We start from the raw sequence: 54157 nt of genomic DNA, 5'->3' as shown, positions 1-54157 counted from the left end.
AGGGTTCGAAAAATCAATAGCTTCATGTGTTATTAAAGCGTGCGGAATTTTGTAGAGGTACTCATTCTGATTTTGATCGAATAAAATAATTTCCTTTTCGCCTTGAAAATGAAAGTGAAATATATTGGCTAAATCAATATCATAATGCATAAAAGTGTGTGAATCCTTACCGCCAAAAAACAGCATAGGCATAGCTTTCATAAGTTTTAAGCCAAAATCGGGATAGGAAAAATCATTTTGAAGTTCCGGAACTTCTTTCAAGATATTCCAAAGAAAAATGCGATATTTAGTCGGTTCTTTTTTAAGCAAATCAATGTATTCGCTCATTTTCATTTTGGCATGCGGTTCGTTAAAACCATCCTTATAATCTACAGGTCTGTCATCATACAGCGGTACCACTTTATCACCTGCAACCTGATTTATATAATCTAGATTCCATTTGGTATAGGCTGGCCAATCTTCAATAAATTGTTCAATAACCACAGGTTTTTGCGGCTTAAAATAATGCTTTATAAAATCCGCTTTAGTAATTGTTTTTACGCGCGGAATTGTCTGTAGGTTCCATGTCAATGCTCAAAACTTTTAGAACATCAAAGTTAAGGAATTGTAAGCAAACAAAATGGTGAAACTACCGTTCAATTTATTTCTAAAATTTGAACCCTTAAGAAACAATTTGAATTATTTGTTGTCTGATTTTGTTTTGTCCGTAACTTCTGCTTCCGGAATATCTTTACCTTTTAAATATTCTGGTAATTCCATTCCGGCCATGTTAAACATTTCCTGTAGTGGCGGAACTGATTTGTACATACCTGAAAGGAAATTGGCAGTTGAGGTTTTCCCATCTTTTCCACCACCATTTTCCCAAACGGTTACTTTATCGATCTTAATATTTTTAATAGCTTCCGCTTGCATTTTCACCAATTCTGGTAATTTATCAGCAATAAGTAATAATACGGCGTCTTTGGAGTTGTTACCAGCAGCTTTTACAATCTCATCTAAACCAGCTGCTTGTTTGGTTAGTACTTCATATAAACCTTGAGCTTCAGCTTGAGCTTTAAATAAAATAGCATCTGCTTCACCTTTAGCAAGTCTTCGAATACGCTCAGCTTCGGCTTCAGCATCAATTTCAACTTTTCGTTTATCAATTTCTGCAGGTACAATAACATCCGCTAGCTGAGAAGAACGCTCACGTTCGGCTCTTGCCGTTTCTGCCAATTGCTCGGCTGCATACGATTCTTCTAATGCTTTTGCTGCTTGAACTTTTTCCGATGCATTGGCAATACGTTCTGCTTCAGCTTCACGTTGACGACGTAAAGAATCTGAATTTGCAACGGCAATTTTTGCGGTATTTTCACCTTCTACAGCTTGTGCATTGGCAGCAGCAACTTGACTTCTTTCATCTTGAACCGCATTGGCTTCTCCAATAGATCCATCTCTTGTTTTCTCGGCAACCGATTTACGCGCGGCATTAATAGCATGTGCAGCAGCTTCTTTACCAAGTGCTTCAATATAACCAGACTCGTCAACAATATCTGTAATGTTTACGTTGATTAATTTTAAACCTACTTTCTTTAATTCGGTTTCTACACTTTCTGAAATGTTAGTTAAAAATTTATCGCGATCATTATTTATTTCTTCAATATCCATAGATGCCACTACTAAACGTAACTGACCAAATATAATTTCTTGAGCTAAATCCTGAATTTCATTTTGCCCTAAACCTAATAAACGTTCCGCAGCATTTTGCATCACACCAGGTTCTGTTGACACACCAATGGTGAAACGAGATGGTACGTTAACACGGATATTTTGTTTTGATAAGGCGTTAACCAAATTCACTTCAATGGAAATAGGAGTTAATTCCAAGAATTCATAATCTTGAATTACAGGGAGAATAAATGCAGCACCACCATGAATACATTTGGCCGATTGACCACCGCCTACTTTTCCATAAACAACTAAAATCCTGTCAGAAGGACACCTTTTATAGCGCCTGATAAGTACAACTATGAAAACAAAAACAAATAGAATGGCTGCAACTATGGCAATAGGAAATCCTAAATTAAAAGCTTGGGTAAAAAGAAATGTCATAAGGTTAAGGTGTTAGATTTATGTGGTTTTATGCGTATCAACTATTAAAATACCATTAGAAGTTACGTCTAAAACAGTAATAACGGTTCCATACTTAAGGGCGGTTTTACAATCGGTTAAAGCATCTAATTCACGAAGCGATCCTTGGATATTAACACTGACTTTACCAATTTTGGACCGATTAGCGCCTATAGTTAAATATACTTCGCCAACCGCATTAATAGCATTTTTATAATCTAAGGTACCACTAGAAGTTAATTTTTTCATGTAGTGAAACATGGCCGCCATAATAGTCATCATTAATAAACCACTAATGAATGAAATAATAACGGTTACAGGTTTTGAAAGGCCAGCATCTAAACAGGCAATTCCACTCCAGCCAAAAATGGTGAAGAAACCGACGAGGTTTTTAAAGGTGATAAATTGAAATTCAATACCAGCTTCTGCGTTAATATCATCAATATCTTCGCCGCCATCAGCACCCATAAAGGTTGTAATGATGATAAATAAAAAGAAAAGCGAACCAATTAATGCTATTGCCCAATAAAATTTCGCAAATAATTCTAAAGCTGAAAACCACTCCATCATAACATGTACAGATTATAAGTTTTAAATATAAACCTTTAAGGCATTCCTACAATGCATTTAAAGAATTTATTATATAAGTAGCTTTAAATAGATTTTTGTTACAAAACGAGCCCAGACCTATGCAAACCTAACAGGCTTTTTAAAACCTGTTAGATTTAGAACAATGCAATAGCTTCCTACTTAAAGTTGTATTTTAATCCGAACAAAACAAGCCCTTTTACAGCAGGTACTAAATTGGTTTCTGTATAGTCTGCTTGAAAAATATTGTTAGCGGTTACTGAAAACTGAAAGGCGTTGAATTCGTAATTAATACTAGCATCATACACATTGTAACTGTCACCAATAGTCCGTTCAGCATAACGATATACGATGGATTGTGATAGGTTTTTGAAAAATTGACTCCTAAACGTTGCCACAAATTGATGCTTTAACGAGTTTATTGAATAGCGTGAAAAGTTAGATGATACATCGTTTAAATCGTCTTCTAAAAAGGTGTAGCCAAAACTCATGTTCTGCGTAAAATTGGCCATAAAAAAGGTGTAATCTGTTTGGGCTTCAAAGCCCATAGTATTCAATTCCGCTATATTAGTGGCTTGCCATGGATCTGCAACATCGTCCTTTATATAGTCGATTAATTTTTTAGAATCTCTGTTAAAAAATGCGCCAGAAATACGGAATCCTTTATGATGAAACTTTATGCCAAATTCTTCCGAAATGGCTTCTTCCGGATCTAAATTGTCATTACCCAATTCTGTTGGGCTTGAATAATACAAATCCGTGTAGGTTGGAACCCGATAGGTGTAACCGATGTTTCCATACAATTGAAAATTATCCGATACTTTATAACCGATATCCACACCTGGAAAAGCATGAAATTTAAAGTCAGAAAAATAACTAACCGCAATTCCCGGTGTTACTGAAAGTGCATCATTTAAAAACGTAAACCGATGTTCTAAAAATAGGTTGGTGGCAAAACGGTTATGGTTGCCTAAATTATTACTAGCAATATAGGTTTGTGATAAATCGACACCAAAACCCGTAATTCCTAATGCTGATTTATAGGATGCATTGACTTCAGCTGCAATTTTATTGGTTTGATGTAAATTTCTATAAACCGATGGATTATCCCGAATAAACACATACATATCTTGGTTTCTTCGCCAATATAAACGTGGCTTCCAGGTAAATTTTTCCGATTTTATTTCTGTTGAAAAACCAACCAAACTGGTTTGGGTTTCTTCATATTGATCTTTTGCAGCTGGTGATGCATAAAAACCATTAGCACCAAATTTGCGTTCTTGGTAATTAGCAATAAATGAAATGGGCAGTTTATTCTTATTAAACATACTTTTAATAAAGTAACTTTGATTATCATAATCCGTATTGTAACGGTAACCATCAGATAGATTGCGAGAGACATTAATAATATGAGACGAATTTTCCAAGTTGCTTCCAACTGTAATATCCGCATTTTTCTGACCGAAAGAACCAACTTGTACACCAAGCGACACCATATTATCTGTTTGCTTTTTTGTGACAATATTAATAGCACCTGTAAAGGCATTCTGGCCAAACACGCGCGCTGCAGGACCTTTTATAACTTCAATGCGCTCAATAACTTCTAAAGGCAATGCCATATTTAGGGTGTGATGCCCTGTTTGTGCATCTTCTAGTTTCATGCCATCAATAAGCAATAAGGTTTGGTCAAAACTACCACCACGAATGTATAAATCGGCTTGGGTACCATCGGCTCCACGACGCCTGACATCAACACCTGCAACTTGTTGTAATAAATCGGCAACATTAGTGGTAGCACTGTTTTTTATATCGGCACTTGTTATAATGGAAATGGTTCTAGAGTTTTCTTTAAAAGGTAAATCAATTCGGCTGGACGTGATAACAACGGAATCTAGAGCCTGCTGTGGTGATTCTTGGGGGTTTCCTTTAAACGAAAAAATAAGTAATAAGGTAACTAACGGAAATAATTTCATAAGAATGGTAATTCGTGTTTTTTATAAGGTGGCAAAAGTCGTAACTTTCCGGATCACTAAACTAGTCCAGTTTTAAACTTATGAATAGTCCGGTTAATGATTTGTTAAAAAAACTCATTCACTTCGAAAAATCGCAAGTAACGGCGGTGTATATTCAAATTGCGCAGCAAATTATTAATGCCATTCAACGAAGTTATTTAATTGAAGGAACCGCTTTGCCAGGCACACGTATTTTAAGTGACATACTTTCCATTAATAGAAATACAGCTGTGGCTGTTTATGAAGAATTAGCATCTCAAGGTTGGGTGGAAATCATGCCAAATAAGGGGACTTTTGTCTTGATGCCGGAACAAAAAACGGCAAGTATAAAAGCTACATCTCAAGGTTTAGAAAAGTTGCGTGATTATCCAAATACAACCGGATTTCCATTTCAATCGTCGTTTAATTTAGCGTCAACCCAGGAAATATCGGTTACTAATTATGTGATTAATGATGGTCAACCTGATTTAAGGCTGCATCCAACGCATCAATTTTCTCGCTGGTATAGTGCATCTATGAAACGCGCGCCTTTAATTTCTAAATGGAATCAGACAAATGAGCAATCGGCAACAACCTTTAATTTACACTTAAGTAATTATTTAAACGCCACACGTGGTTTTCATATTAAACCGCAAAATATTATGAGCACACGAAGTACGGAGATGAGTTTATATATCGTGTCGCAACTTTTAATAAAACAAGCCAATGTGGTTTTGGTAGCCGATTTAAGTCACTATAAATCGAATATGATTTTTCAACAAGCTGGTGCTAATATTATCACCATTCCAGTGGACGAGCATGGGATTGATGTGGATTATATTAAAACCCATTTTACCAAGCGCAGCATCAGGTGTGTATATGTTTGTGCACACAGACATTATCCAACAACTGTAACGTTGAGTGCTGAAAGACGTTTAAAATTATTGCAATTAGCAAAAGCCTATCAATTTGCGATTATTGAAGACGATTTTGATTATGATTTTCAATTTGAAGGCTCTGCCATGTTACCTATGGCTAGTTCGGATGCGCATGGTGTCGTGATCTATTTAGGGAAATTAGGACAGTCGTTTTTTCCGAGTTTTCAAATTGGATTTGTAGTTGCTCCAGAAACGATTATAAACGAAGCGAAAAACTATTTACAAATACTAGATAAACAAGGCGATTTAATCCAGAAGCAAATGCTTTCTGAACTTATTTCTGAAGGCGAAATTCATCGGTTAATTAAAAAGAATATTACTGTTTATAAGCAAAGACGTGATTATTTGATCGAACAACTAAAAGAACATTTTAAATCGCTTGCCACTTGGGAACTACCTGCAGGCGGTTTGGCTATTTGGTTGCGATTAGAACCGCGGATTTCGCTTGTTGAATTGGCTAAAAAAGCCAAAGAAAACGATTTGTTTTTACCCAAAACCATTCTCTATCAAAATAAAGATATTTGCGCTATTAGACTTGGATTTGGCCATTTAAATGAAGCCGATATTGGCGTAGTTGTCCAAAAACTAAAAATAAGCTATGATGCTGTGGTTAGTCAAAAGGGTGATTAAAACGCGCAATTTATTCTAAAGGGAATTCTGTTTTACAATGCTCACAACGATAATTATACCGTGTGTGAAACGGCAATGTGCCAAAAACAAAGCCAACTAAAAATGCCATAAAGGATTTTAAATCTTTAATAGTCGAAAATAGTTCTATTTTAGTTTCTTGGCAATTTGGGCAATGAATGGCATGACCATCATCATCCAAAGAGTAACTAGAAATAGATTTTAAAATGGCAATGGCTTCAGCTTCCTGTTCGGTATATACTTTCAGTTTTACGCCTCCAATGGCGTTACTGACAATTGGGTTGGTGTCAATTGTTGTGTAGTCCGTTAAAAACACCTCGATGCCTTCGGCTTCTAGTCTGCCTTTTATAATTTCGGCTTCTGTGGTGTACTGAAATACAGTAATGGTTTTAAAGGTGTCTTCCATAATATGTAAAAATAAGGAAAGAATTTTCCTTTAAAATATAAATTCTTTAGATTTCACCTAGTTATCGTCTCATTTCAGAATTTATTATTAGATTTATACCGCAGACACTTGAATGGCATTATTTTGATGAAATCTCGTATATGATTCCTTCACATACCAAATTCAAATTATTGCATGACATAAATAATTCAAAACCAAAACCATGAGACTTCAAACCGCCAATCCCTTGACTTTCTTTACACCTGATTTATCTGTGAATACAGGAGCTGTTTTTGTTGATACTGGAATATCAGCAGGATTTCCTGCGCCAGTTGAAGATTTTAATGAAGAACGTTTGTCATTAGACAACATGTTGGTTAAAAATAAAATGACCACATTCTATGCGCGCGTTTCAGGGCAGAGTATGATTGATGCTGGTTTAGATGATAATGATTTATTAGTTATAGATAGAAGTTTAGAGCCTATTAATAACCGTATTGCTGTTTGTTTTTTAGATGGTGAATTTACGGTGAAACGCCTACGGGTTGAAAAAGATGGTGTTTGGTTACAACCAGAAAATGCCATGTATCAACCTATAAAAATTACGGAAGAAAACGATTTTGTTATTTGGGGTATTGTTACCAATGTGATTAAAAAAGTTTAAGTTAGCCTAACTATTCCAAAGAAAAACGGTTACTATTTATGGTAGAATTATCTGTACTTGATGTCTCTCTAATTATTTCATTTTTTGCAATTACGCTTTTTATAGGAATTTACGTTTCCAAACAATCCGGAAAATCGGCTTCCGAGTATTTTTTATCAGGTCGAAATATGCCTTGGTGGTTGTTAGGAGTTTCTATGGTAGCAACTACGTTTTCTACTGATACGCCCAATTTAGTAACCGATATTGTAAGAACCAATGGGGTTTCTGGAAATTGGGTTTGGTGGGCGTTTCTGCTAACAGGTTTATTAACCGTATTTGTATATGCGAAGTTGTGGCGAAAATCGGAAGTCAACACAGATATCGAGTTTTATGAATTGCGCTATGGTGGAAAACCAGCGCGTTTTTTAAGAGCGTTTCGCGCCATTTATTTAGGAATTATCTTTAATATTTTAGCCATGTCTGCCGTAACATTAGCAGCTATAAAAATTGGTGCTATTATGTTGGGTTTACAACCTTGGGAAACGGTTATATATGCTGGGACCATAACCGTTATTTTTAGTGCTTTGGGTGGTTTTAAAGGTGTTGTTTATACAGATTTTATTTTATTCTTTACGGCTATGGCTGGTGCGTTAGGTGCTGCTTATTATTTAGTGGGTTTGCCTGAAGTAGGTGGATTGGAAGCCATGTTGCAGCATGAAAATGTAGCGGATAAATTAAATATCCTACCAGATTTTACCAATACTGAAGCCTTAATTACTTTATTAATTATTCCATTAGCGGTACAATGGTGGAGCTCTTGGTATCCAGGAGCTGAACCTGGAGGTGGTGGTTATATTGCCCAACGTATGTTGGCCGCAAAAAATGAAAATCATGCTATTGGTGCGACCTTCTTTTTTAATATCATGCATTATGCGTTGCGTCCTTGGCCTTGGATTATTGTGGCATTAGCATCCTTGGTGGTATTTCCGGATATTGCCAGTATTCATGAAGCCTTTCCTTTAGTTGCTGAAGATAAATTAGGGCATGATTTAGCCTATTCGGCTATGCTTACCAAGTTGCCAAGTGGTTTACTAGGTTTGGTATTAGCGTCGTTGGTTGCGGCTTATATGAGTACCATTTCAACACATCTAAATTGGGGCGCGTCCTATATAGTAAACGATTATTACAAACAGCAAGTTAAGCCAGATGCTTCGGAAAAGCAATTGGTTGCTGTAGGACGAATTGCGACTATTGTTTTAATGGTTTGTAGTGCGTTATTAGCATTGGTTCTTACAAATGCCTTACAACTGTTTGATATTATTTTAATGTTTGGAGCAGGAACTGGTTTAATTTTTATTTTGCGCTGGTTTTGGTGGCGCATAAACGCATGGAGTGAAATTTCGGCTATGTTTGTATCCGGATTTGTCTCTATTATTTTGAGTTTTACAGATTTGGGAACCTATTGTTTTGGTGATGATGCACTCATGCCAGGATGGGCAAAATTCCCCATGATTGTTTTAGTAACGACTATTGTATGGGTTGCGGTAACATTCTTAACGCAAGCAGAAAGCAAAACAGTATTGCAGAAATTTTATAAGAAAATTCAACCAGGCGGTCCAGGTTGGAATAAAGTGGTTCATGAAGCACGTGCTGATAATGTGGAACTTGTGGATACGAAAGAAGGGTGGAGTGTACCATCAGGCATTTTAGCTATGTTAGTAGGCTGTGCCATGATTTACAGTGTCATGTTTGCAACAGGCTATTTTATTTATGGTGATTATCTCCATGCCCTTTTGCTAACAGGCGCCTCAATTATTTTTGGATTTATGCTCGTTAAGTTATGGAAGAAGATTAAAGTGAATGTGCTTTAATTTACAATGGATTATTTAAGTTAATAAGTACTTATGAAAACGTTGAATTTAAAGATGAAAATAGGAGAGTGGTACCTAAAACAATAGATTTAAAATAAGCTATAAATGAACACTATTTACCTTTAGGTGTAATATAAAAAGACCTTACGGGAAGTAAGGTCTTTTTATTTTTTATAATCTTTAATTAGCAATTAATCTGCTAAAATAATCACTTTATTATCTTTCATTTCGAGGGTTCCAGAATTGATTGCAACTGTCAGTACCTTTTTATCGTCTTTATGAGGAATAATAGACCCGTGTAACTCATCAAAAACCAAATGGCTTTGTGTATGGGTATTAATTCTAATAGTACCTTCAGTTAAAATAGATACAATAGGTGCGTGATTGTTTAACATTTGGAATTCACCATCAACACCTGGTGCTGTTACAGAGTCCACTTCCGAACTAAATATCGTTGCCTCTGGCGATACAATTTCTAAATACATATTTTATAAGTATTCAGTATTCAGGATTCAGCAATCAGTTGCTACTGCAAACTGCTACTGCAAACTGCATACTAGATTTAAGCTTCCGATAACATTTTCTCACCAGACTCAATAGCTTCTTCAATTGTTCCTTTAAGGTTAAAGGCAGCTTCTGGAAGGTGATCTAATTCACCATCCATAATCATATTAAATCCTTTAATTGTTTCCTTAATATCAACTAAAACACCTTTAAGGCCTGTAAATTGTTCTGCTACATGGAAAGGTTGTGATAGGAAACGTTGTACACGTCTTGCTCTACCAACAGCCATTTTATCTTCTTCAGATAATTCTTCCATACCAAGAATAGCAATAATATCTTGTAATTCTTTATAGCGCTGTAATAACTCTTTTACACGTTGTGCACAATCATAATGCTCATCACCTAAAATATCAGCCGTTAAAATTCTTGACGTAGAATCTAATGGATCTACAGCAGGATAAATACCTAACTCGGCAATTTTACGAGACAATACAGTTGTTGCATCTAAATGAGCAAAGGTTGTAGCAGGCGCAGGATCCGTTAAATCATCCGCAGGTACATAAACCGCTTGTACAGATGTAATAGATCCTCTTTTTGTTGATGTAATACGTTCTTGCATGGCACCCATCTCAGTTGCTAAAGTTGGTTGGTAACCTACGGCAGATGGCATACGTCCAAGTAATGCAGATACTTCAGAACCCGCTTGTGTAAAACGGAAAATGTTATCTACGAAGAAAAGTACATCTTTACCTTGGCCTTCACCAGCACCATCACGGAAATATTCTGCAATAGTTAAACCAGATAATGCAACACGTGCACGTGCTCCAGGAGGCTCATTCATTTGTCCGAAAACGAAAGTTGCTTTGGATTCTTTCATGGCAGTTTTATCAACTTTAGATAAATCCCATCCACCATTTTCCATAGAATGCATAAAATCTTCACCATAACGGATAATTCCTGACTCTAACATTTCACGAAGTAAATCATTTCCTTCACGTGTTCTTTCACCAACACCTGCAAATACAGAAAGTCCACCGTGTCCTTTTGCAATATTGTTAATCAACTCTTGAATTAATACGGTTTTACCTACACCAGCACCACCAAATAAACCAATTTTACCACCTTTTGCATAAGGCTCAATTAAATCGATAACTTTAATACCTGTGAATAAAACTTCTGTCGAGGTTGATAAATCTTCAAATTTTGGTGCTTGTCTGTGAATTGGTAAACCAGCAGCTCCCGCTTTTGGCAAATCACCAATACCATCAATAGCATCACCAATTACGTTAAAAAGTCGTCCGTAAACATCTTCACCAATAGGCATTTGAATTGGTGCACCTGTTGCAACAACTTCGGTTCCTCTACTTAAACCATCTGACGAGTCCATCGCGATAGTACGAACGGTATCTTCACCGATGTGAGATTGTACTTCTAATACTAATAAAGACCCATCAGCTTTTTTAATTTCTAATGAATCGTAAATTTTTGGAAGTTCAGAACCAGCTCCGAATTCAACATCAATAACTGGACCTACAATTTGTGCAACTTTACCTGTAACTTTTGACATTACTTATGTGTTTAATATTATGCAATTTAATTCAATGAAAACACCTACTGTTTTCGCGCTGCAAATATATGGGTTTTAATTTAAAAACCGTATTAAAAATTATGGCTTTTTTTGACATTAAAAAAGCCCTCTATTTGAGGGCTTTCCTATTTATATAAAAAAGATTGTTTTTAGCGTAATGTTGGTGGGTAATTTGTTGGCTTTGTTCCTGGATCAATTAAATTTCCAGAAGCTTCAAAATTACTACCATAGGTGGCATCAATAGCTTTCATCATTTCGTTTGCTATTATGGCATAGCCTCTAGCTGTTAGATGCACACCATCTAAACTTACTAAACCACCTCTAACTAAAGCTGTATTGTAAATAAAGTCCCCTGAAGGATAACCTGTTGTAGCAGCCTGTTCTAAAATACCTTTGAAGTCCACAAGAGCCAAACCATTATCTGATGCTATAGTTTGAATCGAAGCGTTGTATGCATCGGTAGCTGCCGTAATAGCTGCTTGCTCACTAGGAATAAGAACCCATTTGTCTGCTAATGGCAAGGTAACACCTTCTACAGAAAATTGACCAGCTACCGCAGCTGATAAACCTTGTCCAATTAAAAAACCAGCATAAGTTTCATTTACCTGACCGATAATACTACTACTTGGTAGTACAAATAAATCAGCTGGAGTTGCTTGTCTTGATTGACCATATGTTTGACCTAATAAACCAGCTACAAGTGGTGCCGCTGCAGGCGGTAAACCAAATTGTGCTATAAATGCAGGGAATGTTGGGCTTGCTAGTAATTGTGTGGTTATTATAGTTGAAATATCTGTAAGCGATTCATCTTTAATTACTACAGGGCTTGGTTCTGTATCAGAAAAAACTATAGCACGGCTTGGGTCTACAGCGTTAAAAATTGGGTTCAAAGCGCCAAACACATTGTTTAATGTTGGAACTTGAGCAGCAAAATCATCGTTTTCTGAAGGATCTAATGGGTTATAAGGTACCGTTGTAAAGTGCGCTAACGTAGTTATATAAGGTACGTTAGTAACAACACCTTTTGCATTGTTGGCCCCAATTAAGGCATTAACAGCTGCAGTAAAAGAACCTGAAAACACATTCGGATCTGTAATATCATTAGGGCCATAAGTTGATGGGTCGAAATTTCCTGTTTGGTCTACACCTGTTCCTCCAGATATAGCATAACTTAAAACATCATTACCGCCAATTTCTGATAAGCTAAAAAATGTTGGAGCTTGAGCGGCAGCATCACCAAGTACTGTGGCCATTGGATTAGAGGCCATTCTGCCAAAGTAAGGGTTAGCAAAACCATATCCTGCTACGCCTAAATGAAAACTTTTAAGGCCGGGAACACCATAGTTGTTAAACGGACCAGAAAGTACATTTGTAGCTTCTGTAGTTGACATGGCGTTTAAAGGTGTTGGTCCTGATCCGTCAAAGAACAGTCTAGGTCCAAATTGCCTATTACCATCGGCATCAAAAACAGGCATTCCATTAAATAATAAGCCGCCAATATTATCGGCCATTAAAGGTTGATTAAATGAGCCACCTCCTGCTAAAGCAAATTTTTGCGAGAGCATATTTGGAAAAGAATTGTTCTGCGCAGCAGCAAACAAGGCATTGTCGGTAAAACCAGCTGAAAAGGATGCGCCCACAGCTACGTATTTAGAAAAGTCGGCATCGCCAGTAACTAATGCAGGATACTGAATTGTTGCGTCCGATGCAGCATCATCATCACTACTACAAGCAGATAAGGTAATGGTTGCTGCTAGTAGACAAATATATTTGATATCTCGTGTTATCTTTTTCATAATTTTATAAGTTGTTAATTACTATTGAGGCGTAATACATAGATCCTATATTACCAGTACCAATGGCTGTGTAATATTCGTCACCTAATAAATTGGTAGCACCTACTTTAATTACAGATTTAAATTTAGGAAGGGTATAGCTTAATTGAGCGTCTATTGTATGGTATGATGGAATATCACCATCGCCAAAAGTTGCTTGCCAGAAATAAGAATCACTCCATCTCCATGCTAAATTAAAACCTAAATTTTTAATAACATTTGTGTTGCCGATAGACATTTTCACTTTGTGCTCTGGTGTGTTAAAGCTTGTTCTGAAATCTGGATATTTAGCTTGGTCAAACTCTTGTTTTGTAAACGTATAGTTTGCGCCTAAATCATAATTCCCAAAAATTTTGGTTGATAAACCAATGGCAGCTCCATAAGACTCAATATTCGCATCAGAATTTGTATATGTCTGGTATGCTTCAAAGTCACCATTTTGCAGTGCTAATAATGATAAGGTATTGTCTCCAACTGTTCCGTATAAAGGAACAACAACTGTTTCATTTGAAATAAAATCTGAATACGAGTTGAAATAAACACTAGCATCAATAATTAATCGCTTTACTTTACCACGATATCCTACTTCAATAGATGTTACTTGCTCTGGCTTAACGATATCTACATCTGAAGCAACAGGTGCACCATTTTGAACGGAGTTTAGAGTAAAAGAGTTCTCATAAGCCATACGTCCCGTAACTACTGACGTACTACCTTGGCCAGCAATTTGACCAGCTGTACTTATAGGGTATGTTCTAACATCGCGATCTAAATTAGATTCAGCTGAACCTACTAATACAGCGCGGCCGGCATCTAAACCGATAAATAAATCTTGTGTTGATGGATTTCTAAATCCTGTTTGGAAAGACCCTCTAATGTTGTGGTCTTCGTTAACTGTAAAACCAGCTGAGATTCTAGGAGAAAGGAACCCTTCAAATAACTCTGATTTATCATAACGTAACGAACCTGTTAATTTCAACTTTAAACTTTCGTTTAAGTCTAATTCTTTTTGGATTTGAGTATAGATACCAAATTCAGAATACTGAATTGGTCCGTCAAAATCCGTGTAAATGGTACCTGAAGAATTTAAGTCGTATTGTCTAAACGAACCACCAACTTGAATTTCTGCAAAATCGATTAAATGACTAAAGTTATAGTTAGCATCTGAATGATAATATTTAGATGCATCCTGGAAACGAGATCCTACTGATAAATCTGGATTTGCAATAACCTGATCAAATGCTCTCTTAAAGGCATCGGATCCAGGCTCTAAACGGCCATCATCTGCTACAAGTCTTGCGGCTGCATGAGCTTGAGCTTCTGTGGCTCCTCCCAAAGTTGCACCAGCGAAGGTGTTAATATAATCTCCAAACCAATCTTCATCACTCTTCCAAGAGCGGTTAATGTTAATACCGGTGAAAACCATATCGTAAGAGTCACCTGCCTTATCTGCAACTACATAACCTCTTACAAAGAAATTATCATTTCTAAATTCTATTTTGTGTTGTTGTTGTGTAAAGTTATCAATATTATAACGGTTAGTACCCTGATAGATAGTAGAACCTGTACCTATTTTACCCACATAGGCAATTTCAAAATCATTAGCCCAAGGTCTGTAGTATAATCCCCAGTCTGCTTTAATACTTTCCGCGTTATAATCTGTAAGTTCACGCTCTTCGTAACCTGTTCTACTTACTACAACATTTGGTATGATACCTAAACCACCCGAAGCAGCTCTAATATTTGTAGAAACTTCATCACCATATATATTGTAACCGTCATAATCAACAGCAGCTCTTGTAGCACCAGTGCCTGGTTTTCCTACATAATTATTGGCCACCCAATCCGTTCCGCTTAACCAGCCAAAATTAACCTTCGCGGCAAATTTATCTGAAAATTTATAAGCCATTCGGATACCAACATCGGTATAGCTATTGTCACCACCCGCGTCTTGCGATGTAATACCTTGTTTTACATAACCGCTAATACCAGCATGATCAAATGGGTTTTTACTACGCATAAATAAGATACCATTAAATGCGTTAGCACCATAAAGAGCAGAAGCGGCACCAGGTAGTAATTCAACGCTTAATACATCTGTTTCAGTCATACCCACTAAATTTCCAATTGGGAAGTTTAAGGCAGGTGTGGAATTATCCATGCCATCTACTAACTGCATAAATCGGGTATTTGAAAAGGCAGCAAAACCTCTTGTATTAATAGATTTAAAGGTTAAACTGTTTGTGTTAACATCAACACCTTTCAAGTTTTCTAAACCACCATAAAAATCGGCAGAAGCCGTGTTTTTAATTTCTTTCAACCCGAAACGTTCAACCGTTACCGGAGATTCAAAAATACGTTCTGGTGTTCTGGAAGCTGAAATAACGACTTCATCCAAAGCAGTTCCTTCAGAAAGCACGAGTTTAACAGAGTCGCTACTTGAAGTCACTTCTACTGAAGCAGATTCGAATCCAACACTACTTGCTTGAATTGTAAATGGAGGAACTTGGGATACTGTAAGGGTAAAAGCACCGTCAAAATCAGTAATTGTACCGGTTGCGGTTCCTACTACTATAACATTTGCGCCCGGAATTGGTTGTTCACTTCCATCCACAACTGTTCCTGAAATTGTTGTTTGTGCAAAGGTTATCGCACAGGAAAACAACAATAAAATTGAAAGAATTGATCTCATTTTTTCGTTTAAGTTAGTTATTATAGTAGCAATATAGATAATTATAACAAAACTTAATAAAAAATTCTAAAATTTTATGCAAGCATAGTAAAAATTAGTCATTCTAATATGATACTAACTTAATAAACCTGAATGAGATACCCTTAATAAAGAGGATTATTCAACGGTTACAGACTTGGCTAAATTTCTAGGTTGATCCACATTTTTTCCTAGCATGACAGCTATATGGTAAGATAATAACTGTAATGGAATAGTTGTTAATAGTGGAGATAAACACTCTAAAGTTTCTGGAACTTCAATAACATGATCGGCTAATTGTTTTACATTGGTGTCACCTTCTGTAACAATACCAATTATTTTACCTTTTCTAGCTTTGATTTCTTCAATATTACTAACTACTTTTTCATAATGCCCTTTTTTTGTTGCAATAACTACAATAGGCATTTGTTCATCAATTAAAGCTATTGGTCCGTGTTTCATTTCTGCGGCAGGATAGCCTTCTGCATGAATATATGAAATTTCTTTAAGCTTTAAAGCGCCTTCTAAGGCTACAGGGAAATTATAACCTCTTCCTAAATATAAACAGTTTTTGGCATTTTTATAAATGGCAGCAACGGCTTTAATATGCTCGTCAGATTGTAAGGCTTTTGAAACTTTCTCCGGAATTAATTCTAATTCTTGAAGGTGGTAGTGAAAATCCGATTTAGAAATTGTTCCTTTATTTTTTGCCAACTTTAAGGCAATTAAAGTAAGTAACGTAATTTGTGTTGTAAACGCTTTTGTGGATGCTACACCAATCTCTGGTCCGGCATGCGTATAAGCTCCTGCATGAGTTTCTCTTGCAATAGAAGAACCCACAACGTTGCAAACTCCAAATACAAATGCACCATGCGATTTGGCTAATTTAATAGCTGCAAGTGTATCCGCGGTTTCACCAGATTGTGAAATAGCAATTACCACATCTTGATCGGTAATAACGGGATTTCGGTATCTGAATTCCGAAGCATATTCTACTTCAACAGGAATTCTTGCTAAATCCTCAAAAATATATTCAGCTACTAATCCAGCGTGCCATGATGTACCACAGGCTACTATAATTATACGATTAGCATTTAAAAAACGCTCAAGATTATCATCAATTCCAGCCATTCTGATAATGCCTTCATTAACTAATAATCGACCTCTATAGGTGTCTCTAATGGCATTTGGTTGTTCAAATATTTCTTTTAGCATGAAATGTGGATAACCACCTTTTTCAATTTGCTCTAAATTCATTTGTAATTCTTGAACATATGGTACTACTAAAGAATCATCTTTAATTTTTCTAACTTTAATACCTTTGCCTAAACGAATGATGGCCATTTCTTCATCTTCCAAATACACAGCATTTTTTGTATATTCTAAAAATGGTGAAGCATCACTAGCTATAAAGAATTCATTTTCGCCAATACCAACGGCTAATGGGCTTCCAAGTCTTGCAATAACGATTTCGTCTGGTTTATTTTTGTCGAAAACAGCAATAGCATAAGCGCCAATTACTTGGTTTAATGCAATTTGAACAGCTTTACCTAATTTTACATTTTCTTTCTTTTTTACGTCTTCAATTAGATTAATTAATACTTCCGTATCTGTATCTGATTGAAACGTATAACCTCTAGATGTTAATTCTTTTCGAAGTGAATCGTAGTTTTCAATAATACCATTGTGAATAATGACTAATTCGCCAGAATTAGAGTAATGTGGATGCGCATTAACATCATTAGGCACACCATGTGTTGCCCAACGTGTATGACCAATGGCTATATTACCGTTTGTAGTCATTTCTGTTGCGGCTAGTTTTTCTAAATCAGCTACTTTACCTTTTGTTTTGCAAACCTTTAATTCGGTACCATCAAAAAGGGCAACACCTGCGCTGTCATAACCTCTATATTCTAAACGCTTAAGTCCTTGAATTACTATTGGATAGGCTTCACGATGACCTATATATCCTACAATACCACACATATCTTAATTGTTATTTGGTTCGGTATAAAAAATTTCGAATTTCACTTTTTTAGTGTCCGGGACACTTGGATTACTACCATGTAAAACCGTACTTCTTGGCGATAAAACAGAACCGTTTGATAATTTTTCATCCGGTACATTAAGTACACTCGCATTTTGAGTTAGATTTATATTTGTTGTTACAAAAACACCCAATTTTAAATTTGTAGAATCACGTAATAGAATATTATTGATGTGCTCTGTCAAACGAAATTTATATTTTAAGCCTTTGTTATTACCGTCTCGTTTAAGCTTTTCTGAATAATTGACTCTGGAGTAAAGCGGATTTGTGGTGCTAACTGTGGGATCCAGAAAATAATCAACAATAGGTGTATTATTCTTCAAATCGTAAATTATAACGCGATCAGGCTCTTGTCCCGAATTGTTAACTTCATTTTGATTGACATATAATACTAAATTAGCCTCATTAATCAGCCATTTTCCTTTCTTACCTTTAAAATAGTCTAAAGCCGGAACACTAACGCCTTCATCATCTTCCATATTACCAGAAAACAAATCAATAACAGCAAAACTACCTTCGCCACCTTTTAAATATACATTTGTGTCACCATTATTAGTGTCGGTGTTTGATGTAGCCGTATTTATAAGGTTTTTTACAGAATCAGAATTTTCAATCGTATTTAAACGATTGCCAGAAAAATTCATAGTAATTTTACGTTCATCACGACCTTCTATGGGATTTCCCTCATCATCAAAACCGGTCGATATGGTGGAGCTGTAATTAACTACAATTGTTCCTTGTGAAAAATCAAGCATTGCCATATTTCCTTGCCCTCCAGAAAGGTCTTCAACTTTAAAATATAAACCTCTAAAATAATTTTTAAAATTATTGGCATTGCTCAATTCCGTTTGTGAGCCTGGACTTGCCGTATTAAAGAAAAATAAATTATCCCAAAAATCACCTGGGTTAAACATTTGAACGCGTAAACTTGGTGCACTACGACTAATCTCTTCTTCCGTGTCTGTTTCCTCGTTATATTCTGTAATTATTGTTGGATTATTACTAGGAATATAGCTGTCATCTTCAAACAATAATTCGCCTGTGTAATTATCAAAATTAATGGTTTCATTGGCGTTAGAATAGAATTTTTGAGGCTCTGTTAAATCTGTTCCTGGATCAAAATCACGTAAAAAATAATTGTTTTGATAAACGGATAATTTATAGGTGTCATTAGAACCAAATGTAGAATCTAAAACATATGTGTTGTTTCCTTCTGAATCCGATCCATCAACTCTAGAGTAATAAGGAATAGATAAATAAACAGATTCCACTTTCGGATCTTCACCAAAATTAAATTCAAAATTAGATGGTACAACTTGTGTTACGATATTGGCTGTTGTCCTGCCATAAATTTTATCGAAATAAATTCCTAATAAATTTGATGGTAGGCCATTAGTTTGAACAGGTTCTAATTTTTTGTCATACATAATAGAAGGGAAAACCTTTCCGGCTGTAGTAAAGTCTTTAATGCCTTCAATTTCACTTTCAATCGTTGAGAAATCCTTTTCGCAAGCGACAACTGTTAGTAATAAACAGCCAACAGCTGCTATTGTTTTATACAGGTTTATTGTTTTTTTCATAGTAAATATTTAGCGCAAATAATTTAGCTTAACACCTCTGAATTATAAAATTCAGCATAGGCTTCACCAAACTCGTCTTTGGGCTTGTAATCTAAAACAGGTTTTTTAGAATCTTTTAAATGTTTTGTTAAATCTTCTGGAAGATCCTCTGATCCAATAATTAAGGCGTCTGAATAATCAATTGCAACCTTCATTACGTTATTATAGGTTGGATCTTTAAGGGTTTTTATAGCATCTTCACTGATGTTATCAAATTTTATTTTGTTAAACATGTCCTTGTTTAACGAACCATCAAAGCTTTGATTGTATACAGACGTTACTATTTTACTATCGTTAAATAAAGGTTCGTCTTTGTAATATTCTTTTAAGTAAACTGGTAATAGGGATGCTAACCAACCATGAACATGAATAATATCTGGTGCCCAATTTAATTTTTTAACGGTTTCAATAACCCCTTTTGCAAAAAATATAGCACGCTCATCATTATCCGGAAATAAATTTCCTTCTTCATCAGTGAGTGTGGCTTTACGCTTAAAGTATTCATCATTATCTATAAAGTAAACTTGAATGCGCTCTTTAGGGATGGAAGCAACTTTAATAATGAGTGGCATATCCAAATCATTAATAACTAAATTGATTCCAGAAAGTCTTATAACTTCGTGTAATTGATGTCTGCGTTCATTAATATTACCGTATCGTGGCATGAAAATTCTAATTTGTCCACCCAATTGATTCACCATTCGCGGTGTTTCAAATGACATGGATGAAATTTCAGTTTCGGGTAAATACGGAACTACTTCAGATGATACATATAATATCCTCTTATCTTTCATAATATTAAATAGCTTTTGAAGTTCAAAATAAAAAACACGCAAAATTACAAAATTTTATGCTAATTGCCCGTAAAATATTAAGTTTGCACGCGTTAAATTTTTATTAAGTGATTGTTTTTACAGAAAAGAGGCAAGTTGAAAAACATTTGCAAGGTCTAAAAGACCAGCAGTTTAGTATTGGTTTTGTACCAACCATGGGAGCATTGCACCAAGGACATTTGTCTTTGGTTTCAAAGGCGCTCCAGGAAAATTATTTTGTAGTTGTCAGTATTTTTGTGAATCCTACGCAGTTTGATAATGCAACCGACTTAAATAATTACCCGCGAACATTAGCGCGCGACACCGAACTTTTAAAAACAGTTTCAAACCAAATTATAATTTATGCGCCTGAAGTTTCTGATATTTATGAAACAGAAACCAAAGCAGAACATTTTAGCTTTGACGGTTTGGAATTTGAAATGGAAGGGCGTTTTCGCGAAGGCCATTTTGATGGGGTTGGTACCATTGTTAAGCGCTTATTTGAAATAGTTAAACCAGATCACGCCTATTTTGGACAAAAGGATTTTCAGCAATTAGCAATTATCAAAAAATTGGTTGAAAAACATCAAATTCCTGTTACTATACACGGATGTCCAATTCTTAGAGGTGCAGATGGTTTGGCATTAAGCTCCAGAAACGAACGCTTAAAACCAGAGTATAAAATAGCAGCACCATTTATCTATAAAACGCTAAAATCTGCCAAAAAACAGTTTGGCACAAAAAGTGCTAAATATGTTACGGAGTGGGTTGAAAACGCGTTTAGTAATCATAACTTATTACAATTAGAGTATTTTATAATTGCGGACGAAGAAACGCTGAAACCAGTTTCAAGAAAATCAAAAACCAAAACGTATAGAGCCTTTATAGCGGTCTATGCGGACGATATTAGACTAATTGATAATATCGCATTAAATTAATTATCTTTGCCATATGCAAATTCAAGTCGTAAAATCTAAAATTCACCGCGTAAAATGTACAGGTGCCGAACTTCATTATATTGGTAGTATTACCATTGACGAAGATTTAATGGAAGCTGCCAATATTATTCAAGGTGAAAAAGTACAAATTGTGAATAACAATAATGGCGAACGTTTAGAAACCTATTGTATCCCTGGGCCACGAAATAGTGGTGAAATCACCCTTAATGGTGCTGCAGCGCGAAAAGTATCTCCAGGTGATATTTTAATTCTAATTACCTACGCTTTTATGGATATTGAAGAAGCTAAAGTATTTAAACCATCTTTAGTTTTCCCTAATGAAGACAATAATCTATTGCAATAAGTAGTGAACCCTGCACTAAAAAAATATCTTAAAATTATACTCCCAATTCTGTTGGGAGTTTTTTTAATATGGTATTCTTTATCCAAAGTGCCGCTGTCCCAATTGCTAGATTATTTTAAAAATGCCAACTACTTTTATATAACGTTGGGTATGTTTTTCGGACTTTTAAGTCACCTGTCTCGATCCTATCGTTGGTTATTTCAGCTAGAGCCTATGGGTTATAAAGTGCGGTTTGCTAATAGTTTTATGGCTGTTTTTTCGGCTTATCTTATCAATTATACCATTCCTCGCGCAGGTGAAGTTGCTAGAGCGTCTATATTAACAACTTATGAAGGTGTTCCATTTGAAAAAGGTTTTGGTTCCATTGTAGCCGAACGTTTTGCAGATTTAATTATGCTGTTAATCATCATTGGAATCACCCTGTTTTTGCAATTCGATTATATCGTAGCTTTTTTTATAGAGCGTTTTAATCCTAAAAACTTACTTATTTACCTTTTATTGGCTATCTTGCTTTTAGGGGTTTTTATTTTTTATATCCGAAAAAGCAAAACTGGTTTCGGATTAAAAATAAAAAACTTTGTAAAAGGTCTCGCAGAAGGCGCATTGAGTATTTTTAAAATGAAAAAGAAGTGGGCATTTTTATTCCATACCGTTTTCATTTGGTCTATGTATGTGCTGATGTTTTATACTACTTCATTTTCGGTTGAAGCTTTAAATGGTATAACGCTTGGCGCAATTTTAATTGGTTTTATTTCTGCTACCTTCAGTATTGCAGCTACCAATGGTGGCATTGGCTCGTACCCAATTGCTATTTATGCGGCATTTTCAATTTTTGCTATTCCCGAAGCACCAAGTATTGCTTTTGGGTGGATTATTTGGACCTCCCAAACCTTACTCATCATTTTATTTGGTGGCTTATCCTTATTATACTTGCCTATTTTCAATAGAAATAAGGTGCCACACCAAATAGATTCCAAGGACTAGGTCATTATTATTTTCTTTTTAATCGGATTAATTATTTAGGCTTATTTTCATAACTTGCCCTAAATATTTTAATGCTTTATTATGAAACAAGCATGCTAAACGGTTTATCAACTTAGATGCCAATTAATAGCGAAAAGCATGTGACAATTAAAAAAAATAATAAAAATATACACATGAAAAAACTAGCCTTCCTATTTGTCCTTTTTTTTAGTATTTCTACTATACAGTCGCAAGTCATTTATCATCCGCTTCAATCTTCTAAATTAGGAGAAACGCGTGAAATTAAAGTGCAATTGCCACGTGGTTATGATGCAAATACCGATAAATCTTACCCTGTAATTGTGGTCTTGGATGGCGATTATATGTTTGAAGCCGTAGCCGGAAATGTAGACTATTATTCCTATTGGGAGGATATGCCAGAAAGTATTGTAGTTGGTGTCAATCAGGTCAGTACGCGCTCTGCTGATGTTTTGTATTCGGAACAAAACTCCCTGCCAATTGAAACAGGTGCTGCATTCTATGAGTTTCTAGGTATGGAATTGTTATCTTATATTAATGATACCTATCGAACCGTTAATTTTCGTGTGATTATTGGTCATGATCGCACAGCAAATTTTATGAATTATTTTCTATTAAAAGGGCAACCTTTATTTCAAGCTTACATAGCTATTAGCCCAGATTTAGCACCAGATATGCAAGCCTATTTAACGGAGAAACTACCGAAGATTGAAACCAAAATATTTTATTATTTAGCAACTTCGGCTAATGATATTGCGAAACTTAAAGAAAGCACAGACGCCTTAAATACCGCTATTTCAGGAGTAGAAAATAAAAACTTCTTATATTCTTTTGATTCGTTTGACAAAGCATCACATTACGCATTACCAGCTCATGCTATACCAAATGCTTTAGAAGATATTTTCTTTGTATTCCAACCTATCAGCAAAACGGAATATAAGGATACCATTCTTAAGTTAGAAGGGTCGCCAGTCACGTATTTAACAGAGAAATATCAAGCCATTCAGGATTTATTTGATATTGATAAGCCTATTTTAATAAACGATTTTAATGCCATTGAAGCCGCTATCAACAAATCTGAAAAATTTGAATATTTCGAAGAATTAGGGAAGATAGCCCGTAAAGAATATCCAGACACGCTTTTAGGAAACTATTATATAGCCCGTTTTTATGAAGAAACAGGCGAGCCGAAGCGCGCTATGAAAGCCTATCAAACAGCATTTGTTTTGCAAGAAATTGGTGGTATAACGAAAGATGAAATGTTACGTCGTGCAGATGCTATTAAAGCGGATTTCGGGTATTAAACGCAATAGAAAAGATTCCGATTTTTATAGGAAATAAATATGGCTAAAGTAAAAACAACATTTTTTTGTCAGAATTGTGGTTCACAATACAGCAAATGGCAAGGGCAATGTACGGCTTGTAAGGAGTGGAATACCATTGCGGAAGAAGTTCTTCAGAAACCGGAAAAAAGTGATTGGAAAACACCAACATCTACAAATAAAAAACGCGTTTCCAAGCCCTTATTAATTAATGAGATTGATGCATCCCAAGAAGCTCGAATGCAAACAGGCGACGCCGAATTTAACCGCGTTCTAGGTGGTGGCATTGTACCAGGATCTTTAACCCTTTTAGGTGGTGAACCCGGAATTGGAAAAAGCACCTTGTTGCTGCAGATAGCTTTAAAATTGCCTTATAAAACATTGTATATTTCTGGTGAAGAAAGCCAGAAACAAATAAAAATGCGTGCCGAACGTATTAATCCAAACAGTAATAATTGCTACATTCTAACCGAAACAAAAACGCAAAATATCTTTAAGCAAATCGAAGAGCTAGAACCCGATATTGTGGTGGTAGATTCTATTCAAACCTTGCATAGTGATTATATCGAATCCTCGTCCGGAAGTATCTCGCAAATTAAGGAATGTACAACAGAACTGATAAAATTTGCTAAAGAAACCGCCACACCTGTTGTTTTAATTGGTCATATTACCAAAGATGGAAATATTGCCGGTCCAAAAATTTTGGAACACATGGTGGATACGGTTTTGCAATTTGAAGGTGATCGGAATCATGTTTTTCGCATTCTACGGGCTAATAAAAATAGATTTGGTTCTACCAACGAACTCGGTATTTATGAAATGCAAGGGTCTGGTTTACGTGAAGTTTCAAACCCTTCGGAAATTCTTATTTCTAAAAAGGACGAAGATTTATCAGGTAATGCTATTTCAGCAACCTTAGAAGGTATGCGCCCGCTCATGATTGAAGTTCAGGCTTTGGTCAGTACAGCGGTTTATGGAACACCACAACGGAGTGCAACAGGCTTTAACGCCAAACGATTAAACATGTTATTGGCTGTTTTAGAAAAACGAGCCGGTTTTCGTTTAGGTGCTAAGGATGTGTTTTTAAATATTACAGGTGGTATAACTGTAGATGATCCTGCTATCGATTTAGCGGTGGTTGCCGCTATTTTATCCTCTAATGAAGATGTATCTTTGCCAAGAGATTATTGTTTTGCTGCCGAAGTTGGATTGTCTGGAGAAATTCGACCAGTGCAACGTGTGGAACAGCGCATTTTAGAAGCTGAAAAATTAGGGTTTTCAACCATATTTGTGTCTAAATACAATAAGATTTCCTTAAAAAATATGACCATAAAAATCCAATTGATTTCTAAAATTGAAGATTTGGTTGGGTTTATTGTGTAACAATATTTTTATGAAAGCGTTTCAAATTTCAAAATCGCATGTGTTTGTTTTGTGTTTGTTTTTGCTCTTTTTTCCTATTAAAACCCAGTTCTATAATTTAATTTATATAGTTTCGGATGCTATTTTACATTCAGGAACTATATCAGACATTTATACCTACAATTATTTAGGATTTTTAATAGGCTGTCAAGAAATTTTGGAGACTCAAAAAGTTTTAGGTGACCGATTTGAGTTTTTTCATTCGGTTGTATTTTACTTTATTTATATTTTTTCAGTTGTTGCTTCAGTAATTTTATTCAAACGCATCCGTGACAAACAGGATTTCAAGCTTATTGATTGGATTTTGTTAGCCGTCTTTTCTTTCCAATTATTTGATACGCTGGAACGGCTGCTAGATTATATTTTAGTTGCTAAATATGTCGCAATAGAAACGCTACCTGAATGGATAGGTTTTCTGAAGAATATGGCAATTTTAATTATAGCTTTTGTGCTATTTTTCAACATTTGTAACAAATACATGCAGAAGCAAATTTTAATAATTGCACTTCCCGCTTCAATTGTAAGTTTTACACTTTGGTTTTTGGTTTTAGGGCCAAAGTTTTTACCCATAATAACACTTTAAGCATTTTCTTCCCTATTTCGCTTTAAATTCAACAGGTATTTATCTAAAAATCATTAATTTCGCGGGTCGAAACGAATGAACGAAATTATGAGTAATAAATTCCCTGAATACAAAGGACTTGACTTGCCACAAGTAGCAAGTAATATTCTTGATTATTGGAAGCAACATAACGTATTTGAAAAAAGTGTTACCACACGTGAAGGAGCGGAACCATTTGTGTTTTTTGAAGGACCACCTTCAGCAAACGGGTTACCAGGTGTACATCACGTTTTAGCGCGTGCTATTAAAGATATTTTTCCACGTTATAAAACCATGAAAGGCTATCAAGTTAAACGTAAAGCTGGATGGGATACACATGGTTTGCCTATTGAGTTGGGTGTTGAAAAGGAATTAGGTATTACCAAAGAAGATATTGGTAAAACTATTTCAGTGGAAGATTACAATGCAGCCTGCCGTAAAGCGGTTATGCGGTATACAGACGTTTGGAACGATCTGACTGAAAAAATGGGCTACTGGGTGGATATGGACAATCCGTATGTAACTTACGACCCAAAATATATGGAATCCGTTTGGTGGTTATTAAAGGAAATTTATAATAAAAACTTAATTTATAAAGGGTATACCATTCAGCCCTATTCGCCTAAAGCAGGAACAGGCTTGAGCTCGCATGAGTTAAACCAACCAGGAACGTATCAAGATGTTACAGATACAACAGTTGTAGCACAGTTTAAAGCAAATGAAAACTCATTACCAGATTTCTTAAAGGATGAAGGTGATATTTACTTTCTAGCTTGGACAACGACACCTTGGACATTGCCAAGTAACACGGCCTTAACGGTTGGACCAAAAATTGATTATGTTTTAGTTGAAACTTATAACCAATATACGTTTGAGCCTATAAATGTGGTATTGGCAAAACCTCTAGTTAACAATCAATTTGATGGGAAATTTAAACGTGTTGAAACAAAACCGGAATTATTAGATTATAAATCTGGCGATAAAAAGATTCCATATTTTGTAGTTAAAGAATTTAAAGGAACCGATTTAGTAGGTATTACCTATGAGCAATTATTGCCGTATGCCTTACCAAATGATAATCCTGAAAACGCATTCCGTATTATCTCTGGCGATTTTGTAACTACAGAAGATGGAACCGGAATTGTACACACTGCACCAACCTTTGGAGCAGATGATGCCTTGGTAGCTAAACAAGCCACACCAGAAGTTCCACCATTATTAGTGAAAGATGAGAATGGAAATTTAGTACCATTGGTGGATTTACAAGGTAAATTCCGTCCAGAAATGGGTGAATATGCCGGTAAATATGTAAAAAATGAATATTATACCGATGGTGAAGCACCAGAACGGTCTATTGACGTGGAACTAGCCATTAAACTAAAAGAAGAAAACAAAGCCTTTAAGGTTGAAAAATATAAACACAGTTACCCAAATTGCTGGCGTACGGATAAACCCATTTTATACTATCCATTAGATTCTTGGTTCATAAAAGTTACCGATGTTAAGGACAGAATGTTCGAATTGAACGAAACCATTAATTGGAAACCAAAATCTACTGGAACAGGTCGTTTTGGAAATTGGTTAGCAAATGCAAACGATTGGAATTTATCCCGTTCCCGGTATTGGGGAATTCCATTACCAATCTGGCGTACAGAAGATGGAAATGAAGAAGTTTGTATTGGTTCGGTGGAAGAATTAAAAGCTGCAATGGCCAAAGCTGTTGATGCCGGTGTACTTGCAAAAGCTATTTTTGAAGATTTTGAAGTCGGAAACAATTCGGATGAAAATTATGCGAAAATAGATTTACATAAAAACATTGTTGATGAAATCGTGTTAGTTTCACCTTCAGGAAAACCTATGAATCGGGAAGCCGATTTAATTGATGTTTGGTTCGATTCGGGCTCCATGCCTTATGCACAATGGCATTATCCATTTGAGAATAAAGCGAAAATTGATAACAACGAATCTTTTCCAGCCGATTTTATTGCGGAAGGTGTGGATCAAACAAGAGGTTGGTTTTATACGCTTCATGCTATTGGCACCATGGTGTTCGATTCGGTTGCTTATAAAAATGTCGTTTCTAACGGACTCGTTTTAGATAAAAATGGTCAGAAAATGTCCAAACGTTTGGGTAATGCTGCAGATCCATTTGAAACCTTATCTACTTACGGAGCAGATGCCACACGTTGGTATATGATTGCGAATGCCAATCCGTGGGATAATTTAAAATTTGATTTAGAAGGTATAGAAGAGGTGAAACGTAAATTTTTCGGAACACTTTACAATACCTATTCGTTTTTCAGTTTATATACTAATTTAGATAAATTCACTTACGAAGAAGCGGAAATTCCATTAGAAGAACGTCCAGAATTAGACCGATGGATCCTTTCGGAATTACATACACTTATTCAAAAAGTAGATGCATTTTACGCAGAATATGAGCCAACAAGAGCGGCTCGTGCCATTTCCGATTTCACGCAAGATTATGTGAGTAACTGGTATGTTCGTTTAAGTAGAAGACGTTTCTGGAAAGGCGACTACCAAACGGATAAAATATCGGCTTATCAAACACTTTATACCTGTATGGTAACTATTGCTAAACTAGGAGCTCCAATTGCGCCATTTTTTATGGATAGGTTGTATATGGATTTAAATGCAGTTACCAATAAAGAGACCTTTGAAAGTGTGCATTTATCCAACTTTCCAAAGTTTGATGAGCGTTTCGTTGATAAATCTTTAGAGCGAAAAATGGAGGCTGCTCAAACCATTTCATCTTTAGTGTTGTCCTTGCGTGCCAAAGAGAAGATTAAAGTGCGTCAACCTTTGCAGAAAATCATGATTCCAGTGGATAATGAACAACAAAAGGAAGAAATTCTAGCGGTTGCAAATCTTATCAAACATGAAGTTAACATTAAGGAAATTGAAATTTTAGAAGATGCATCTGAAATTTTGGTGAAGCAAATCAAACCAAACTTCAAAACATTAGGGCCTCGTTTTGGTAAAGACATGAAGTTGATAGCGAAAAGCATACAGCAGTTTGATGCAAATCATATTAAAATAATTGAGCAAAAGGGTGAAATTGATGTTGAAATTAACGGAAAAATCATTACTTTAGAACGCGCAGATGTGGAAATTACCTCTCAAGATATTGAAGGTTGGTTAGTAGCAAATGAAGGTACCTTAACAGTTGCTTTAGATGTAACAATTTCTGAAGAATTACGTTATGAAGGTATAGCTCGTGAGCTAGTTAACCGCATTCAAAATTTACGAAAAGATTCAGGTTTTGAAGTAACGGATAGAATTAGTGTTTCTATTCAAAAGCATGATGAAATTTTAGAGGCAGTTTCTGAAAATTTAGCGTATATTAAAGCAGAAACCTTAACCGAAACATTAGAATTAAAAGATAAAATTGAAGATGGTATAGAAATTGCGTTTGATGCAATTACAACCAGATTGTCCATTAATAAACATTAAGAATATGGGAGAAGATATCAATGTTAGATATTCAGATAAAGATTTAGCTGAATTCAAAACGCTTATTCAAGAGAAAATAGAAAAAGCAACACATGATTTAGAGCTTATAAAAAGTGCTTACATGAACGATTTAAATAATGGAACCGATGATACATCGCCAACATTTAAAGCGTTTGAAGAAGGTAGTGAAACCATGAGCAAGGAAGCGAATGCACAATTAGCTATTCGTCAGGAAAAGTTTATTCGCGATTTAAAAAATGCTTTAATTCGTATTGAGAATAAAACCTATGGTGTGTGTCGTGTAACCAATAAATTAATTGCCAAAGAGCGTTTAAAATTGGTGCCTCATGCTACCTTAAGTATTGAAGCAAAAAATATGCAACAATAAAATTTACGTGTTTAAACATAAATAAACGCTTCAATGTCTATTGGAGCGTTTTTAGTTTTATGAAAATTCTATCCACATTCCTCCTTTTAATTTTGCTTTCTGCACCCGTCTTTGGTCAAAAAGGAATGCAACGGATTGTCGACGCCTCTAAAATTTCAACCATTGATATTGCAGGTAATACCATGTTTAAAATAAAAATATCTGCAAAACCAGTGCAAGTTATTTCAATGGGTTTACAGGTTGAAGGGGAAAATAATGAACAAATTGTATTACAAACGCGACAAGAAAATCAAACCCTTTTTATTGGAAGTGCGTACCAACCCTTATTTGTAAAGCCTGATGATAAACTGGCGGCTCATAAAAAAATATCTATTGAGCTAACATTGGAAATCCCTGAAAATCTAACCGTCATTATTACTAGTGATATTGCTTCGGTTTTTGCTAATGGGAATTTTAAATTTCTAACGTCTGAATTATTAAATGGTCATTTTTTAGCCCATAAATATGTGGGTAATTTGCAAGTGGATACCTTACATGGCAATATAGAAGTGGAAACCTATTCAGGACTTTTATATTTAAACACGAAGAAAGGCAGTATTAAGCAAGATAAAATACCTTTAGGACCAAATCAAATATCATTGCATACCATAAACGGAAATATTAGCGTAACAAAAACCCAATAATAGTGCTATTTTTGTCCTTCAATTTCAAATTAGTTTTTCAGAACTAGAAAACATGATGTCTTTAAAAAAATCCATTCTTTTTATTATTCTCATATTACTCATAGATCAAGTGAGTAAAATATACATCAAAACCCATTTTGTTTTAGGTGAAGATATTACTGTTTTTAGCTGGTTTAAAATCTATTTCATTGAAAATGATGGTATGGCTTGGGGAACCAAGATTAGTGATTTTGTCAGTTTTATTTCAGACAGAACAGCAAAAATTTCTTTAACGTTATTTCGGATAGTCGCTATTTTTGGAATTGGCTACTGGTTGTATGATGCAACAAAAAAGCAGCAGTCACAAATACTAATTTGGGCAGTGGCACTTATTTTTGCTGGTGCCATGGGTAATATAATCGATTCCGTATTTTACGGTGTAATATTTGATGATAGTTATGGCCAAGTAGCCAGCTTTATGCCTGCTTCTGGTGGCTATGATAGCCTTTTGCATGGTAAAGTAGTAGACATGTTGTATTTTCCTTTATGGAAAGGCTATTTGCCAGATTGGTTACCTTTTTATGGTGGTGAATATTTCACATTCTTTGAACCCGTTTTCAATGTAGCTGATATGGCAATTAGTACAGGTTTTGGGTTGCTAATTGTGTTTAATAAACGCGCGTTTGCTTAATTGTGTTTATTCGATACTGTAGAAAAAAATCTATTTAAAAACTTAAAACATGAATTTATTAAAAGTTAGTTACTTCATCTGGACGTGTCTTATTCCAGCAGGCTTATTTGCACAGTTAGATGTGGCATCCCGTTATGAAAATATAGAAAACGGGTATGAATTTTATGTTGATAATAATGAACCCTTTCCCGTCTCAATTCAAGTTAGTTTTAAATTAAAAAATTTAAAATCTTCCGAAGGGAATGATAAAATATTCCTGCTACCCGCAAATACAAAAAACATTAAGCTAACAACCTTAACACAAATTAAAAAAGGTAAATATGGTGTTAGTGGAAGTACCACCTATAATTATGGTGATCATTATTTAAAGGATTATGAAAAAGAGTATCCATATGTTTTGCCCTTCAATAAAGGTGAAGCTTACATGCTTTCTCAAGGATATAATGGTAAATCATCTCATGCTAATGAGAATGCTTTAGACTTTTCCATGCCAATTGGCACTCCAATTCTTGCGGCGCGTGGTGGTTTGGTTGTTGAGGTTGTAGATAAATTTAGTAAAAATTGTACAACCCAAGACTGCAAGGAGTTTAATAACAAAGTTATTATTTACCATGACGATGGTACTTTTGCTGAATATACACATATAAAACGGAAAGGCGCTAAAGTTAAGAAAGGTGATGTTGTTGAAAAAAATCAGTTTATTGCTGAAAGTGGAAATGTAGGTTGGTCTACAGGACCCCATTTACATTTTGTTGTATTTATTCAAACCTTAAAAGGCAGAAAAACACTGGAAACTAAATTCAAGATTAGTGATAATCAACCTATTCAATTTCTAACAGAAAAAACAGAATATAAACGGTTATAAGGCTAAAACTGATAGGTTTTAGTTGGTGTGACACAAAAATCCAATGGCACATCGTTTTTAAAAATGCCTTCAATCTGGTTTTCGGCTTCAAAAAAAGAAAGCCCTATTTTAATCGTTTCGGGTTTGCAATCTTTCAGAAAACCATCATAAAAACCTTTTCCGTAACCTACACGATGGCCTTGTTTATCAAATGCTAATAACGGAATAAACACGACATCTATAACACGGGAAGCTATCGGAATTCCATTAACAGGTTCTGGAATTTTATAGGCGTTTTTTTTAATAATTGTAGCATCGGTCAATAAATAATGCGATAATTCAGTGGTTTGAAAATCACTTTTTGAAATGATTGTATGTTTATCTTTTCCCGAAAGAATACTTATAATATAATCTGTGTTAATTTCTTTTTGTTCGGTAATAGACAGAAATATATGGTAGTATAAACGCTCCCAAATTGGCATTTCTAAAAGATTGTTTGCAATTTGAAGGCTTAAATCGTCAATCGTTTCTAATGAAAGTGCTTGCCGCTTTTGTTTGTAGATTTTTCGTAATTCAGACTTCGTCATTTTCAACCTGTTTAACATGATGCTGCTTTAAACGAGCTGTAATATGAAATAAGGCATCACCTTGATAAACCAATGGCGATTCGTTCACATTAATTATATATCCCGAACTATTAGCACGTACAAAATGATTAAACTTGCCGTAAGGATCGGTAATATTTCCAAGTATATCATCTTTTTTTACTTTGGTCCCCGTAGCAACCGAAGCTTTAAACATCCCCGAATAATTGGCGCGTTGCCATTTACTAGCCATAATAAACACAGGTTTTTGTTTGGGTTCGGTTACTTTAAATTTAGAACCCAGCATGCCCAAACTATGTAAAACCCGTTTGGCACCATTTACGCCTGTATTAGTAATATTTACATCTATGTGATGTGATTTTCCGCCTTCAAATAATAAGGTAGCAATTCCAGCTTTATAAGCCGTTTCTCTAAATGATTTTTTTAAGTTTTTAGAATACAAAACAAAGGGTGCTCCAAAGGTTTTTGCTAAAGCGTCTAGTCTGTTGCTGTTTTTAGCAATACGTACTTGCGGTGCATTAAAACGACCAGCGCCTCCCGTATGAAAATCAAGGACATAATCGGCTTGATTAAGCACTTCATTTACTAGTTTATAAGCAACCCGACTGGCTAAAGATCCGTTTTTTAAACCAGGAAAAACCCGATTTAAATCGCGACCATCAGGAAACTCTCGACTTAAATTTATAAACCCAAAAATATTAATAATAGGTATGCAAATAATTGTTCCACATTTTGGTTTATTGATGCCTTTTGCAATGAGTTGACGCACAATTTCAATACCATTTAACTCGTCTCCATGAATACCAGCCGTAAGTAGAACGGTTGGCCCTGTTTTTTTAGCACGCTCAATAATTATAGGAACATCAATAGAGGATGCTGTGTGTAGTTTAGCCACATCAAAATTAAGCTCGTAGCTTTTGCCTGGCTCAATGTTTTCACCCAAAATGGTTATGATTTTTTGCGACATATTTATTTTTTGTTTCGCTCAATAAACGAAATAATCGCTTTGGCAATGTTCTTTCCCGTTGCATCTTCAATACCTTCCAATCCTGGCGTCGAGTTTACTTCCAATAATAAAGGGCCTCTAGATGATTGTAGCATATCCACACCACAAACCGGTAATTTTAAAGCACGAGCAGATTCCATAGCTAAACGCAATTCGTCTTCGCTTAATTTGATAATATTGGCTGAACCACCTCTGTGTAAATTAGAACGAAACTCGCCTTCTTTACCTTGTCGTTTCATGGCGCCAACTACTTGGCCATCTACGACCAATGCACGTAAATCAGCACCTTTGGCTTCTTTTATAAATTCTTGAACAATAACGCGCGCCTCCAAGCCATTGAATGCTTCTAACACAGATTCGGCTGCATTTTTAGTTTCAGCTAAAACCACACCCAAACCTTGTGTTCCTTCTAATAACTTTATAATTACTGGCGCACCACCAACATGAGCAAGAACTTCTTTGGCATCACGTGAGTAGTTTGTAAAAACAGTTTTTGGCATGCCAATTCCAGCTTTACTTAAAAGTTGTAGACTTTTTAGCTTGTCGCGAGAACGTAAAATAGAACCAGACGAAACGATAGAGAATGCGCCCATCATTTCAAATTGTCTTACAACGGCACAACCATAAAAGGTAATAGACGCACCAATTCTTGGAATAATAGCATCCACATAATCCAGATAACGGTCTTTATAATATATGGTTGGTTTTTCTTTTTCTATAATGATATCGCACTTTAATGGGTCGATAACTTCAACGCGATGATCGCGTTTTTTTGCTTCCTCAACCAAACGTTGTGTTGAATATAAATGTGGGTTCCTAGATAGGATAACTATGTTCATGATTGTTTTTTATTAAATGATAGATTTTGCAAGTCCACGTCCACCAGAAATTTTTTAGCTAAAAATTGTCTGCCAATTAATACGGGAAATCGCATATCATCTCGCGTGCTTAAAGTTAAGTTAATCTTATATGTTTTTCCAAAGAATATGACTTCAGATTTAATTTTGAATCTATTTTCCTTATACCCATTACTACTTTTTACATCCGTTTGGGTGTACTCTGTAAATACCACTTCCTTACCACTAAAGTTTGGATGGCCCTTGCTGTAAAATTTACAACGCAAGGTGTTATTTTCCTCAACTATTTTAGAACAATGAATAGCAGATGTGTATGCACCTGTATCTATTTTAGCATCAATTTCAAATAAATTAAGTAATGGAAAGTCTATTTTATCAACCCTTCCTATGAGTTGTTTTGTCATGTTTCAATTTTTTAAAAAAGTGGCACAAGTTAGTGAAATGGTCATTTTTTCAATACATTTTATATTTAAAAATTATTAGGTTTTTATTAATCGAATATAACTTAAAAAATATAGAAATAAGTACCTTTGAAGATATGCCTAAAACTGCTTTAGAAATACAATTAAAAACCTTACCAAATGAGCCTGGTGTTTATCAATATTATGATAGCGAAGGTAAGATTTTATATGTAGGTAAAGCAAAGAATTTAAAAAAACGCGTGAGTTCATATTTTACCAAAACGCATGATAGTGGTAAAACACGCGTTTTGGTAAAAAAAATTGCGAGTATTAAGCATATAGTTGTTAATACCGAAACGGATGCCTTATTGTTGGAAAACAATCTGATAAAAAAGTACCGGCCACGTTATAATGTATTGCTGAAAGATGATAAATCGTATCCTTGGATTTGTATCAAAAACGAACGTTTTCCACGTGTGTTTTCTACCAGACGGGTTATTAAAGATGGTTCGGAATATTTTGGGCCATATACCAGTATGAAAACGGTTTCAACCTTATTGGATTTAATTCGTGGATTGTTTTTATTACGAACCTGTACTTACGATTTATCACCTGAAAAAATAAGCGCCGGAAAATATAAAGTCTGTTTAGAATACCATTTAGGAAATTGTAAAGGGCCCTGTGAAGGCCTTCAAACGGAAGCCTCATATCAAGATAATATTGCGTCCATAAAGGAAATTCTGAAAGGAAATTTTAAAACCTCTCTGGTGCAATTTAAAAGTCAAATGAAGGAATTGGCGGCCAACATGCAATTTGAAGAGGCCCAAATAATTAAAGAGAAAATAGATGTGCTTGAAAATTACCAAGCCAAATCCACCATTGTAAACCCAAAAATTAGCAATGTGGATGTCTTTTCAATTATGAGTGATGAAGGTTATGGTTATATTAATTTTTTGCAGATTTCTTATGGTTCCATTATTCGCTCGCATACATTAGAAATTAAGAAGAAATTGGATGAAACTGATAAGGAGTTGTTAGAATTGGCAATTACCGAAATTCGTCAACGTTTTAATTCCAATTCCAAAGAACTTTACGTGCCATTTAACGTTGATTTAGGTGAAGAATTAAAAATAACTATTCCTAAATTAGGCGATAAAAAGCATATATTAGATTTATCGCTTCGGAATGCGAAATATTACCGCATGGAACGCTTTAAGCAAGTAAAAATAACCGATCCTGATAGACATGTAAATCGTATTATGGCGCAAATGAAATCTGATTTACGCTTAACTGAAGAACCTAGGCATATTGAATGTTTTGACAACTCCAATATTCAAGGAACGCATCCTGTTGCCGCTTGTGTGGTTTTTAAAAATGGAAAACCTAGCAAAAAGGATTACAGACATTTTAATATTAAAACCGTTGAAGGTCCAGATGATTTCGCATCTATGGAAGAAGTGGTTTTTAGGCGCTACAAACGTCTGCTAGATGAAGACCAATCCTTGCCACAGCTTATTATAATTGATGGAGGTAAGGGGCAATTATCATCTGCATTAAAAAGTTTGGATGCTTTAAATTTACGAGGAAAAATTGCGATAATCGGAATTGCGAAGCGTTTGGAAGAATTATTCTATCCGGATGACCCAATTCCCTTATATTTAGATAAAAAAAGTGAAACCCTGAAAATTATTCAGCAATTACGAAATGAAGCACACCGTTTTGGAATTGAACATCACAGAAATAAACGGAGTAAAACAGCGTTAAATACCGAGTTAGAAACGATTCCGGGTATTGGCGAAAAAACAATTGTAGATTTATTAAAACATTTTAAATCAGTTAAACGGGTTTCAGAAGCAACAAAACAAGAATTGGAAGCTTTGGTTGGTGTGGCACGTGCCAGCAAAATTTATAATTATTATCACAACTTATGAAGTATACATTAATAGTCTTTTGTTTTTTCATCTTCATAACCGGTTTTTCACAAAATCAGGATTCCACGGTAGACCCTAAAGTCGGTTTGGTTTTAAGTGGTGGTGGAGCCAAAGGCTTGGCACATATTGGTGTTTTAAAAGTGATAGATAGTTTAGGGATTCGTATAGATTATGTGGCAGGAACTAGTATGGGAGCTATTATTGGATCCTTATATGCCGCTGGGTATTCAGGAAAGCAAATAGATACAATTTTCCGGGATGTGGATTTTGATAAGATTATTAATGATAATTTGCCGCGAGCCGCTAAAACATTTTATGAGCGTGATAATTCTGAAAAATACGCCCTTACTTTACCTTTTGATAAATTTAAATTAAAATTACCATCTGCCTTATCTAGAGGTCAAAACACATTAAGTTTACTATCAAAACTAACCTTGCATGTAAGTGATGTAGAAGACTTCAGTAAATTGCCAATACCATTTTTCTGTATTGCAACCAATGTAGAAACAGGACAAGCCGTAGTTTTAGATAAAGGAAGTTTAGCGCAATCCATTGTGGCCAGTGGAGCTTTTCCATCTTTATTTCAACCGGTAATTATAGACGACCAAATATTAATAGATGGTGGTGTGGTAAATAATTATCCCATTGATGAGTTAAAAGCTAAAGGCATGGATATTATTATTGGTGTGGATGTTCAGGATGATTTAGCAACGCGCGAAGAATTGCGCTCTGCTCCAGATATTATACTTCAAATTAATAATTATCGGACCATTAACGATATGAAGTTAAAATCTAAAAAAACGGATATTTATATTAAACCGGATATTACGGACTATACCGTTATATCATTTAGTGATGGCAGTAAAATTATTGAAAATGGTGAGCTAGCCACAAAAAAGAAAATTGCCGATCTAAATAAAATAGTTAATCAGCAGGTAGTCAAACCCAAGAAAGCTACTGTTATTAAGGTTATTGATAGTATTCGGGTGAATACCATTAATATTTCTGGGAATGAAAAATACTCGCGCGCCTACGTTATTGGTAAATTGAAAATTAAACCAGAAAAGAAAATTGAGTATACCACTTTTGTAGAGGGTGTTAATAATTTGGCAGCAACCAATAATTTTGCTTCTGTTGTTTACCAATTGCATCCTACGGAAAACGAGGGAGAATATGATTTAGATGTATCCGTATTAGAAACCCAAACACGAACATTTTTCAAGGTAGGCTTGCATTATGACGATCTTTATAAAACAGGTGTCTTACTAAATTTAACCAGAAAACGCTTATTACTTAATGATGATGTTGCTTCTTTAGACTTTGTATTGGGCGATAATATTCGGTATAATTTTGAATATTATATAGACAAAGGTTTTTATTGGAGTATTGGAATTACATCACGCTACAACCAATTTAAAAAGAATGTTCCAGCTACATCCTTACTGTCAGATGAAGATTTGATGGGTATAAATGTTAATAAATTAGATGTTGAAATAGATGACTTTACCAATCAGTTTTATGCGCAGACTTTATTGGGTAATGATTTTGCACTAACTTTAGGAGCAGAACACAAACGGTTTAAACTTACTACAGAAACTATTTTAACCTTAAGTAACAAAGAGGAAACAACGTTTGATAATAGTGATTATTTAAGTGTTTACGGGAAATTGAAGCTAGATACTTATGACAATAAATACTTTCCAAATGAAGGCTTTCTCTTTGATGGAGACTTTCATTTGTATTTATACTCGTCAGATTTCAACAATAGCTTTTCAGAATTTTCTATAGGTAAGGCTACTATGGGGTATGCTAAAAGTTTCGGTAAATTTTCCGGAAACATAACCACACAAGGTGGCTTTAAAATAGGAGAGGATACCTCGCCATATTTAGATTTTGTTCTTGGAGGTTATGGGAATAATTTCATAAATAATTTCACCTCGTTTTATGGGTATGATTATTTGTCTATCCCCGGAAATAGCTTTGTAAAAGCAGCGCTCACTATAGACTATGAGTTGTTTAAAAACCATCATATTATTGGAGCAGCAAATTTTGCAAATGTTGCTGATAATATTTTCGATTCAGGTGAATGGTTTACAACGCCAAACTATACGGGTTATGCCATTGGTTATTCTATGCAAACATTTATTGGACCTATAGAAGCTAAATACACATGGTCCCCAGAGGTGAAAAAAAGTATCTGGTTTTTTAATTTAGGTTTCTGGTTTTAAAGACCTTTTGGATTTTAATATTATGTCATATTTTTTTTCGATATTTGTAAAACAATGACACATTTTTGGATTGACTTATTAGCCCATCTTCAGTTTCTTATTAAAAGAAATCCAGAATAATCTGCACGTTTGCAAAGTTTTCAAATCCGAGCTTTATCGGTATAATCACATTTATTTTAGTATCTTTATGTAGTTTATAATGTGGTGTTATTTCAAAAGAACTAACGCCCAATTTAAAAATAATTAAAACATGCCTTTTTATCATAAATTAGGGAAAATTCCGCCCAAACGCCATACCCAATTTAGGAAGTCGGATGGTAGCCTGTATTACGAACAACTTTTTGGTACTGTTGGTTTTGATGGAATGTCCACAAATTCTTACCATGAACAGCGCCCAACACAAGTAAAAGAAATAAAAAAGCAATATAGTGTTGCGCCAAAAATAGCCAAAAAAAATAGCATTCAGTCTTATCGTTTTAGAGGTTTTCAAGTAAAACCGGAAAATGATTTTTTGGACAGTAGAAAAACAGTTTTAATCAATAGCGATTGTCGTATAATTTTAGCAGCACCAAAACAATCTACGAAGGATTATTTTTATAAAAATTCAGATTCGGATGAGCTTATTTTTGTTCACAAAGGGACAGGAAAACTGCGTACGATGCTTGGTAATCTAGATTTTAAATACGGAGATTATCTCGTCATTCCGCGTGGTATTATTTACAAAATAGATTTTGATACGGAAGACAATCGTCTCTTTATTGTGGAGTCCAAACATCCCATCTATACACCAAAACGCTACAGAAATTGGTTTGGTCAATTATTAGAGCATTCGCCATTTTGCGAACGGGATTTAAGACAGCCTCAAGAGCTTGAAACTTATAATGAATCAGGTGATTTTTTAATAAAAGTTAAAAAACAAGACGATATTTTTGAAATGGTTTATGCCTCACACCCTTTTGATGTTGTAGGTTATGATGGTTTCAATTATCCATATGCCTTTTCAATTCACGATTTCGAACCGATAACAGGTCGTATTCATCAGCCGCCTCCGGTGCATCAAACATTTGAAACAGCGGCTTTTGTAGTATGTAGTTTTGTGCCACGCCTGTATGATTATCATCCAGATGCCGTACCTGCGCCATACAATCATAGCAATATAGATAGTGATGAGGTGTTGTATTATGTGGATGGCGATTTTATGAGTCGAAATGATATTGATGCAGGTCATATTTCCTTGCATCCAGCAGGAATTCCACATGGTCCGCACCCAGGAGCAGCAGAGCGTAGTATAGGAAAAACTGAAACCGAAGAATTAGCCGTTATGGTAGATACCTTCAAGCCATTGCAAGTCACTGAAGAAGCTATGAAAATTGCTGATGAAGATTATTATAAGTCATGGTTGGAACATTAATAAATTAGAAGTAAAACAAAGTTATAACAACATAAAATACAAGCGTTACCAATTAACTGGCTTAACGCAGTAAAAAATACCGAATTATGAGTAAAAAAGAGATAAAATCAGTAGAATACGGATTGGAAAAAATATTTGATGACGCGCAAGACTTTCTGCCATTATTAGGGACCGATTATGTGGAGTTTTACGTTGGTAACGCCAAGCAAGCAGCTCATTTTTATAAAACAGCCTTCGGTTTTCAATCATATGCATATCGTGGATTGGAAACAGGATCTAGAGATAAGGTTAGTTACGTATTAAAGCAAGATAAAATCCGTTTGGTTTTAACCACGCCTTTAACAAGTGCATCACCCATTAACGATCATATTGTAAAACATGGTGATGGTGTAAAAGTTGTTGCTTTATGGGTAGATGATGCTAGAAGTGCTTATGAAGAAACGACCAAACGTGGTGCTAAATCTTATCTGGAACCAACCGTTGAAAAAGACGAACATGGTGAAGTAGTTCGTGCTGGAATTTATACCTACGGAGAAACCGTACATATGTTTGTAGAACGTAAAAACTACAACGGGAAGTTTCTGCCAGGTTTTGTAGAATGGAAATCCGACTATAACCCAAAAGCAACCGGTTTAAAATTTATAGACCACATGGTTGGCAACGTAGGTTGGGGTGAAATGAATACTTGGGTAAAATGGTATGAAGACGTTATGGGATTTGTTAATTTCTTGTCCTTTGATGATAAGCAAATCCACACGGAGTATTCGGCTTTAATGAGTAAGGTTATGAGTAATGGAAATGGTCGTATAAAATTCCCAATTAATGAACCTGCAAAAGGTAAAAAGAAATCACAAATTGAAGAGTATTTAGATTTTTATGAAGGACCAGGTGTTCAGCACATAGCCGTAGCAACGGATGATATTATTTCCACGGTTTCTGATTTGCGTTCTCGCGGTGTTGAGTTTTTATCCACACCTCCAGAATCCTATTATAAATCTGTACCTGGACGTTTAGAAGAATTTAGCCACGAATTACGTGAAGACATTGAAAAGCTAAAATCATTAGGCATTATGATTGATGCGGATGAAGAAGGTTACTTATTACAAATTTTCACCAAACCAGTTGAAGATAGACCAACTTTATTCTTTGAAATTATTCAACGTATGGGAGCCAAAGGTTTTGGAGCTGGAAACTTTAAAGCACTTTTTGAGTCTATAGAGCGTGAGCAGGCTTTAAGAGGAACGCTTTAATGCCTAATACGTTAATGAATATTATAAAAACTCTATCACAATTATCGATGGAGTTTTTTTGTATTATATTTTTGGAATACTATTTGTAATCTATAAGGAAAAACAACGTTATTGTTGTATTTACAATTAGAATTAAGCTTATGAAAAAAATACTTTTAACTATAATCGCCATTGTTTCCTTAAACACCGCATTTTCCCAAATAGAAAGTGCCTTTGATACAGGTGAATGGTTTCGATTTGAAATGAGTTATAGCGGATGGATGAAAGCCGGAGAAGCCACCCTTACCGTTAACGAATCTACGTATAAAAACAAACCCGTTTACCATGTAGTAGGCAAGGGCTGGACCACTGGAGCCGTTAGTTGGTTTTTTGCAGTGAAGGATAGGTACGAGAGTTATTTTGATAAAAAATTGAATGTGCCTTATAAGTTTATCAGAGATATTGATGAAGGTGGTCATACCAAGAATATTGAAATAGAATTCGACCAAAACAACCATAAGGCTCATGTAAATAACATAAAACATAATAAAAAAAAGACCTTTGATACAAAACCAAATATTCAAGATATGGTATCTACATTTTATTATTTGCGTAATAATCTGGATATTGAAAACTTGAAAATAAACGATGAAGTGGAGGTTAATATGTTTTTTGATGAAGAAAATTATGGTTTTAAATTGCGCTATCTGGGAACTGAAATAATTAATACCAATTTTGGAAAAGTAAACACCTTGAAATTTAGACCGTATGTAATGGCAGGTCGTGTTTTTAAAGAAGAAGAAAGCCTTACATTATGGGTTTCAAATGATAAAAATAGAATACCTTTACGTATTAAAGCCGATTTGGCTGTAGGTTCTTTAAGAGCGGATTTGGATGCTTTTAAAGGCTTAAAACACCCTTTTAATATTATAGTAAAAAATTAGTAGCATGAATACCGACATAACCAACCAACTAAAAGAAAAGTTTGATAATATAGGTCAAGATTTAGATGTACACTTACAAGGCTTGTTATATAGTAAACCTATAAATTATTGGGATTACATTCAAACAGATGCACTTTTAGATTTACAAACGCAGCGTACCGTTTTACCAGATGAAATGGTATTTATCATGTATCATCAAATAAACGAATTACTGTTTAAAATGATTCTTTGGGAAATTGATCAGGTTGCAACTGCCGAAAAACTGACAGCCGATTTCTTTTCAACAAAATTAATGCGTGTAAGTCGGTATTTTGATATGCTAACCTCTTCCTTTGAAATTATGCGCGAAGGAATGGACGTGGAGCAGTACAATAAGTTCAGAACCACCTTAACGCCTGCAAGTGGTTTTCAAAGTGCCCAATACCGAAAAATTGAAATCTCATCTACAGAATTAATCAATTTAATAGATAATCGTTTTCGTGAAACTATAGACAGAAACACACCTTTTGAGCATGCTTTTGAGCATTTATACTGGCAAGCTGCAGGAAAAGACTACAAAACCGGTAAAAAAAGTTATTTATTAACAGTTTTTGAAGAACGATACAAAGAGGAATTTATTAGATTTGCGAAATTCTACAACACTAGTAATCTTTGGACCAAGTTTAAAGAATTGCCGGAAGCTGTTAGAACAAATAAAGATTTAGTAAATGCCATGCGTCATTATGACCATACCGTTAATATTAAATGGGTTATGGCACATTACAATACCGCCAATCATTATTTAAACATTGGTGGTAAAACTACAGAAGCAACAGGAGGAAGCGAATGGGTAAAATATATGCATCCAAAATATCAAAGACGAATATTTTTTCCAGAATTATGGAGCGAAAAAGAATTAGCAGAATGGGGAGAGAATGTATAATTCTTTTTGCCTTATTGTTTACATTAGTTAGCTGTAAGGACAACAAGCCAGAGCCTGTTTATGAAGATGAATTTGCAGCTATTATTCCACCAGAGGAACTGAAGGAATTTGGCTTTAACCTAAACGACTACGTTGTTAAACGCGATACCATTCGCAAAGGAGATAGCTTTGGTGTTATTATGGAACGTTACAAAGTGGGTTATCCTAAAATTTTTGAAATTGCAGAACAGACTAAAAATGATTTCGATATTAGAAAACTGCAATTAGGAAAACCATACACAGTTTTATGTTCTAAAGACTCGTTGCAACAAGCCCTTTCCTTTATTTATCAGCCTAATCGTGAAGAGTATGTGGTGCTAAATTTTAAAGATTCTATTCATGCTTTTACAAGTCGAAAGCCGATAACCTATGTTGAAAAGGAATTTGCTGGTGTTATTAATAGTGATTTGTCGCAAACACTTTCCGATGGTGGTAAAAGTCTAATTTTAGCCTATAAAATGTCTGATATTTACGCTTGGACCATTGATTTTACCAGACTTCAAAAAGGTGATCACTTCAAGATTATTTATACGGATAAGTATATTGATGATACTATTTATGCCGGAATTGACCATATTAAAGCCGCATATTTTGAGCATAAAAGTGAACCATTTTATGCGTTTGAATTTGAAACAGATACAGTAAAAGGATTACGCGATTACTTTAATGAAGAAGCTAAAAATTTACGTCGAGCCTTTTTAAAAGCTCCAGTGGAATACAAACGTATTTCATCCCGATATAATTTAAAAAGACGTATTGCGCTCTATGGAAATAAAATCAGACCTCATAAAGGAACCGATTTTGCTGCCAATATAGGAACGCCTATTCGTTCCACGGCTAATGGAACGGTTACCAAATCTGCTTACACAAGAGGGAATGGGAATTATGTAAAAATAAGACATAATTCAGCATACGAAACGCAGTATTTACATATGAAAAGCCAAAATGTAAAGGTTGGTCAATACGTAAAACAAGGAGATATAATTGGTTGGGTGGGAATGACTGGAAATACATCTGGTCCTCACGTGTGTTATCGTTTTTGGAAAAATGGAAAACAAGTAGATCCTTTCAAGCAAAAATTACCAGAAGCAGAACCAATTTCTGATAGTCTAAAAGCTAGGTATTTAGATTTCATTAAGCCCTTAAAATTACAGTTGGACGCTATTAATGTTCAAAATTCTAATGGTTTAGAATCTACACCAGAAGATTTAATTACACAACTAGATTAAGCTTATGGCATTATCGAAAACGAATCCAACAACTACCAAGGCTTGGCAAAATCTTCGTGAGCATTTTTCAGAAACGAAAAACCTGAAAATGACAGATTTATTTGCTAATGATGATAGTCGTGCGGATACGTTTTCAATTGAATGGGATGATTTTTTGGTTGATTTTTCAAAAAATAGAATCACTGAAGAAACGTTAGATTTACTTCTAAAACTAGCCAAAGAAACGCATTTACAAGACGCTATTGAAAGTCAGTTTTCCGGTAAAAGCATTAATGAAACGGAAGATCGTGCTGTTTTGCACACTGCTTTAAGAGCGCCAGAAACGGCAACCGTTTTAGTAAATGGTGTTAATATTATTCCTCAAATATATCAAGCTAAGAAGCAAATACAATCGTTTACTAATCAAGTAATAAATGGTGAAGTTACCGGGTTTACGGGTAGGGCCTTTACGGATGTGGTAAACATTGGTATTGGCGGTTCAGATTTGGGGCCTGCTATGGTTGTTGAAGCTTTACAGTTCTACAAAAACCAATTAACGACGCATTTTGTTAGTAATGTAGATGGCGATCATGTTAATGAAATCATTAAAAAGCTGAACCCAGAAACCACGCTTTTCGTTATTGTTTCTAAAAGCTTTACAACACAAGAAACGCTTTCTAATGCTAACACTATTCGGGAATGGTTTTTAAAGTACGCTCCAGAACATTCCATAGCAAAACACTTTGTTGCTGTTTCTGCAAATGGTAAAGGTGTTCAAGAGTTTGGCATTCACCCTGATAATATTTTTCCGATGTGGGACTGGGTTGGTGGCCGGTTTTCTTTATGGAGTTCCGTTGGGTTATCTATAAGTTTATCTATAGGTTATGATAACTTTGATAAGCTGTTACAAGGTGCACATAAAATGGATACACATTTTAAAACAGCAGCCTTTAACGAAAATATTCCAGTTGTTTTAGCATTAATAAGTATATGGTACAACAATTTTTTTAATGCCGAAAGTGAGGCTGTTATTCCCTACACACAATATCTAAATCAGTTTGCTACTTATTTGCAGCAAGCTGCTATGGAAAGTAATGGGAAATCTGTTGATAGAAATGGACAGCCTTTAAATTACCAGACAGGAACGATAATCTGGGGAGAACCAGGAACGAACTCGCAACACGCCTTTTTTCAATTAATTCATCAAGGCACCAAACTAATTCCAGCCGATTTTATTGGCTTTGCGGAATCCCTTCATGAGAATAAAGATCATCAGGATAAATTGATTTCCAATTTCATAGCTCAAACCGAAGCATTAATGAAAGGGAAAACGGCAGCAGATGTTCTTGCGGAATATGAAAAGCAAGGCAAATCTTTAGGAAATATACAATCTTTAGTTCCATTTAAAGTATTTAAAGGGAATAATCCAACGAATACCATCTTCATCAAAAAGCTGACACCAGAGAGTTTAGGGAAGCTTATTGGTCTTTACGAACATAAAATATTTGTTCAAGGCATTGTTTGGAATATTTATAGTTATGATCAGTTTGGTGTGGAGTTCGGCAAGCAATTAGCTACAAATATTTTACAGGACATAAAAAATAACACTTTTGCCAATCATGACGCCTCCTCTGCCAAAATATTGAAGTATTATCTGAAAAAATAGTTTTTTTTGTTGAAAAGACTGTTAATAGCTTTATTTTTTATCATATTATTAACGTGTATTAAGTGTTATCTTCAGCTAAGCGTAAAAACTTAACCTTAAATTCATGTTAATATGCTTTAAAGGGTTAATTTTGCCGAAAATTTAAAAACCAATCTTTTTAATACAATGAAAAAAATTACAAGATTATTATTTTTAGCAGTAGCGATTTTGTTTACTGGTATGACAATGGCTCAAAGTACTGTATCAGGTACAATCATGGATGCCGAAATGAACGCGCCACTACCTGGTGCCAACATCATTGAAAAAGGTACTACCAACGGTGTGTCTTCTGATTTTGATGGTAATTTTACTATTACAACTAGTAGAACAAATGCAACATTAGTAATATCGTATGTAGGTTACGGAACTAAAACAGTTGCAGTAACAGGAAGTAAAGCTATTGGGAATATTTCTTTAGCTAGCGATAATACATTGGAAGAAGTTGTTATTGTAGGATCTGGTGTTATTGATTTAGCAGAGGATAGAGCAACACCAATTGCTGTTTCTACTATTAAAAGAGCAGAAATTCAAGAACGTGCCGTGGGTAACGTTGAGGTTTCTGAAATTATTAAAAATACACCATCTGTGTATGTGTCTGGCCAAACAGGTTTTGGTGATTCACAAATGTTTTTACGTGGTTTCGACCAAACAAACATTGCTGTTTTATTAAACGGTCAACCAGTTAATGGTATGGAAGATGGACGTGTATATTGGTCTAATTGGTCTGGTATTGCAGATGTTGCTAATGGGGTTCAATTACAACGTGGTCTGGGTTCATCTAAATTGGCTATATCTTCAGTTGGTGGAACCATGAACTTAGTTATGAAATCTACGGACAGAACTAAAGGTGGTTTTGCTCGTTTTATGGGTGGTAATGATAGCTACTTTAAAGGAACTGTTTCTTATGATACAGGTTTAAATGAAAAAGGATGGTCTTTTTCTGTATTGTTAGACCACTGGCAAGCACATAGAAAATGGGCTCAAGGTACATTTGGTTCTGGTCAAACATATTTTATGTCCGCTGGTTATAAGCCAAACGAGAGCCATGCCTTCAATGTGTTATTAACAGGTGCACCGCAGCAACATGGTCAAAGATGGTCTCAAAGTTTAGAGACGTTAGAAAAAACACCGAAATTTAACCAACATTGGGGTTATACTGAAGGTTTACGAAATGGTGTTTATACGGAAGGTATTGAGTCTGAAAGAACAAACTATTACCACAAGCCAGTATTTAACTTTAACTGGGATTGGAATATTTCTGAAAAATCAGAATTGGCAACGGTTGTTTATGCATCATGGGGACGTGGTGGCGGAACTGGTGATCGTGGTCGTGGTAGAATAAGAACTGCTGATGGTCAAATGGATTACTTTGCAATCGAGCAACAAGCTTTGGCCGATAATAATGGTATTGGTAATGAAAGTGGTGAAAGTAACACAAGTTATATTCGACGTTCTTCTGTAAACAATCACTCTTGGTATGGTTTAGTAACTAGCTTTAACCATGAAATTAACGAAAACTTAAGTTTTAATATTGGTGCTGATATTAGATTATATAGAGGAGATCACTTCCGTCAAGTAGCAGACTTTTATGGATTAAATGGTTGGGCTAATGACAGGCAAGATGGCGCAATAGTAACAGATTCGTTTGATGCTAAACCATGGGCTTCTTTATTTAATTTTGCTGATGAAGGTCAGAGAATTGATTATGACTATTCAGAAAACATCAATTATCAAGGTGCTTTTGGACAAATTGAATATGCTAACGATAATTTTTCTGTGTTTTTCCAAGGTGCCGTATCTAATCAATCTTACCAAAGAGATGGACGTTTTGAAAATGAAGGTTTAGGTAAATCTGAAAAACTAAATAAATTAGGTTATAATTTAAAAGGAGGTGTCTCTTATGCAATTGATCCTAGTAGTAGCCGTATTTACTTGAATGCTGGATTTTATTCTAGACAGCCATTTTTAGATAATATTTTTAGAGATATAAGAAGTTCAAACGAACTTTTAAATCCAGAAGTTGAAAATGAAGAAATCACAAGTTTTGAATTAGGTTATAAGTTTAAAGTGAATAAATTTAGAGCTGATTTTAACTTCTATTATACAGATTGGGAAAACCGTGTGATTACAGGTACTGATATTGATGATAATGGTACACCAGGTGATGATTCTGATGATATTGAATTAAATATATTTGATCGAGGAGTACGTCAAATTCATAAAGGTGTGGAATTAGATATGGAATACCGTATTACAAATGCTATTAGCTTAACAGGTTATGTGTCTGGTGGAAGTTGGGAGTTTGATGGGACATCTGACGTATCTATATACAATGACAGAACAGGTGATCTAGTTTCTGAATCTCCAGGTACAAATAGAGAAGGGGTTAAAATTACAAATGCGCCACAATTTACTGCTGGTTTTGGAGCAAGAGCTCGTGTTATTGATGGTTTAACTCTTTATGGAAACATAAATTATTACGATCGTTTATTTGAAAATGATGGAAATTCTGTGCAAACTAAAAATGTTGGTAGAATTGCAGCATATTCTTTAACAGACGTGGGGTTATCTTATAACTTTGAATTTGGTGGTCAACGTTTAACTCTAGTTGGTAACGTTTATAACTTATTTGATGAAGTAAGAATTCAACAATCTGATAATTTTGGATACTACAATACGAATGGATTAACATTTAATGCATCTGTTAAATACAATTTCTAATTCCTATTATTTAATATTAAAAACCGCTTCACAAACCGAAGCGGTTTTTTTGTACGCTTTATTTATTACATTTGTAATACTAACTATTAAACTTTAAAATATGTATAATACTATAAAAATGTTGCATTCAGGATGGGCTTATTTCGTGCTTTTAATCCTAGTTGTAGCTACTTTAAATGCCCTTGTAAAAGCCATGGCAGGAAAGGAATATTCGGCTAAAGATTTCAGAATGTCTTTATTTACCTTAATCGTATCACACATTCAATTACTTATAGGTATTGTATTCTATTTTGCAGCTGATTATATATCAATTATTAGCGAGATGGGCATGGGTGCCGTGATGAAAGATAGTACCTTACGCTCTAATATTGTAGAACATCCTTTAACCATGATTATTGCAGTAGCATTAATTACCATAGGGTATTCTAAACATAAAAAGAAACTAACCTCTAAAGCAAAATTCAGAATGATAGCTGTTTTTTACACGATAGCGTTAATCCTTATTTTGGCAAAAATTCCATGGAATGTCTGGATAGGTTAGAATCCTATAAATCCAATAAAAAAAGTGCCTTTAATAAATTTTAAAGGCACTTTTTTTATTGAGAAATGTATCTGTTTACTTCACTTCCTTAATTAAATATATAAAAGCTGGAAAGTGATCACTAAAGCCATCAGTAAAACCACCATCGGCAAAACTTCGTAAAGGATAACCTTTATACTTACCTCTCTTGTTTACTAAATAGTTTTTATTGAACACATGTGCCTGATAAAAACGTAAAGAACTGTAGTCTTTTTCTAAAAAAGGTTGTGTTATTAATACTTGGTCAAATAAACTCCAGCTGTCTCTATACGCATTAGATCCTACACCCATTTTAAACAGCTTTTCAAAAGGGTTGTAAATACCTTTAAGCTCAACATCCTCCTTGTCGCTTTTGGCTCCTAAAACCTTCTTTACACTCTCATTTGTTGGATCGTCATTTAAATCGCCCATTAGTATAATTTTAGCATACGGATCTAGTGTTTGTAGCGAGTCAATTATTTTTTTGCTCAATCCAGCAGCTGCAACACGTTTTGGTCTACTTCTGGCCTCACCACCACTTCTAGATGGCCAGTGATTAACAATAATATGAATCATTTCACCTTCTAATTTTCCACTTACTAAAAGTTGATCTCTTGTATAAACACGTTCGCGAGAATCATCATAAATAATTAACTCATGGTTACTGGTGTTAATAGGCGTGAAAAACTTCTTCTGATATAATAAACCAACATCAATACCACGACGATCTGGTGAGTCATAATGCACAATGCCATAATCTTTAGAAATAAGTTGTGGATCATTAACCACATCCTCTAAAACATCTTGATTTTCTACCTCCGAAACACCAATAATAACAGGTGAATTTTTTGCAGTATCTGTACCAATATCAGCTAGTACACGTGCCATGTTAGATACTTTCTTTTTATAAATGTCACTTGTGTTAACCTTCATTTCCATAATGGGGCTAGCCTCATCATTTTTATTAGGATCATTAATGGTGTCAAATAAATTTTCTAGATTATAAAAGGCTACCGTATGAATTTTAAATTTTTTCCCATCTTGAGCCTTTGCAGTTATAGCAACGCATACAAGAACTATAGTGATCCAAACTTTGAGTTTTTTCATTAAATTGTGTGTTATGTTTAAGTTATGTTAATACAAATCTTACGCCAAAAGTAGATATTTATTATAAATAATGTAAATTTGCACGCTTAATTTAATTAACATTTAACGCAAAGTATCAATCTTTTTAATTATAAATTCTAGTATGAAAAAAAGTTTAATTGTTTTTTTATTCGGATTTTTCGCAACAATTACTGCATTTGCTCAACAAACAGTAGTAAAAGGAAGTGTCACAGAAGCCATTTCCTTCGATCCAATTCGAAATGTAACTGTTACCATTGAAGGTACAGACATTACAACCACAACTGATGAAAACGGTATGTTTGAATTTTCTTCAAATTTACCATTGGGAGATCAGATTTTAAGAATATCTAAAGACGAGTATGTCTTTAAAAGATATCCAATTGTCATTAATGAAGGGCAAACGGTAAATATTACTGATATGACTCTAGAAAGAGATACATCGGCTGATTTGTTTACTATTAACCTAACAGATGATGAATTGGATGACGAATCTGGTGGACTTGATAATATTTCAGGTTTACTACAATCTTCTCAAGATGTGTTTCAAAGAACAGCAGCTTTTGAATGGAGTTCTTCCTTTTATAGAGTAAGAGGTTTAGATTCTGAAAACGGTTCGGTTTTGATTAACGGTATCGAAATGAATAAGATTTATGATGGTAGACCGCAATGGAGTGATTGGGGTGGATTAAATGACATGCTTCGTAACCAGGAATTAACTACTGGTTTAGCACCTTCAGCTTATAATTTTGGTGGTATTTTAGGTACAACTAATATGAATGTTCGTGCATCACAATATCGTGAAGGCGGCCGTGTAACCTATTCATCTTCAAATAGAAGTTATACAAACCGTGTTATGGCTAGTTATGCATCTGGTTTATTAGAAGGTGGTTGGTCTTACGCTGCAATGGGCGGAAGACGCTGGGGAAATGAAGGTTATCAAGACGCAACGTTGTATGATGCCAATTCGTTCTTCATAGCCATTGAAAAACAAATCAATGACAAGCACAGCTTGAACTTTACATCTATGTACACGCCAAATCGTCGTGGAAAATCGTCGCCTAATACACAAGAGGTTTACGATTTAAAAGATATTAAATACAACGAATATTGGGGTTGGTTAGATGGTGAAAAGAAAAATTCACGAATCAAAGAAATTGAAGAACCTATTTTAATGTTGAATCACTATTGGGACATTGGTAGTAAAACTACTTTAAATACCAATGTGGGTTATCAATTTGGTAAAATAGGAAATAGCCGTTTAGATTATGGGGGTGGAGCAAATCCAAGCCCTGCTTATTACCAAGATTTACCAAGTTACTTTTTAGCGGATAATGATGGTCCTGATTATGCAGGCGCTTATATTGCTGAACAAAATTTTATGAATGGTGGCCAGATTGATTGGGAACGTATTTTAGATGCCAATATTACCAATGCGTCAGTAGGTGATACAAATGCCTATGTATTATATGAAGACCGTCAAGATGATAAGCAAATAACGGTGAATTCTATTTTCAACACGGAAATTAATGATAACATTATTTTAAATGCCGCTGTAAATTACAAAAACTTAAAGTCAGAAAACTTTGGTGAAATAATAGATTTATTAGGCGGTAATAATGTTTTAAACGTGGATTCGTTTGACAACTACCAATATGACAACCAAAACCCCAACCGCGTTATTGGTGAAGGTGATAAATTCCGTTACAACTATAATATTTTTGCAGAGGTTATTTCAGGATATGCTCAAGCACAATTTAAATATAGTAAAGTAGATTTCTACCTTTCAGGAAGTGTAACAAGTACATCTTATCAACGTGAAGGCCTTTGGGAAAACAGCGCGTTTCTAGGCAACTTATCTCTAGGAAAAGGTGAGAAGTTAAACTTTACTGGTGTCGGCGCAAAAGCTGGACTTACGTATAAAATAACTGGAAAACACTTAATAGATGTGAATGGTGGCTATCTTACAAAAGCACCAACTATTAGAAATACATATTCTAATTCAAGAGATAACAATAGTGTAGTTGATAATATAACAGAAGAAAAAATCACATCGTTTGATGCTAGTTATATTTTCAGATCTCCAATTGTGAAGGCTAAATTAACAGGTTACTACACGAAAATTGAAGATGCCAATGAAATAGGATTCTATTATGCTGACGGTATTACCAACGTTGGTGAAGAGTTTAACGATACATCTGCATTTGTTCAAGAAGTTTTACAAGGTGTGGATAAAAAGCACATTGGTGCCGAATTAGGTATTGAAGCTCAAGTAACACCAACTATTAAGTTAAAAGGTGTCGCGGCAGTAGGTCAATATACTTATGATAACAACCCTGATTTATATTTAACGTCTACAAGTTTTGGTAGAACTCAAACATTTACATCTAATTTAAAAGATTATAAAATAGCAGGTGGACCACAACAAGCGTATTCTCTTGGTTTTGAATATCGCGATCCTGACTATTGGTTTTTTGGAGCAACGGTTAATTATTTAGCAAATGCGTATATAGATGTGAGTCCATTGTTAAGAACGCAAAACTTTTATTTAGCTAACGATGGTTTACCAATTAATAATTATGATGAAGACGTAGCAACCGAATTATTAAAGCAAGAAGAAATTGATGCGTATTTTACTGTAAACTTAACAGGTGGAAAATCTTGGAAAATTGGCGATTACTACATTGGTGTATTTGCAAGTGTAAATAACCTATTAGATGAGATTTACAAAACAGGTGGTTTTGAACAAGGTAGAAATGCCAATTACAACGAATTGTTAGCTGACAATCAAACACCTAAACGTCAATTTGGACCAAAATACTGGTATGGACGTGGTGCTACTTATTTTGTAAATGTTAACTTTAGATTCTAAAAACGAAAAAGAAAAATTAATTAAACGTATTATTGATTATGAAAACAAATAAATTTTTAACCCTAGTATTAACAGTAGTTGCTAGTTTAGCTATTGTATCTTGTGTTCAAGATGACGATTACACCATTCCTACAAGTTTAGGTGATGAAGAAAATGCACGATTAAATACCTTATTGGCTAATGGAACAGAAATTTCTATAGCAGATGCGAAATCTAGATATTCATCGGACCCAAATAATGATGGTGATACTACGGATGCTATGCCGTATATAGAAGAAGTTGAAAATATATATATTAAAGGATATGTATCGTCTTCTGATAAGTCTGGAAATTCCTTTAAAGAATTTTTCCTTCAAGATAGTCCAACAAATCCAACAACCTCTATTAAAATTGTGATA

The 54157-nt window shown here is 34.9% G+C and carries 43 protein-coding genes; 26 read left to right on the top strand and 17 right to left on the bottom strand.

Features of this window, described 5'->3' with window-relative positions; translation table 11 throughout:
• The 4 genes from ACN0QX_RS10935 to ACN0QX_RS10920 form a co-directional block, all read right to left on the bottom strand.
• On the bottom strand, positions 1-570 hold a 570-nt coding region (locus tag ACN0QX_RS10935), incomplete at its 3' end, for a cupin-like domain-containing protein (RefSeq protein WP_417196976.1).
• A 108-nt stretch (positions 571-678) separates the two neighbouring features.
• The gene (locus tag ACN0QX_RS10930; RefSeq protein WP_248396555.1) at positions 679-2091 is read right to left on the bottom strand and encodes a flotillin family protein; all 1413 of its coding nucleotides are present in this window, start codon (positions 2089-2091) and stop codon (positions 679-681) included.
• Positions 2092-2109: 18 nt separating this feature from the next.
• The gene (locus ACN0QX_RS10925) at positions 2110-2679 is read right to left on the bottom strand and encodes a hypothetical protein (protein ID WP_248396553.1); all 570 of its coding nucleotides are present in this window, start codon (positions 2677-2679) and stop codon (positions 2110-2112) included.
• Between the two features lie 176 nt (positions 2680-2855).
• On the bottom strand, positions 2856-4670 hold the full coding sequence (locus tag ACN0QX_RS10920; RefSeq protein WP_417196974.1) for a TonB-dependent receptor plug domain-containing protein: 1815 nt from the start codon (positions 4668-4670) through the stop codon (positions 2856-2858).
• An 80-nt stretch (positions 4671-4750) separates the two neighbouring features.
• Between ACN0QX_RS10920 and ACN0QX_RS10915 the strand changes: the two genes are divergently transcribed.
• Positions 4751-6256, top strand: a complete 1506-nt coding sequence (locus ACN0QX_RS10915) for a PLP-dependent aminotransferase family protein (RefSeq protein WP_417196972.1) — start codon at positions 4751-4753, stop codon at positions 6254-6256.
• A 10-nt stretch (positions 6257-6266) separates the two neighbouring features.
• Here ACN0QX_RS10915 and ACN0QX_RS10910 read toward each other — a convergent pair whose 3' ends face one another.
• Positions 6267-6680 carry a DUF2007 domain-containing protein gene (locus ACN0QX_RS10910; RefSeq protein WP_417196970.1) on the bottom strand — a complete coding sequence of 138 codons (414 nt, stop codon included), beginning with the start codon at positions 6678-6680 and terminating at the stop codon, positions 6267-6269.
• A gap of 202 nt (positions 6681-6882) precedes the next feature.
• Between ACN0QX_RS10910 and ACN0QX_RS10905 the strand changes: the two genes are divergently transcribed.
• Together ACN0QX_RS10905 and ACN0QX_RS10900 are read left to right on the top strand one after the other, a co-directional pair.
• Positions 6883-7323 carry a LexA family protein gene (locus ACN0QX_RS10905; protein WP_066249359.1) on the top strand — a complete coding sequence of 147 codons (441 nt, stop codon included), beginning with the start codon at positions 6883-6885 and terminating at the stop codon, positions 7321-7323.
• 38 nt (positions 7324-7361) lie between these two features.
• Positions 7362-9173, top strand: coding sequence for a sodium:solute symporter family protein (locus ACN0QX_RS10900; RefSeq protein WP_417196968.1), 1812 nt, complete (start codon positions 7362-7364; stop codon positions 9171-9173).
• Positions 9174-9364: 191 nt separating this feature from the next.
• On the opposite strand, the gene ACN0QX_RS10895 is transcribed toward ACN0QX_RS10900, so the two are convergent.
• The 7 genes from ACN0QX_RS10895 to ACN0QX_RS10865 form a co-directional block, all read right to left on the bottom strand.
• On the bottom strand, positions 9365-9658 hold the full coding sequence (locus ACN0QX_RS10895) for a F0F1 ATP synthase subunit epsilon (protein ID WP_248396543.1): 294 nt from the start codon (positions 9656-9658) through the stop codon (positions 9365-9367).
• 77 nt (positions 9659-9735) lie between these two features.
• A complete protein-coding gene (gene atpD, locus ACN0QX_RS10890; RefSeq protein ID WP_248396541.1) occupies positions 9736-11244 on the bottom strand; it encodes a F0F1 ATP synthase subunit beta in 1509 nt (502 codons plus the stop codon).
• Positions 11245-11414: 170 nt separating this feature from the next.
• A complete protein-coding gene (locus ACN0QX_RS10885) occupies positions 11415-13061 on the bottom strand; it encodes a G-D-S-L family lipolytic protein (protein ID WP_417196965.1) in 1647 nt (548 codons plus the stop codon).
• A gap of 4 nt (positions 13062-13065) precedes the next feature.
• A complete protein-coding gene (locus ACN0QX_RS10880; RefSeq protein WP_417196963.1) occupies positions 13066-15792 on the bottom strand; it encodes a TonB-dependent receptor in 2727 nt (908 codons plus the stop codon).
• A gap of 156 nt (positions 15793-15948) precedes the next feature.
• On the bottom strand, positions 15949-17796 hold the full coding sequence (glmS, locus tag ACN0QX_RS10875) for a glutamine--fructose-6-phosphate transaminase (isomerizing) (protein WP_248396535.1): 1848 nt from the start codon (positions 17794-17796) through the stop codon (positions 15949-15951).
• A 3-nt stretch (positions 17797-17799) separates the two neighbouring features.
• A complete protein-coding gene (locus ACN0QX_RS10870; protein ID WP_417196961.1) occupies positions 17800-19437 on the bottom strand; it encodes a DUF4270 domain-containing protein in 1638 nt (545 codons plus the stop codon).
• Positions 19438-19460: 23 nt separating this feature from the next.
• Positions 19461-20270: a glycogen/starch synthase gene (locus tag ACN0QX_RS10865; RefSeq protein WP_248396531.1), complete on the bottom strand. Its 810-nt coding sequence runs from the start codon at positions 20268-20270 to the stop codon at positions 19461-19463.
• A gap of 107 nt (positions 20271-20377) precedes the next feature.
• Here ACN0QX_RS10865 and panC point away from each other — a divergent pair, with 107 nt between their 5' ends.
• The 11 genes from panC (at position 20378) to ACN0QX_RS10810 (ending at position 32017) form a co-directional block, all read left to right on the top strand.
• On the top strand, positions 20378-21226 hold the full coding sequence (gene panC / locus ACN0QX_RS10860) for a pantoate--beta-alanine ligase (RefSeq protein WP_417196959.1): 849 nt from the start codon (positions 20378-20380) through the stop codon (positions 21224-21226).
• Positions 21227-21239: 13 nt separating this feature from the next.
• Positions 21240-21590, top strand: a complete 351-nt coding sequence (panD, locus tag ACN0QX_RS10855; RefSeq protein WP_248396527.1) for an aspartate 1-decarboxylase — start codon at positions 21240-21242, stop codon at positions 21588-21590.
• A 3-nt stretch (positions 21591-21593) separates the two neighbouring features.
• Complete coding sequence (locus ACN0QX_RS10850; RefSeq protein ID WP_248396525.1) at positions 21594-22574, top strand: lysylphosphatidylglycerol synthase transmembrane domain-containing protein; 981 nt, start codon at positions 21594-21596, stop codon at positions 22572-22574.
• 173 nt (positions 22575-22747) lie between these two features.
• On the top strand, positions 22748-23896 hold the full coding sequence (locus ACN0QX_RS10845) for an alpha/beta hydrolase (protein ID WP_248396523.1): 1149 nt from the start codon (positions 22748-22750) through the stop codon (positions 23894-23896).
• Positions 23897-23935: 39 nt separating this feature from the next.
• Positions 23936-25297, top strand: a complete 1362-nt coding sequence (radA, locus tag ACN0QX_RS10840) for a DNA repair protein RadA (RefSeq protein ID WP_248396521.1) — start codon at positions 23936-23938, stop codon at positions 25295-25297.
• Positions 25298-25307: 10 nt separating this feature from the next.
• Positions 25308-25919 carry a hypothetical protein gene (locus ACN0QX_RS10835; RefSeq protein WP_417196956.1) on the top strand — a complete coding sequence of 204 codons (612 nt, stop codon included), beginning with the start codon at positions 25308-25310 and terminating at the stop codon, positions 25917-25919.
• Between the two features lie 87 nt (positions 25920-26006).
• The gene (gene ileS / locus ACN0QX_RS10830; protein ID WP_417196954.1) at positions 26007-29411 is read left to right on the top strand and encodes an isoleucine--tRNA ligase; all 3405 of its coding nucleotides are present in this window, start codon (positions 26007-26009) and stop codon (positions 29409-29411) included.
• Positions 29412-29415: 4 nt separating this feature from the next.
• A complete protein-coding gene (locus ACN0QX_RS10825; protein WP_248396516.1) occupies positions 29416-29799 on the top strand; it encodes a TraR/DksA family transcriptional regulator in 384 nt (127 codons plus the stop codon).
• 125 nt (positions 29800-29924) lie between these two features.
• Positions 29925-30482, top strand: coding sequence for a hypothetical protein (locus tag ACN0QX_RS10820; RefSeq protein ID WP_417196952.1), 558 nt, complete (start codon positions 29925-29927; stop codon positions 30480-30482).
• A gap of 55 nt (positions 30483-30537) precedes the next feature.
• On the top strand, positions 30538-31152 hold the full coding sequence (locus ACN0QX_RS10815) for a lipoprotein signal peptidase (protein WP_248400665.1): 615 nt from the start codon (positions 30538-30540) through the stop codon (positions 31150-31152).
• A gap of 49 nt (positions 31153-31201) precedes the next feature.
• Entirely contained in the window at positions 31202-32017 is an 816-nt protein-coding gene (locus tag ACN0QX_RS10810) for a M23 family metallopeptidase (RefSeq protein WP_417196950.1), read from the top strand.
• 2 nt (positions 32018-32019) lie between these two features.
• Here the strand turns inward: ACN0QX_RS10810 and ACN0QX_RS10805 are convergent, their stop codons facing one another.
• From ACN0QX_RS10805 to ACN0QX_RS10790, 4 genes are read right to left on the bottom strand one after another with little or no spacing between them, the layout of a single operon-like run.
• Complete coding sequence (locus ACN0QX_RS10805; protein WP_417196949.1) at positions 32020-32583, bottom strand: 5-formyltetrahydrofolate cyclo-ligase; 564 nt, start codon at positions 32581-32583, stop codon at positions 32020-32022.
• Positions 32570-33568, bottom strand: a complete 999-nt coding sequence (locus ACN0QX_RS10800) for a succinylglutamate desuccinylase/aspartoacylase family protein (RefSeq protein ID WP_248396508.1) — start codon at positions 33566-33568, stop codon at positions 32570-32572. Before ACN0QX_RS10800 ends, ACN0QX_RS10805 begins: the two co-directional genes overlap by 14 nt.
• Positions 33569-33570: 2 nt before the next feature.
• Positions 33571-34446 (bottom strand): 30S ribosomal protein S6--L-glutamate ligase, encoded by an 876-nt coding sequence (gene rimK / locus ACN0QX_RS10795; RefSeq protein WP_066249427.1) that lies wholly within the window; start codon positions 34444-34446, stop codon positions 33571-33573.
• The gene (locus tag ACN0QX_RS10790; RefSeq protein WP_248396506.1) at positions 34443-34868 is read right to left on the bottom strand and encodes an ATP-dependent zinc protease; all 426 of its coding nucleotides are present in this window, start codon (positions 34866-34868) and stop codon (positions 34443-34445) included. Before ACN0QX_RS10790 ends, rimK begins: the two co-directional genes overlap by 4 nt.
• A 134-nt stretch (positions 34869-35002) precedes the next feature.
• Between ACN0QX_RS10790 and uvrC the strand changes: the two genes are divergently transcribed.
• The 10 genes from uvrC (at position 35003) to ACN0QX_RS10740 (ending at position 49744) form a co-directional block, all read left to right on the top strand.
• Positions 35003-36796, top strand: a complete 1794-nt coding sequence (uvrC, locus tag ACN0QX_RS10785; protein ID WP_066249627.1) for an excinuclease ABC subunit UvrC — start codon at positions 35003-35005, stop codon at positions 36794-36796.
• Positions 36793-39024, top strand: coding sequence for a patatin-like phospholipase family protein (locus ACN0QX_RS10780; RefSeq protein WP_417196946.1), 2232 nt, complete (start codon positions 36793-36795; stop codon positions 39022-39024). The genes uvrC and ACN0QX_RS10780 overlap by 4 nt, the downstream gene beginning before the upstream one ends.
• Before the next feature lie 250 nt (positions 39025-39274).
• Positions 39275-40435, top strand: a complete 1161-nt coding sequence (locus ACN0QX_RS10775) for a homogentisate 1,2-dioxygenase (RefSeq protein ID WP_417196944.1) — start codon at positions 39275-39277, stop codon at positions 40433-40435.
• Positions 40436-40521: 86 nt separating this feature from the next.
• A complete protein-coding gene (gene hppD / locus ACN0QX_RS10770) occupies positions 40522-41685 on the top strand; it encodes a 4-hydroxyphenylpyruvate dioxygenase (protein ID WP_417196942.1) in 1164 nt (387 codons plus the stop codon).
• A gap of 140 nt (positions 41686-41825) precedes the next feature.
• On the top strand, positions 41826-42608 hold the full coding sequence (locus ACN0QX_RS10765) for a DUF3108 domain-containing protein (protein WP_248396496.1): 783 nt from the start codon (positions 41826-41828) through the stop codon (positions 42606-42608).
• Positions 42609-42612: 4 nt separating this feature from the next.
• Positions 42613-43530: a tryptophan 2,3-dioxygenase family protein gene (locus ACN0QX_RS10760; RefSeq protein ID WP_066249443.1), complete on the top strand. Its 918-nt coding sequence runs from the start codon at positions 42613-42615 to the stop codon at positions 43528-43530.
• Complete coding sequence (locus ACN0QX_RS10755; protein ID WP_248396494.1) at positions 43488-44798, top strand: M23 family metallopeptidase; 1311 nt, start codon at positions 43488-43490, stop codon at positions 44796-44798. The genes ACN0QX_RS10760 and ACN0QX_RS10755 overlap by 43 nt, the downstream gene beginning before the upstream one ends.
• Positions 44799-44802: 4 nt before the next feature.
• Entirely contained in the window at positions 44803-46443 is a 1641-nt protein-coding gene (gene pgi / locus ACN0QX_RS10750) for a glucose-6-phosphate isomerase (RefSeq protein ID WP_417196939.1), read from the top strand.
• Between the two features lie 165 nt (positions 46444-46608).
• Complete coding sequence (locus ACN0QX_RS10745; RefSeq protein WP_417196937.1) at positions 46609-49203, top strand: TonB-dependent receptor domain-containing protein; 2595 nt, start codon at positions 46609-46611, stop codon at positions 49201-49203.
• A gap of 100 nt (positions 49204-49303) precedes the next feature.
• Positions 49304-49744, top strand: coding sequence for a hypothetical protein (locus ACN0QX_RS10740; RefSeq protein ID WP_248396488.1), 441 nt, complete (start codon positions 49304-49306; stop codon positions 49742-49744).
• Positions 49745-49819: 75 nt separating this feature from the next.
• Here ACN0QX_RS10740 and ACN0QX_RS10735 read toward each other — a convergent pair whose 3' ends face one another.
• A complete protein-coding gene (locus ACN0QX_RS10735) occupies positions 49820-50869 on the bottom strand; it encodes an endonuclease/exonuclease/phosphatase family protein (protein ID WP_248396486.1) in 1050 nt (349 codons plus the stop codon).
• Between the two features lie 142 nt (positions 50870-51011).
• On the opposite strand from ACN0QX_RS10735, the gene ACN0QX_RS10730 reads away from it, so the two are divergent.
• Both ACN0QX_RS10730 and ACN0QX_RS10725 read left to right on the top strand, forming a co-directional pair.
• Complete coding sequence (locus tag ACN0QX_RS10730) at positions 51012-53759, top strand: carboxypeptidase regulatory-like domain-containing protein (RefSeq protein ID WP_417196935.1); 2748 nt, start codon at positions 51012-51014, stop codon at positions 53757-53759.
• 38 nt (positions 53760-53797) lie between these two features.
• The coding region (locus ACN0QX_RS10725) for a DUF5689 domain-containing protein (protein WP_417196933.1) at positions 53798-54157 on the top strand (360 nt) is incomplete at its 3' end.

It is taken from the genome of Bizionia sp. (genome assembly GCF_048259285.1).
Taxonomy (GTDB): Bacteria; Bacteroidota; Bacteroidia; order Flavobacteriales; family Flavobacteriaceae; genus Algorimicrobium; species Algorimicrobium hallyeonense.
Note: the sequence above shows the minus strand (reverse complement) of the source record. Positions and strands in the feature narration are given on the sequence as shown.

Coding starts and splice junctions, on each gene's coding strand:
- ACN0QX_RS10835 (WP_417196956.1), top strand. CDS start 25,308: ATGAAAGCGTTTCAAATTTCAAAATCGCATGTGTTTGTTTTGTGTTTG.
- ACN0QX_RS10915 (WP_417196972.1), top strand. CDS start 4,751: ATGAATAGTCCGGTTAATGATTTGTTAAAAAAACTCATTCACTTCGAA.
- ACN0QX_RS10870 (WP_417196961.1), bottom strand. CDS start 19,437: ATGAAAAAAACAATAAACCTGTATAAAACAATAGCAGCTGTTGGCTGT.
- ACN0QX_RS10815 (WP_248400665.1), top strand. CDS start 30,538: ATGTCTTTAAAAAAATCCATTCTTTTTATTATTCTCATATTACTCATA.
- glmS (WP_248396535.1), bottom strand. CDS start 17,796: ATGTGTGGTATTGTAGGATATATAGGTCATCGTGAAGCCTATCCAATA.
- ACN0QX_RS10820 (WP_417196952.1), top strand. CDS start 29,925: ATGCAACGGATTGTCGACGCCTCTAAAATTTCAACCATTGATATTGCA.
- ACN0QX_RS10885 (WP_417196965.1), bottom strand. CDS start 13,061: ATGAAAAAGATAACACGAGATATCAAATATATTTGTCTACTAGCAGCA.
- ACN0QX_RS10740 (WP_248396488.1), top strand. CDS start 49,304: ATGTATAATACTATAAAAATGTTGCATTCAGGATGGGCTTATTTCGTG.
- ACN0QX_RS10745 (WP_417196937.1), top strand. CDS start 46,609: ATGAAAAAAATTACAAGATTATTATTTTTAGCAGTAGCGATTTTGTTT.
- atpD (WP_248396541.1), bottom strand. CDS start 11,244: ATGTCAAAAGTTACAGGTAAAGTTGCACAAATTGTAGGTCCAGTTATT.
- rimK (WP_066249427.1), bottom strand. CDS start 34,446: ATGAACATAGTTATCCTATCTAGGAACCCACATTTATATTCAACACAA.
- ACN0QX_RS10845 (WP_248396523.1), top strand. CDS start 22,748: ATGAAAAAACTAGCCTTCCTATTTGTCCTTTTTTTTAGTATTTCTACT.
- ACN0QX_RS10790 (WP_248396506.1), bottom strand. CDS start 34,868: ATGACAAAACAACTCATAGGAAGGGTTGATAAAATAGACTTTCCATTA.
- ACN0QX_RS10755 (WP_248396494.1), top strand. CDS start 43,488: ATGGAGCGAAAAAGAATTAGCAGAATGGGGAGAGAATGTATAATTCTT.
- ACN0QX_RS10780 (WP_417196946.1), top strand. CDS start 36,793: ATGAAGTATACATTAATAGTCTTTTGTTTTTTCATCTTCATAACCGGT.
- radA (WP_248396521.1), top strand. CDS start 23,936: ATGGCTAAAGTAAAAACAACATTTTTTTGTCAGAATTGTGGTTCACAA.
- ACN0QX_RS10800 (WP_248396508.1), bottom strand. CDS start 33,568: ATGTCGCAAAAAATCATAACCATTTTGGGTGAAAACATTGAGCCAGGC.
- ACN0QX_RS10880 (WP_417196963.1), bottom strand. CDS start 15,792: ATGAGATCAATTCTTTCAATTTTATTGTTGTTTTCCTGTGCGATAACC.
- ACN0QX_RS10775 (WP_417196944.1), top strand. CDS start 39,275: ATGCCTTTTTATCATAAATTAGGGAAAATTCCGCCCAAACGCCATACC.
- ACN0QX_RS10765 (WP_248396496.1), top strand. CDS start 41,826: ATGAAAAAAATACTTTTAACTATAATCGCCATTGTTTCCTTAAACACC.
- ACN0QX_RS10920 (WP_417196974.1), bottom strand. CDS start 4,670: ATGAAATTATTTCCGTTAGTTACCTTATTACTTATTTTTTCGTTTAAA.
- panD (WP_248396527.1), top strand. CDS start 21,240: ATGCAAATTCAAGTCGTAAAATCTAAAATTCACCGCGTAAAATGTACA.
- ACN0QX_RS10805 (WP_417196949.1), bottom strand. CDS start 32,583: ATGACGAAGTCTGAATTACGAAAAATCTACAAACAAAAGCGGCAAGCA.
- ACN0QX_RS10730 (WP_417196935.1), top strand. CDS start 51,012: ATGAAAAAAAGTTTAATTGTTTTTTTATTCGGATTTTTCGCAACAATT.
- hppD (WP_417196942.1), top strand. CDS start 40,522: ATGAGTAAAAAAGAGATAAAATCAGTAGAATACGGATTGGAAAAAATA.
- ACN0QX_RS10900 (WP_417196968.1), top strand. CDS start 7,362: ATGGTAGAATTATCTGTACTTGATGTCTCTCTAATTATTTCATTTTTT.
- ACN0QX_RS10905 (WP_066249359.1), top strand. CDS start 6,883: ATGAGACTTCAAACCGCCAATCCCTTGACTTTCTTTACACCTGATTTA.
- ileS (WP_417196954.1), top strand. CDS start 26,007: ATGAGTAATAAATTCCCTGAATACAAAGGACTTGACTTGCCACAAGTA.
- ACN0QX_RS10760 (WP_066249443.1), top strand. CDS start 42,613: ATGAATACCGACATAACCAACCAACTAAAAGAAAAGTTTGATAATATA.
- ACN0QX_RS10910 (WP_417196970.1), bottom strand. CDS start 6,680: ATGGAAGACACCTTTAAAACCATTACTGTATTTCAGTACACCACAGAA.
- pgi (WP_417196939.1), top strand. CDS start 44,803: ATGGCATTATCGAAAACGAATCCAACAACTACCAAGGCTTGGCAAAAT.
- ACN0QX_RS10810 (WP_417196950.1), top strand. CDS start 31,202: ATGAATTTATTAAAAGTTAGTTACTTCATCTGGACGTGTCTTATTCCA.
- ACN0QX_RS10865 (WP_248396531.1), bottom strand. CDS start 20,270: ATGAAAGATAAGAGGATATTATATGTATCATCTGAAGTAGTTCCGTAT.
- ACN0QX_RS10930 (WP_248396555.1), bottom strand. CDS start 2,091: ATGACATTTCTTTTTACCCAAGCTTTTAATTTAGGATTTCCTATTGCC.
- ACN0QX_RS10895 (WP_248396543.1), bottom strand. CDS start 9,658: ATGTATTTAGAAATTGTATCGCCAGAGGCAACGATATTTAGTTCGGAA.
- ACN0QX_RS10825 (WP_248396516.1), top strand. CDS start 29,416: ATGGGAGAAGATATCAATGTTAGATATTCAGATAAAGATTTAGCTGAA.
- uvrC (WP_066249627.1), top strand. CDS start 35,003: ATGCCTAAAACTGCTTTAGAAATACAATTAAAAACCTTACCAAATGAG.
- ACN0QX_RS10925 (WP_248396553.1), bottom strand. CDS start 2,679: ATGATGGAGTGGTTTTCAGCTTTAGAATTATTTGCGAAATTTTATTGG.
- ACN0QX_RS10735 (WP_248396486.1), bottom strand. CDS start 50,869: ATGAAAAAACTCAAAGTTTGGATCACTATAGTTCTTGTATGCGTTGCT.